Below are 57,671 nucleotides of genomic sequence, written 5' to 3'. Positions count from 1 at the left end.
GCATACAAAGGCGTTCCTTTAATAAGTGGGTCAGCGGGAACAGTAAAATCCCGCGCCGTGGACACAGCAGATCGCGGAGCAGCCAGCCATTTGATAATTGTTTGCATTTGCACGTCAACCTATAAACACCCTGTCACCCGCGTCATCTACGCGAGTATCAGCAGCCATTAAGGATTGCCATGAAGTGGTTATGCCCCTCTGAGGACTTGAAAGAAGGCAACAGTCGCGGTTTTCAAATAGACGAATCAGACGTGCTTGTCGTGCGACGTGAGGGCCGGGTCTATGCCTACAAAAACCGCTGCCCGCACCGGGGTGTCCGCCTGGAGTGGCAGCCCGACCAGTTTCTTGACGACAGCACCAGCCTGATTAAATGCGCCACCCACGCGGCCCTGTTCTTGATCGAGTCCGGCGAGTGCGTGGCCGGGCCTTGCGCCGGGCAATTTCTAACCGGCCTTGACTGCCACGAAGACAGCCAAGGCATCTGGCTCAGCCTTGAAATGTCAGAGGATGACCGCTAAACGGCGGTCCACTCGTACAGCATCAGGGGTCAGGCTTACGCCATACGCCAACACCTGCACGCCCGCTGCGACCGCCTCTTTTAAGGCGGCGGCATAGCCAGGATCAATCTCTGCAGCCGGCCTTACGGCATCAATACCAGTGAGATTGACGCAATACAGCTGCACTGCGCGCACGCCGTCGCGGGCCAAACTCGCAAGTTCTCGTAAGTGTTTGGCACCGCGTTGCGTCACCGCATCCGGAAAAGCAGCGATGGATGTACCGTCAAACCCCAGGGTCACGCTTTTGACCTCAACAAAGGCAAAGCCGTCGGGGTATTCGAGACGGAAATCAATCCGGCTTTTTTCCTGGCCATACGCCACTTCACGCTTAAGCGCCGTAAAGCCGTTGAGTTCAGTGATCACCCCGGCCAGCAGGGCTTCTTCGACCAAGCGATTGGCACGGCCGGTGTTGACGCAGGCCAACCGGCCTTGCGGGGTTTCACTGATTTCCCACGTCCCCGGCAACTTGCGCTTGGGGTCATTGGAACGACTGAACCAGACCTGCCCTCCCTCGACCATGCAATTGAGCATGGAACCGGTGTTAGGGCAGTGAATGGTCATCAACTCACCGTTAACCGTTTCGATATCTGCCAAAAAACGCTTGTAGCGCTTGATCAAACGTCCTTCTTCCAACGCGGGAGAAAACTGCATCAGCGGTTCCAGCTCTGTAGTCCACGAGCAATGCGCTCTGCCGCTTCCTGCAAACGCGGCAGGCTTTGGGTGTAAGCAAAGCGCACGTGATGGCCGGCCTGAAAACGACCGAAATCAAGACCGGGCGTGAAGGCAACATGTTGGGTTTCTAGAAAGTGGCGGCAGAACGCGAAGGCATCGCCGCCAAACGCACTGATGTCTGCATACAGGTAAAACGCGCCTTCAGGCTCGACCGCAATCTTGAAGCCCAGCTCGCGCAAGGCGGGCAGCAAGAAGTCACGACGGCGGCCAAACTCGGCCCGACGCGCTTCGAGAATGGCCAACGTCTCGGGTTTGAAACACGCCAACGCGGCGTATTGCGCCATGCTCGGGGCGCTGATGTAGAGGTTCTGCGCCAGCTTTTCGAGGTCCGCGACGGCTTCGGGCGGAGCCACCAGCCAGCCCAGGCGCCAGCCGGTCATGCCGAAGTATTTGGAAAAGCTGTTCAGCACAAAGGCGCTGTCATCCACTTCCAGCACACTCGGCGCCTCACAGCCGTACGTCAGACCGTGATAAATCTCGTCCACCACCAAATGTCCGTTACGCGCCTTGATGGCCGCCGACAGCGAGGCCAGTTCATCACGGCTGAGCAGCGTGCCCGTCGGGTTGGCAGGCGAAGCCACCAGCGCGCCCACACTGTCCTGATCCCAATGGCGGTCCACCAAATCAGCGGTCAGTTGATAACGCACCTCCGGGCCGACCGGCACCAACTGGGCAGCGCCTTCCACCAAGCGCAGGAAGTGTCTGTTACAGGGGTAGCCCGGATCGGCAAGTAGCCAGTGTTTTCCCGGATCGACCAGCAGGCTGCTGGCTAAAAGCAGTGCACCAGAGCCGCCGGGGGTTATCAGAATGCGGCCAGGATCAATGCTCAGCCCGTAACGCTGCTGATAGAAACCTGATAGGGCTTCGCGCAGCTCAGGCAGCCCGCGGGCCGCGGTATAGCGGGTTTTGCCCGCTGCCAGCGCCGCCTGCCCGGCCGCGATAATGGGCTCGGCTGTGGTGAAGTCAGGCTCACCGATCTCCAGATGAATCACATCATGGCCCGCCGCTTGCAATTCATTGGCACGCGCCAACAATGCCATGACGTGGAACGGTTCGATTGCGCGACTGCGCGCACTGTAAGACTGAGCCATGAGCCTGCCTTCCTGAGTGAGCAAAAGGCCGATTCTACCCAAGCCCACGCAAGAGGGAGAGCTAAATAAGGTCTTAGCGGCCGCCCCGGTAGAACCAAACGGCGCAAGCTCCGGTCATAGCTCGACTAAATTTAATATTCAGCCATTAATCTCAAGCACTACAGGGTTTGTGCACAAACACCGGCAACAGGCCAGACAACAGGGAGTAGCGCGGCCCGATTTGATCTGGTAAGTTCGGCCGCTTGCAGCCGCAGGGCCGGCAGGTGTCGGTGATGTTGCAATCCTGCGCAATGGATTAGAAGAATGAGAGGCGGTCCATTTCATGCCCACAGAAGCAAAGCAACAGAATACTCAAACGCTTAGCGGCTTCGAGCCCTACGTTGAAAAGCAGGGTGAAGAGTACATGGGCGAGCCCATGCGCAAACACTTCACCAAGATTCTGCAAAAGTGGAAACAGGACTTGATGCAGGAAGTCGACCGCACTGTTGATCACATGAAAGACGAAGCGGCAAACTTTCCTGACCCGGCCGACCGCGCTAGCCAGGAAGAAGAATTCAGCCTGGAACTGCGTGCCCGCGACCGCGAGCGCAAGCTGATCAAGAAAATCGACAAGACGCTGCAATTGATCGAAGACGAAGAATACGGCTGGTGCGAGTCCTGTGGTGTCGAGATCGGTATCCGCCGTCTTGAAGCACGCCCAACCGCTGACATGTGCGTAGACTGCAAAACCTTGGCTGAAATCAAGGAAAAACAAGTCGGCAAGTAATCGCCGGCTTGACCAAACGGGGCGTGCGAACGCCCCGTTTTCGTTTCTGAAGCGTGCTCACACAGCACTGCCCTGCTGACACTGCAACAGCGGTCAGGCGCCCTGAAGATACGAGCACAACGGCCTCCCCTCGCACTTCGCACCTAGCGCCAGCGGTTACAGGATCCATGCCATGACGGCTGCATCATCCCCCTCCTACATCGGGCGCTTTGCCCCTACCCCCAGCGGTCATTTGCACTTTGGCTCACTGGTCGCAGCCCTTGCCTCCTATCTGGACGCCCGCTCGGCAGGGGGCCGCTGGTTATTGCGCATGGAAGACCTTGATCCACCCCGCGAGATGCCCGGTGCCCAAGCCGCGATTATTGAAGCGCTGCACCGCTATGGTTTTGAGTGGGACGGTGAATGGATCCGACAGAGCGATCGTCATGACGCCTACGCCCACGTTGTAGAGCGCCTGTTCAGCCAAGGCCTGGCCTATGCCTGTACCTGCTCGCGCAAACAACTTGAAGGGTATAACGGCGTCTATCCGGGGTTCTGCCGTAACGCCGGCCACTCCATGGAAAACGCGGCCATCCGTGTGCGGGTCCCGGAACTGGAATATGCCTTTACGGATCGCGTCCAGGGTGAGTACCGCCAACACCTGGGCCGCGACGTGGGGGATTTCATCATCCGTCGCCGTGACGGGCTTTACGCCTATCAACTGGCCGTCGTACTCGATGATGCCGCCCAAGGTGTGACCGATATCGTGCGCGGTGCCGATTTGCTGGACTCCACACCGCGCCAGCTCTACCTGCAAGAGTTGCTCGGCCTCTCGCAGCCGCGCTACTTGCACGTGCCGCTGATCGTGCAACCCGATGGCCACAAACTCGGCAAATCCTACCGTTCGCCTGCACTGACGCCCGAGCAAGCCACACCCTTGTTACTACGCGCCTTGCGCACGCTGGGCCAACCGACTGACGACCGTCTGGAGCACGCGAGTCCGCGCCAGGTTCTAGACTGGGCAATAGCGCACTGGGACGCCGGGTTGATACCCCGCACCCACACCCTGCAAGAAGCGCATTTACGCTGACAGCCCTTGCAGGTTGCCAGCCATCCGTTACCATCGCCGCACGTTTTTGGGGCATGCGGCCCGTTAAGTGAGGGCGGGATGTACATCTATCGATTGGTCCTGTTGCTGGTTGTCGGGATCTACCTGTTTTCCCCCGCCATCATGGATTGGTGGATCAACGCGACGGGCGCCTGGTACCGGCCTTATCTGCTCTGGCTGATTCTGATCGTGGTGACCTTTATTCTGCAGAGCCAAAAAGATGCCGATGAGCTTTAGCCTGACCCAGATGGTGCTCGTCAGCGCCGCTTACCTGCTGGTGCTGTTTGGCGTGGCGTGGATCAGCGAACGGGGCATGATTCCGCGCGCGATCATCCGTCACCCGCTGACCTACACCCTGTCACTGGGCGTTTACGCCAGCGCATGGGCCTTTTACGGCACCGTCGGCCTGGCCTACGAATACGGCTACGGCTTTCTCTCCAGTTACCTCGGAGTCTCGGGAGCCTTTCTACTGGCGCCCGTGCTGCTTTACCCGATCCTGAAGATCACTCGTACCTACCAACTGTCTTCCCTTGCCGACTTGTTTGCGTTTCGCTTTCGCAGCACTTGGGCGGGCGCGTTGACCACAATTTTCATGCTGATCGGCGTGTTACCGCTGCTGGCCTTGCAAATCCAGGCCGTGGCGGACTCCATCAGCATTCTCACCCGTGAGCCGGTGCAGCATCGCGTAGCCCTCAGCTTCTGCGCGATGATCACGCTGTTCACCATTTTCTTCGGCTCACGGCATATTGCGACCCGCGAGAAACATGAAGGCTTGGTGTTTGCAATCGCCTTCGAATCCGTGATCAAACTGGCCGCCATTGGTGGCGTGGGCCTTTATGCGCTGTACGGGGTCTTCGACGGCCCGCAACAGCTCGAAGTGTGGTTGCAGCAAAATCAGACCGCACTGGCCTCGTTGCACACACCGCTTCAAGAAGGCCCGTGGCGCACGCTGTTGCTGGTGTTTTTTGCCTCGGCCATCGTGATGCCGCACATGTATCACATGACCTTCACTGAAAACCTCAACCCAAGGGCTCTGGTCAGCGCCAGCTGGGGCCTGCCGCTGTTCTTGCTGCTGATGAGCCTCGCAGTGCCGCTGATTCTGTGGGCCGGACTCAAACTGGGCGCTACCACCAACCCGGAATACTTCACGCTCGGCATCGGGATCGCAGCCAACAGTAAATCTCTGGCCTTGCTGGCGTATATCGGCGGGCTGTCGGCGTCTAGCGGGCTGATCATCGTGACCACGCTGGCACTCTCAGGCATGGCCCTGAACCACCTGGTACTGCCGCTTTACCAGCCACCGGCCGAAGGCAATATTTACCGCTGGCTGAAGTGGACCCGCCGCGCACTGATCGTAGCCATCATCATGGCCGGCTATGGCTTTTACCTGCTGCTGGGCGCCGAGCAGGATCTGGCCAACCTCGGCATCGTCGCGTTTGTGGCGACGCTGCAGTTTTTGCCGGGCGTGCTCTCCGTGTTGTACTGGCCGACCGCCAATCGCCGGGGGTTCATTGCCGGTTTGCTGGCCGGAATCGTGGTGTGGATGGTCAGCATGTTGTTTCCGCTGATCGGCAACTTCCAGGGCTTCTACATCCCGTGGCTGGACATGATTTACGTGCTGGATGACACCAGCTGGCACATGGCGGCCATCGCGTCGCTGGCGGCCAACGTCCTGATGTTCACCCTGATTTCCCTGTTCACCAACGCCAGCACCGAAGAAGCCAGCGCAGCTGAAGCCTGCGCGGTGGACAATGTGCGTCGCCCGCAACGGCGTGAACTGCACGCGGCCTCACCGCAAGAGTTCGCCACGCAACTGGCCAAACCGTTAGGCGCCAAGGCTGCGCAAAAAGAAGTCGAGCAAGCCTTGCGCGACTTGTACCTGCCCTTCGATGAACGCCGACCTTACGCCCTGCGCCGCCTGCGCGATCGCATCGAAGCCAACCTCTCGGGCCTGATGGGCCCCAGTGTTGCCCAGGACATGGTTGAAACCTTTTTGCCCTACAAGTCGGGTGGCGAAAATTACGTCACCGAAGACATCCACTTCATCGAAAGCCGGCTTGAGGACTACCATTCGCGCCTGACCGGGCTGGCAGCCGAACTCGATGCCCTGCGCCGCTATCACCGCCAGACCCTGCAAGAACTCCCGATGGGCGTGTGCTCACTGGCCAAGGATCAAGAGATCCTGATGTGGAACAAAGCCATGGAAGAATTGACCGGCATTGCAGCGCAACGGGTCGTGGGCTCGCGTCTGAACACATTGGGCGATCCGTGGCGCCAGCTGTTGCAAGGTTTTATCGAATTGCCGGATGAGCACTTGCACAAACAGCACTTGGCACTGGATGGACAGACGCGCTGGCTGAACTTGCACAAGGCGGCGATTGATGAGCCCTTGGCGCCCGGCAACAGCGGCCTCGTCTTGCTGGTGGAAGACCTGACCGAAACCCAGATGCTCGAAGACAAACTGGTGCACTCCGAACGACTGGCCAGCATCGGCCGCCTTGCCGCGGGCGTGGCCCATGAAATCGGCAACCCGGTGACCGGTATTGCCTGCCTGGCGCAAAACCTGCGCGAAGAACGCGAAGACGATAGCGAACTGACGGAAATCAGCAGCCAAATACTCGAACAGACCAAACGCATCTCGCGCATCGTGCAGTCCTTGATGAGCTTTGCCCACGCAGGCAGCCATCAACACAATGACGAACCCGTGTGCCTGGCCGAAGTCGCACAGGATGCCATCGGTCTGCTGGCATTGAACCGGCGCAACTTTGAAGTGCAGTTTTACAACCTGTGCGACCCCGATCATTGGGTCGACGGCGATCCGCAGCGACTGGCGCAGGTGCTGATCAACTTGCTGTCCAACGCCCGTGACGCCTGCCCGGCCGGCAGTGCGGTGCGGGTCAAGACGGAAGCCAGCGAGCACACCGTCGACCTGATCGTCGAAGACGAAGGCTCGGGCATTCCGAAGAACATCATGGACCGTCTGTTCGAACCTTTCTTCACCACCAAGGACCCTGGCGAAGGCACCGGTCTGGGCCTTGCACTGGTCTATTCCATCGTTGAAGAGCATTATGGACAAATCACCATCGACAGCCCGGCTGACATTCAAAGCCAGCGCGGAACCCGTATCCGGGTGACACTACCGCGCCATGTCGAAGCGACGTCCGCTGTGAACTGAGACCGTCGAGAGAACCGAATCAATGCCGCATATTTTGATCGTCGAAGACGAAACCATCATCCGCTCCGCGTTGCGCCGCTTGCTGGAGCGTAATCAGTACCAAGTCAGCGAAGCGGGCTCGGTGCAGGAAGCGCAGGAGCGTTTCAGCATTCCCTCGTTCGACCTGATTGTCAGCGACCTGCGCCTGCCGGGCGCGCCAGGCACCGAGCTGATCAAGCTCGGAGAAGGCAAGCCGGTGCTGATCATGACCAGTTACGCCAGCCTGCGCTCGGCCGTCGACTCGATGAAAATGGGCGCGGTCGATTACATCGCCAAACCCTTCGATCACGACGAAATGCTGCAAGCGGTCGCGCGCATTTTGCGTGATCGTCAGAACGCCGAGAGCCAGTCCGTCGAGCGCCCGGCCAAAGCTGCGGCTGCTGACAAAAATGCTGTGGATAACAGTAATGGCGAAATCGGCATCATTGGCTCTTGCCCGCCCATGCAGGACCTGTACAGCAAGATCCGCAAAGTGGCCCCCACAGACTCCAACGTATTGATTCAAGGCGAATCAGGTACGGGTAAAGAGCTGGTGGCCCGTGCCCTGCACAACCTGTCCAAGCGTGCCAAGGCACCGATGATCTCGGTTAACTGTGCGGCGATTCCTGAATCACTGATCGAATCGGAACTGTTCGGCCATGAAAAAGGCGCGTTCACGGGCGCCAGCGCGGGCCGGGCCGGGTTGGTCGAGGCGGCGGATGGCGGCACCCTGTTCCTTGATGAGATCGGTGAACTGCCCCTCGAAGCCCAGGCGCGCTTGCTGCGGGTGCTTCAGGAAGGCGAAATCCGCCGCGTAGGGTCGGTGCAGTCTCAAAAGGTCGATGTACGCCTGATTGCCGCGACTCACCGTGACCTTAAAAGCCTCGCCAAGATCGGCCAGTTCCGCGAAGACTTGTACTACCGCCTGCACGTGATTGCGCTCAAGTTGCCCGCGCTGCGAGAACGTGGCGCAGACGTCAACGAGATCGCCCACGCGTTCCTTGCCCGCCAAAGCGCCCGCGTGGGCCGCACCGACCTGAAATTCGGGGCGGACGCCGAACAAGCCATTCGACATTACGCCTGGCCAGGTAACGTGCGTGAACTGGAGAACGCTGTAGAGCGCGCGGTGATTCTGTGCGAAAGCCCGGAAATTTCCGCCGACTTGCTGGGCATCGATATCGAGCTGAGTGATCTACAAGACGACGACTTTATCGGTCTTGCCCCACAACAGAGCATCAGCAGCGGTAACACCAGCCTGGACCCGACCGAAGATTTGTCACTGGAAGACTACTTCCAGCATTTCGTGCTGGAGCATCAGGATCACATGACTGAAACCGAGCTGGCTCGCAAACTGGGTGTCAGCCGTAAATGCCTGTGGGAACGCCGCCAGCGCCTGGGCATCCCGCGCAGGAAAACAGGGGTTGCCAGCGAGGGGTAACGCTTCAGGTAACACTCACTCACGTGAAAAAACTGTTACCTCACGCTAAACACGTAACAAATGCCGGGTCTTACGGTAACGAAGACCCGGCTTTTTTTTGGCCTGAAAAAGGTGAAATGCGGGAAAAGCCCCGCGTTTGCTGGGCCTGGCAAAAGTTGGCACGACACCTGCTATATGTATTCGTACAAGAACAATAAGAATCACAGCAACACACAATAAAAATAAGACGTATCGGCTCACGCATAACAAAAACAACACGGCGGAGGCGCAGCTAACTGATTCTTTTGGAGAGGTGTTGTCATTGGGGCTTGCCCCACGACTAGGCAGAGAACAACAAAAACTGCATGTAAAGCAGACCCTGAACTAGTTGGATCATGGATCACATCAACACAGCGACCAAAGCAATCCGTTTGCTCTTATCTCCCGATTGGGAGGGTTACACCGGCAAACCCGGGTAACCAGGGCGATCAACAAAAACAAGAAGCCCGCAACCAATAATAAAAATAGAGCACGCAACTAATTCTGGGGGAGCTTCGGCTCCCCTTGTGGTTCCTGCGATTCGACAAAATCATTTAGCCTCTCTAACACGGCCCTCTTGCGCAGGTTCTGAGCGTGTGTGGCAATCGACAGGTTAAGCGTCCTACACCATCCCCTGACTAAATGCTAGAATCCCCGCCCATCATGCGGTCATTCTTCGTTTTGGCCGAACATTCCTTCAAACAGTGCATCCCATGCTGAAGAAGCTGTTCCAGTCATTCCGTTCTCCCAAGCGTCGTACGCAACAACTGCGCAGCACCCCAGAAGTGCTCAACAGCAGCCAACACTCGCTGCAACGTGCCCAGTTCAGCCGTTACGCGGTCAACATTGTCGAGCGTCTGCAAAACGCCGGTTACCAGGCTTACCTGGTTGGCGGCTGTGTACGCGACATGTTGCTCAACATCACCCCCAAAGACTTTGACGTCGCCACCAGCGCCACGCCTGAACAAGTGCGTGCGGAATTCCGTAATGCGCGCATCATCGGCCGACGCTTCAAGCTGGTACACATCCACTTTGGTCGCGAGATCATTGAGGTCGCCACTTTCCGCGCCAATCACCCGCAAAATGACGAAGAGGAAGACAGCAATCAGTCCTCGCGTAACGAAAGCGGGCGCATTTTGCGCGACAACGTATACGGCACACTGGAAGAAGACGCCCAGCGTCGCGACTTCACGATCAATGCCCTATATTACGACCCGGTCAGCGAACGCATTCTCGATTACGCCAACGGTGTACACGACATCCGCAATCGCTTGCTGCGCCTGATTGGCGACCCGCAACAGCGCTATCAGGAAGACCCCGTGCGCATGCTGCGAGCCGTGCGCTTTGCCGCCAAACTCGACTTCGGCATCGAGAAGCACACAGCGGCGCCGATTCGCGATCTGGCCCCCATGCTGCGCGAAATCCCGTCTGCGCGACTGTTCGAAGAAGTGCTCAAGCTGTTCCTCTCGGGGAATGCTTCTGACACATTCGAAATGCTGGTTGACCTTGAGTTGTTCGATCCACTGTTCCCGGCCAGCGCCGAAGCACTGGAACACAACCCGACGTACACCCACACCCTGATCAGCGAAGCCTTGCGCAACACGGACCTGCGGATCAAACAGGGCAAACCGGTGACCCCGGCGTTCCTGTTTGCCGCCCTGCTGTGGCCTGCACTGCCAGCGCGTGTTCTGCGCCTGCAGGACCAAGGCATGCCGCCTATTCCTGCCATGCAGGAAGCCGCGCACGAGCTTATCAGCGAACAATGCCAGCGCATCGCCATTCCGAAACGCTTCACCCTGCCCATTCGCGAAATCTGGGACATGCAGGAGCGCTTGCCGCGTCGCAGTGGCAAACGCGCCGACATGCTGCTCGACAACCCGCGTTTCCGTGCCGGTTACGACTTTTTGCTGTTGCGTGAAAGCGCAGGCGAGCAGACAAACGGCCTGGGCGAGTGGTGGACCGAATATCAAGACGCCAACGACAGCGGTCGCCGCGACATGATCCGTGACTTGAGCAACGCCAAGGATGACGGCGCGGGCCCAGCGCCCCGCAAACGCCGACGCACAGGCGCCAACAAGCGTAAACGCAGCGCAGGCGCTGACGAGTAAGTGATGGAACGCATCTACATTGGAATGGGCAGCAATCTGGCTGACCCGGCCGAACAACTGCGCAGCGCTGTCGAAGCGCTCGCGCACCTGCCTCAATCCCGCTGGGTCGGGGTGTCAGCCTTCTACCAAAGCGATTCGTTACTGCCGGGGCAGCCGCGCTACACCAATGCCGTGGCCGCCATCGACTCCAACCTGGCGCCGCTTGCATTGCTCGATGCGCTGCAAGCCATCGAAACGGATCAAGGCCGCGAGCGCCTTGAGCGCTGGGGGCCGCGCACCCTCGACCTCGACATCCTGCTGTTTGGCGATCGCCTGATTGACGAACCGCGTCTCAAAGTCCCGCATTACCATATGCACGCTCGTCCGTTCGTGCTGTACCCCCTTGCCGAACTGGCCCCCGCCTCGCTGACCCTGGCCGATGGCCGCAGCCTGCAACAGCTCTTGAACGACTGCCCGTATGTCGGTCTTGAGCGCCTCGCTCCTGGCGCTGAATCGAATCAATAACCGCGGTAACACTCACGCGGTAACACCTCTAATTGACTTCCCGTGTGCTCGTCACGACTATAGGCATCCCGCTGCCGCCTACCCGGCGGCGCAATGTGAAAAGCCGGCATTCAAAGCACCGCTTTAAAGGTGCGCCTGCTTATAACGATGAATCACGCGCGTGACTCGCAGTGGTTATCGCACTGCCTGACGAGGATCCTTTTCATGCCAGCTATCACCCTGACCACCCTGCAAAGCCTTAAGCAAAAAGGTGAAAAAATCACCATGCTGACGTGCTATGACGCCACCTTCGCGCACGCCTGCAATCAGGCTGGCGTTGAAGTGTTACTGGTGGGCGACTCCTTGGGCATGGTCCTGCAAGGGCATGACAGCACACTGCCAGTTACTAATGACGAGATGGCCTACCACGTGGCCTGCGTCAAACGCGGCAATCAGGACGCCCTGATTCTCGCCGACATGCCGTTCATGGCAAACGCCACCCTTGAGCAAAGCCTGAACAACAGCGCCCAGCTGATGAAAGCGGGTGCGCACATGGTCAAAGTCGAGGGCGCTGTCTGGTTGGCCGAGTCCATTCGCCTGATGACCGAACGCGGCATTCCCGTGTGTGCCCACATGGGCCTGACGCCACAAACCGTTAACGTGTTGGGCGGTTACAAGGTTCAGGGTCGCAATGAAAACCAGGCGCGCCAGATGCGTGCAGATGCCATCGCCCTTGAACAGGCGGGTGCCGCCATGTTGCTGCTTGAGTGCGTACCGAGCGAGCTGGCGAAAGAAATCACCCACGCGGTGAAGATCCCGGTTATCGGGATTGGCGCTGGCAGCGACACTGACGGCCAGGTGCTGGTACTGCATGACATGCTCGGCCTGTCCCTCACCGGGCGTGTACCCAAGTTCGTGAAAAACTTCATGACAGGCCAGCCAGACATACAATCGGCGCTCAGCGCTTATGTGACCGAAGTCAAAGCCGTCAGCTTTCCTGGCGCCGAACACGGATTCTCTGCATGAACACTGTTAAAACCGTCCGCGAGCTGCGTGCAGCTGTCGCCCGCGCCCGCAGTGAAGGCAAGCAAATCGGCCTTGTCCCGACCATGGGCAACCTGCACAGCGGCCACGCGGCACTGGTCACGAAAGCAGCCCAGCAGGTCGATTTCGTCGTGGCCAGTATTTTCGTGAACCCGCTGCAGTTCGGGGCCAACGAAGACCTCGACACCTACCCGCGCACGCTCGCCGCCGATCAGGAAAAACTCCTGCAAGCGGGCTGTAACCTGCTTTTCGCCCCGACCGTAGAAGAAATGTACCCCCACGGCATGCAGGGTCTGACCCGCGTCACCGCTGCCGCCTTGAGCAACGAGCTGTGCGGCAGCCGTCGCCCGGGGCACTTTGACGGTGTTACCACGGTGGTCAGCAAACTGTTCAACATGGTTCAGCCTGACTTGGCGATCTTTGGGCAAAAGGACTATCAGCAACTGGCCGTCATCCGGGCGATGGTGCATGACCTGAACATGCCCATTCAAATCATCGGAGAGCCCACGGTGCGCGCCGAAGATGGCCTGGCCCTGTCGTCGCGCAATGGCTACCTGAGCGAAGAACAGCGAGCGCTGGCCCCGGCCTTGTATCGCCACCTGCGCGAAATGGCCACGGCCATCCAGAACGGCGAGCGCGACTATCTGGCATTGTCGAGCCAACACGCCGCTCAACTGGAAGCGCTCGGGCTGCGTGTGGATTACCTTGAAGTTCGCCACGCATCGACGTTGCTGCCAGCCGACGTCAGTGATCGCGACCTGGTGATTCTGGTTGCCGCCTTCCTGGGCACTACCCGCCTGATCGATAACGTGCATGTGAACCTTGATAACGCACTGTGAGCCACGGGCGATAAAGGCTTCGCAATCGACACAAAAACACTGAAACGTTTCACCTGAAGTCACGTAGCGGTGACAAAAGTTACCGCTACGTGTCAGACAAAGCCGAGACAGATGCAGGCACTAGGGTTAATGTGATCGCCCTGCTTGTGTCTGATGCGTTTAAGCAGGCGAACCGCAGTCCGCCCGTCTTTAATGTGGAGGATTCGGTGTTTTCAGTGTCCAACAGGCAGTTCAAGCAAAAAAGGATATCCGCAGCGATGGCGTACTACCGCACTCCTCATGACGTTACCGCTCTGCCCGCTTGGCAAGCGTTGAAGCAACACCGCGCCGGCATGCAACATTTCAGCATGCGCGACGCGTTTAACAGCAACCCCAAACGTTTTGAAGATTTCACCCTGAGCAGCTGCGGGCTGTTCCTGGACTACTCGAAAAACCTGATCACCAACGAAACCCGCTCGCTGCTGGTCGATCTGGCCAACGAAGTCGACCTCAAGGGTGCAATCAAATCGTTGTTCTCGGGCGAAATCGTCAACGCCTCCGAAGGCCGTCCGGCCTTGCACACGGCACTGCGTCGCCCGGTGGCCGACAAGCTCTCGGTCAATGGCGCGGACATCATGCCCGAGGTGCATAAAGTCCTGAACAAGATGACCGAACTGGTCGGTCGCATTCATGAAGGCCTGTGGCGCGGTTATACCGAAAAGCCCATCACCGACATTGTGAACATCGGTATCGGCGGCTCGTTCCTGGGCCCAGAGCTGGTGTCCGAAGCGCTGTTGTCCTACGCGCAAAAAGGTGTTCGCTGCCATTACCTGGCGAATATCGACGGCAGTGAATTCCACGAGCTGTCGCACAAGATCCGCGCCGAAACCACCCTGTTCATTGTTTCGTCCAAATCGTTCAACACCCTCGAAACCCTGAAGAACGCCCAAGCCTCCCGCGCCTGGTATCTGGCGCAAGGCGGCTCCGAAGCTGAACTGCATCGCCACTTCATTGCGGTGTCGAGCAACAACGAAGCGGCGGTCGCGTTCGGTATTCGCGAAGAAAACATTTTCCCGATGTGGGATTGGGTCGGCGGTCGTTATTCGCTGTGGTCGGCTATCGGCTTGCCCATCGCGCTGGCCATCGGCATGTCCAACTTCAAGGAATTGCTGTCCGGCGCCTACAGCATGGACCAGCACTTCCAGAACGCTCCGTTCGAGCAAAACATGCCCGTGCTGATGGCCGCGCTGGGCGTCTGGTACGGCAACTTCTGGGGCGCACAGAGTCACGCGATCCTGCCGTACGACCACTACTTGCGTAACATCACCAAGCACTTGCAACAATTGGACATGGAGTCCAATGGCAAGAGCGTGCGCCAGGACGGCACGCCCGTGTCGACCGACACAGGCCCCGTGATCTGGGGCGGTGTGGGCTGCAACGGCCAGCACGCGTATCACCAGTTGCTGCACCAAGGCACCCAACTGATTCCGGCCGACTTTATCGTGCCGATTGTCAGCTTCAATCCGGTCGCCGACCACCATCAGTGGCTGTATGCCAACTGCCTGTCCCAAAGCCAGGCCCTGATGCTGGGTAAAACCCGCGAAGAAGCCGAGGCCGAGCTGCGCGAAAAAGGCATGCCAGAAGAGCAGGTGCAAAAACTCGCGCCGCACAAGGTGATCCCGGGCAACCGCCCGAGCAACACCCTGGTGGTCGAACGCATCAGCCCTCGCCGCCTCGGCGCACTGGTTGCGCTGTACGAGCACAAAGTGTTCGTGCAAAGCGTGATCTGGGGCATCAACGCCTTCGACCAATGGGGCGTAGAGTTGGGCAAAGAGCTGGGCAAGGGCGTCTACTACCGCCTCACCGGCAGCCTGGAAGAGCCGGCCGATGACGCTTCGACCCAAGGCCTGATCAATTATTTCCGCGGTCGCCATCGCGGTTGATTGAGCGCCAGCCAGTCACCCCGACTGGCTGGCACAACCGAGGCAACATGGACATCATCCGTCGCTCCATCGAACGTCAAATCATGAGCCTGACCGGGCTTTCACTCGGCCAGCTGGACCTCGAAAACCCCAAAGGCGATCCCGGCCTGTTTGGCCCCGATTCCATCAGTTGGCAAGTGCATGGTGATTTCACCAGCATGCTGATTGGCGGCATCAGCGCTTTGATGCTGCAAGCCTTGCACCCGTTGGCGCTTGCCGGGGTATGGGATCACTCCAATTTCAGACAGGACATGCTGGGGCGGCTGCGTCGCACCGGGCAGTTCATTTCCGGCACCACGTTTGGCTCGACGGCAGACGCCGACTGGCTGATCGACAAGGTGCGCACCATTCACGAGCAGGTCACGGGCACTGGCCTCGATGGCCGCCCTTATGCCGCCAGCGACCCTGCATTGCTGACGTGGGTGCATGTCGCGGAGGTCAGCAACTTTCTGGCCGCGCATTTACGCTACCGAAACCCCTATTTGTCAGTCGCGGATCAAGACCGGTACTACGACGAAATTGCTGTGGTCGCTGAGCGACTGGGCGCGAAGGATGTGCCGCGCTCGCGCCAGCAAATCGCTGATTACCTGCAACAGGTTCGTCCCCAATTGTTATGTGACGCGCGCAGCCATGAAGTCATTCGCCTGCTTCTGGATGCCCCCTCTCCCAGCGTGCTGGCCAAGCCGTTTGGCGCCCTAATGATGCAGGCCGGAATCGATTTGCTGCCCGATTGGGCCAGCGATCAGTTGGGGCTGTATCAACGTCCCATGACGCGCACGCTGATTCGCGCCAGCGTGAACCGCACCGCCCCGCTTTTGCGCTGGGCCGTGCGTGATGGCTCCGTGCAAAGGGCGCGACGGCGGATGGGAATTACCTGACACGTACAGTCCGGTAGCCCACGGGGAATGACGCTGGCGAACCAGCCCCGGCCGTGCGCAACCATGGTCGGCGACTACACCAGGCAAGGATATTTGTGACACCATGCGCGCCTGATTCCGAGCGACACACGCCAATAATAATGAGGATTCGCGCCATGCAAGACGTCGTAATCGTTGCCGCCACTCGCACTGCCGTCGGCAGCTTCCAAGGTTCACTGGCCCACGTACCTGCGGTTGATCTGGGGGCGGCAGTCATTCGTCAACTGCTGGAACAGACCGGCCTGGACGGTGCCCACGTTGATGAAGTGATCATGGGCCAAGTGCTGACCGCCGGCGCCGGCCAGAACCCGGCCCGTCAGGCCGCAATCAAGGCCGGCTTACCGTTTGCCGTACCTGCGATGACCCTGAACAAGGTCTGCGGATCTGGCCTCAAGGCGTTGCACCTTGCCGCGCAAGCCATTCGCTGCGGCGATGCCGAGGTCATCATTGCCGGGGGCCAGGAGAACATGAGCCTGTCCAACTACATCGTGCCCGGCGCCCGTACCGGCCTGCGCATGGGGCACAGTCAGATCGTCGACACCATGATTAGCGACGGTTTGTGGGATGCGTTCAACGATTACCACATGGGTATAACCGCCGAAAACCTGGTGGATAAGTACGGCATCAGCCGTGAAGCTCAGGATGCGTTTGCCGCTGCCTCTCAACAAAAGGCCATTGAAGCCATCGAAACCGGCCGCTTTGTGGATGAAATCACGCCCGTATTGATCCCGCAGCGCAAAGGTGACCCGATTGCCTTCGCCACGGACGAACAACCGCGCGCGGGCACAACGGCTGAATCGCTGGCAAAACTGCGCCCTGCCTTTAAAAAAGACGGATCGGTCACGGCGGGTAATGCATCCTCACTCAATGACGGCGCTGCAGCGGTCATGCTGATGAGCGCGAACAAAGCCCAGGCGCTGGGCTTGCCAGTCCTGGCTAAAATCGCGGCCTACGCCAACGCAGGCGTCGACCCGGCCATCATGGGTATCGGCCCAGTGAGCGCTACCCAACGCTGCCTGGCCAAGGCAGGCTGGACGCTGGCACAACTGGACCTGATCGAAGCCAACGAAGCGTTCGCCGCCCAAGCCTTGTCGGTGGGTAAAGAACTGGACTGGGACGCAAGCAAGGTCAACGTGAACGGTGGCGCCATTGCCATTGGTCACCCGATTGGTGCGTCAGGGTGCCGAATCCTCGTCACCCTGCTCCACGAAATGCTCAAGCGCGATGCCAAAAAAGGCCTCGCAACCCTCTGCATCGGTGGCGGTCAGGGTGTAGCGCTGGCGATTGAGCGCGCGTAACTATCGTCCCATCGCAGGAGCGAACCTGCTCGCTCCTGCACCAAACCACCCGCGTTGTTCTGGTAAACTCCCGCGCCTTCTCTGTCCCCCAAGGCGCAACGCATGTCTTCCTTGAATCAGGCGCTGCGCGCCGCCCTCGATAACCGTCACGACTTGCTGGCCGAGCTGCACGCTCAAGGCACAGATTGTTATCGCCTGTTCCATGGCAGCCAGGAAGGTGCCGGGGGCTTGACCATCGACCGTTACGGCCCGCAACTGCTGGTGCAAAGCTTTCACCAGCGTCTTGAGCGCGATGATTTGCTGCAACTGCATGAAGCCATCAATCGTCATGTGGGGCTGGAACTGCTACTGGTCTACAACGACCGCTCTCAGGGCAATTCCCGCATTGATCGTGAAGACACGGTCTACCGCGCCGACGAGGCCGCCCTGCAAGACCTGGTGGGCCATGAATGGGGGCTGAACTACCGTGTGCGCGGCCGCCATGCCGGTCAGGACCCGTTGCTGTTTCTTGATCTGCGTAACGCACGCGGGTGGGTCAAACAACACAGCGCTGGCAAACGCGTGCTCAACTTGTTCGCCTACACCTGCGGGGTTGGCCTGAGTGCTGCCGCAGGCGGCGCAAGCGAAGTCTGCAACCTGGACTTTGCCGAAGGCAATCTGGCCGTGGGTCGCGAGAACGGGCTGTTGAACCCGACGTTGCCCAGCATGAAATTTGTGCAGTCTGACTATTTCGCAGCGATCCGCCAGCTGGCGGGTTTGCCGATCATTCAGCGTCGCCACAAGCTGCCGGCTTACCCGCGCCTGGAGCAACGCGAATACGATCTGGTTTTGCTGGACCCGCCCGCGTGGGCCAAAAGTGCGTTTGGCACGGTCGACCTGCTGCGTGACTATCAAAGCCTGCTCAAACCCGCCGTTTTGACCACCGCGCCCGACGGTGTGCTGATTTGCTGCAACAATCTGGCGAAAGTCAGCATGGACGACTGGCGAGAAAACGTGCTGCGTTGTGCCGAAAAAGCGGGACGCCCGGTACGTGACTGGCAGGTGCTGACCCCGGCCAGCGACTTCCCGTCAATGGACCGCCAGCCACCGCTCAAGACGTTGGTCTTGCAGTTCTAAGCCCCTCATCCTGCTCAGTAATACCCTGATCAAATATAAGGCGGTCGTCTCGGAACCAGAAACGCGTGCCATACTCCAAGGCACCTCCGACTGTAATAGACGACGCCTCACATGCCCAAAGGATTGATTCGCGCCATTGGCGCCGTGCTGACTGCCCTCGCACTTTATAGCTTGCTCGGCTTTTTGATCGTACCCGGCATCGGTTTGCGCATCATCAACCAGCAATTGGCCAACTACGCCACCACCCCCGCCCGGCTTGATCGCCTTGAGTTCAACCCATTCAGCCTTGAGCTGACGCTGTGGGGGCTGAAGATAGGCGAACCGGGCAAGGAGCAGGTCGGATTCGAACGCCTGTACACCAATTTGCAGGCTGACAGCCTGTGGACCAAAGCCTTGCACCTTGCCGACGTGCAGCTCGACAAGCCCAAGACAGAATTGGTGTTCAGCAAGGATGGCACGCTCAACCTGACGCAGCTGTTCAAACTCCCCGCCAGCGAACCAACACCTGCCACCCCTGACAGCAAACCTTTCCCGCTGCGCATCGATCGCATCAAGCTGGCGGACGGCTATCTGCACTTTGCTGACGTACGGCCTAGCGAGCCAATCGAGTTTTTGTATGACTCGATGAATGTGGAGCTGAAAAACCTCAGCACGCTTCCTGACGACAACGCTGACATGACCCTGGTCGCAGCAGGCCCTGAAGGCGGCCGGATCGACTGGACCGGCACCTTGAGCATTGTGCCAATCGCGTCCGAGGGCACGCTTAAAGTGACTGATGGCAAAATGAAAGTATGGTGGCCTTATGTTCGGGATGCCTTGCCGCTGGTCCTGGAAGACGGCGTCCTCAATTTCAGTACCGACTACACATTGAACCTGGCTAAAGAAACCGAGATGGTCCTGAGCAATGCCTCGGCCAGCATCGCGCCCTTCAAGCTCAATGCGCCCGATGGCCGTCCGCTGGCGCGCCTTGAGCGCCTTGATGTCAGCGACACCACGGTCGATCTCGCCAAGCAACACGTCGTGGTCGGCAAGATCAACAGCAAGAACCTTGAAACCTGGGCTACCCGCGAAGCAGACGGACAGTTGGATTGGCAAAAACTGTTTGCCAGCCAGCCCGCTGGCCGGGCAAAGCCAACAGCCAATGACCCGGTGACAGTTGAAGCCCCCAAACCCGGACCGGTCGCACCGAGCAAACCTTGGCAAGTGCTGCTCAAAGACGTGGAGCTGCGCGATTACCGCGTTCATCTGGCTGACAAAGTGCCCAAAACACCCGTTGCGCTTGAAGTAGGCCCGTTGAATCTGAACGTGAAGAACTTCGACAGCCTGAACCAGTCACCCTTCAGCCTCAAGCTGGATACCGGCATCGGTAAACAAGGCAAGCTCACCGCCAGCGGCGACGTGAACCTGAACCCGGTCAGCGCCACATTAAATGTCACCACCCAAGACATCGACTTGCGGGTGGCGCAGGCTTACATCGACCCGTTTATCCGTCTGGAGCTGCGCAGCGGCATGCTGGACAGCGATCTCGTCGTTGACCTTAAACGTATCGACCCGCTGGCCTTCACGGTCCAGGGCAACGTACAGATAGCTCAGTTACACACCCTCGACACCATGAAAGATCGCGACTTCCTGAAGTGGCAGCGTCTGGGGCTGGAGAAGCTGAATTATCAACACGGTGACAGCCTGTCCATCGCCAAGGTCAACGTTGCACAGCCGTATGTACGCTTCATGATCAACGATGATCGCACCACCAACATTGATGACCTGTTGATTGCGCAACCCGCTGGCAGCGCCAGTAAAACCGACGCCAAACCAGCGGCCGGCAAAGACAAGCCTTTGGGCATTCACGTGGGTGGCATCGCAATCAATGACGGTTCGGCTAACTTTGCCGACTTCAGCCTGACCCCCAACTTTGCGACAGCGATTCAACAGCTAAACGGCCAGATTGGCACCATTGATAGCCGACAGGCCAAACCGGCCAGCGTCAACATCGCCGGTAAAGTGGACCGCTACGCGCCTGTCACCATCAAGGGCAGCGTCAATCCTTTCGATCCGATGGCGAGCCTGGACATCGCCACCAGCTTCAAACGCGTAGAACTGACCACACTGACGCCCTACTCCGGCAAATTCGCGGGGTATCGGATCCGCAAGGGTCGCCTGAACCTGGACTTGCACTATTTGATCACCAAAGGTCAGCTCAAGGCCGAGAACAAACTGGTGGTTGAACAATTGCAACTGGGGGAAAAGGTCGACAGCCCTGATGCCGTGGATTTGCCCATTAAACTGGCCATCGCATTGCTCAAGGACACCGACGGCAAGATTTCCATCGAGCTTCCGGTAACGGGGGACCTCAATAACCCGCAGTTCAGCGTGATGCCAATTGTGTGGCAAACCTTGCGCAATCTCGTGCTGCGGGCAGCACAAGCGCCCTTCAAGTTCATTGGCGGGCTGATCAGCGGTGGGGGTGCCGAGGACCTCGGTACCGTGTCCTTCGCGCCTGGCTCCAGCGAGCTGAGCCCTGAGGCCCAGAAAGCCCTGACAACCCTGGCTGCAGCGCTCAAGGAACGCCCTGCGCTGCGCCTGGAGATTGAAGGCACTGCCGCGCAAAGCAGTGATGGCCCGTTCATTGCCAAGGAACGCCTGGAGCGTGAATTCCAGTACAACTACTACAAAATCCTGCAACGCCGCGGCGAGAAAGTGCCGGCGCAAGCGTCACTGCTTAAAGTCCCTGATGACGAGAAAGGCCCGTTACTCGAAGGCATCTATCGCACCCGACTCAAGCAGCAGCCGCCGGCCGAGTGGGCGAAATTGAGTCGTGATGAGCGCGCGCAAAAAATGAGCGACGCGTTGATCGACTTCTGGAGCAAAAGTGAGGTGCTGTTACGTCAGTTGGGGCAGGAGCGCGCCAGCCGCATCAAGGATTTCCTGGTGGACAAAGGCCAACTGGCCGATGAGCGCGTCTACTTTGTGGACGCCACGCTGGGTGAGGCACAAAGCGACGGTCGCGTGATCTCTCCCTTGCATCTGGACAGTGAATGATCGCTGTTCACACATCAAAGTCAGCGCGAGGCAGGTCTGTATGTGGCTTGCCCGTTGCACTTGATGGGTCAGCAAACCCGATCAATGCTTTTATCTCCCCCAAATAGAACAGCCCCCGACGCAAGCGTCGAGGGCTGTAATGACCACATCCATGTGGCCGTCGCATGAACCAATTTTGAAAGCTGCAGATGATCGGTTAGATCATCTGCTCCGGCTTTCCCCCGGTTCTACGAGAAAAGTAAACTTACTGAGCTTTCAGGCCATCAGCCGAAACAGCTTTTACGCCTTTGATTTTCTTGGCGATGTTAACTGCCATTTCTTTTTGCGCGTCAGTGACTGCAACGGTGGAGGACAAAGAAACAACACCTTTGTTGGTCTCAACTTTGATGTCAGTGCCTGGAATACCTTTTTCAGTCAGCAGGTCTGATTTAACTTTGGTGGTGATCCAGGTATCAGAAGTGGCTTCTTTGGCTTGATCCATTTCGCCAGCAGCGACGACCATAGGCGCCTGAGCAGTGGATTGAGCAGCAAATGCTGCGTTAGCCATGGTCAGGGTCAGAGCGGTGGCAGTTGCAGCAGCGATAGCGAACTTCTTCATACGAGTAACTCCTGTCTTCTTTAAGATCTGCGCCGGCGTGCGGCTGCAGGGTTATCAATACTATTGCAGGCGCTGTGCCAACTTTTTTAAAAAATAAAAACCTTATATATCAAGCACTTAATCGCATATCTATTTTTCAGCTTCGTGCAGAATGCATGAACGCTCGCAGAGACTGCATGCAAGATGCGGCTTTTTGATCATGGCCTTTAGCCCACCTGCAAAAAGATCCCCTGTCGTTATCACCGCCCATAAAAAAAGGATCCCGAAGGATCCTTTTTCATCACACGCTCAGGTCGCGATTAAGCTTCCGAAGCCTTGGCGGCAGCAACATCCTTGATGGACAGCTTGATACGGCCGCGGTTGTCCACGTCCAGTACCAGCACTTCCACTTCCTGACCTTCTTTCAAGATGTCAGTCACTTTCTCTACGCGAGCATCGCTCAGCATGGAGATGTGAACCAGGCCGTCTTTGCCCGGCAGGATGTTCACGAATGCGCCGAAGTCGACGATGCGCTCAACCTTGCCGATGTAGATCTTGCCGATCTCAGCTTCAGCGGTGATGCCCAGAACGCGCTGACGCGCCGCTTCTGCCGCTTCCTTGGTCTCGCCGAAGATCTTGATCGAACCGTCGTCTTCGATGTCGATCGACGCTTTGGTTTCTTCACAGATTGCACGGATGGTTGCGCCACCTTTACCGATAACATCACGGATTTTGTCGGTGTCGATTTTCATCGCGATCATGGTCGGCGCATTGGCAGACAGTTCGTTACGCGACTGACCAATGATCTGGTTCATCTGACCCAAGATGTTCAGGCGAGCGTCTAGGGCCTGGCCCAGGGCGATCTCCATGATCTCTTCGGTGATGCCTTTGATCTTGATGTCCATCTGCAGCGCGGTCACACCTTTGGAGGTACCGGCTACTTTGAAGTCCATGTCGCCCAGGTGGTCTTCGTCACCCAGGATGTCGGTCAGTACAGCGAACTTCTCGCCTTCTTTAACCAGACCCATGGCGATACCGGCAACCGGTGCCTTCATCGGTACACCGGCGTCCATCAGTGCCAGGGAAGCACCGCACACCGATGCCATGGAGCTGGAGCCGTTGGATTCGGTGATTTCCGATACGACACGAATGGTGTACGGGAACACGTCAGCAGCAGGCAGCATGGCCTGAACGGAACGACGCGCCAAACGGCCGTGACCGATTTCGCGACGGCCAGCACCACCCATGCGACCACACTCGCCTACCGAGAACGGAGGGAAGTTGTAGTGCAGCATGAACGGGTCTTTCTTTTCACCTTCCAGCGTGTCCAGCAGCTGTGCGTCACGGGCAGTACCCAATGTCGCGACAACCAGCGCCTGGGTCTCGCCACGGGTGAACAGTGCAGAACCGTGAGTTTTCGGCAGGACGCCCACTTCGATGTTCAAAGGACGAACTGTCTTGGTGTCACGACCATCGATACGCGGTTTGCCGTTTACGATGTTTTCGCGAACGGTGCGGTATTCGATTTCACCGAAAGCAGCTTTGACTTCAGACGCCGAAGGCTGGCCTTCTTCGCCCGACAGCTTGGCAACCACCTGGTCACGCAACTCGCCCAGACGTGCATAGCGCTCGTGCTTGACGGTGATGGTGTAAGCCTGGGAGATCGCTTCGCCGAACTCGGCACGGATTGCGCCCAGCAGTTCAGTGGCTTCTGGAGCAGCAGCCCAGTCCCACGTCGGTTTGGCAGCTTCGGCAGCCAGCTCTTTAACAGCCTGGATAACAACCTGGAATTCGTCGTGGGCGAACAGTACGGCACCCAGCATCTGGTCTTCGGTCAGCTCTTTGGCTTCCGACTCAACCATCAATACGGCTTCCGACGTACCGGCAACCACCATGTCCAGGCTGGACGCAGCGAGTTGTTCGTAAGTCGGGTTCAGCAGGTAACCGGTGCTTTCGTGGAATGCAACACGGGCAGCACCGATCGGACCATCAAAAGGAATGCCGGAGATTGCCAGGGCAGCCGAAGTACCGATCATTGCCGCAACATCAGGATCGGTTTTCTTGCTGGTGGACAGAACGGTGCAGACAACCTGCACTTCGTTCATGAAGCCTTCCGGGAACAGCGGACGAATCGGACGATCGATCAGGCGCGAGGTCAGGGTTTCTTTCTCGGAAGGGCGACCTTCACGCTTGAAGAAACCACCTGGGATTTTACCGGCGGCGTAGGTTTTTTCTTGGTAGTGAACCGACAGAGGGAAGAAGCCCTTGCCTGGATCAGCTTGCTTGGCGCCGACGACAGTCACCAACACGCTGACGTCGTCGTCAACGGTGACCAATACTGCGCCGGAGGCCTGACGGGCGATACGGCCAGTCTCTAGGGTAACGGTCGACTGACCGAACTGAAATTTTTTGATAACCGGGTTCACGGTGTCCTACCTTCTCTTTGTGGCTCTTGGGGAACAGGTTTCTTGCGAAATACGGGTGCAATGCCGGGTGTCAGCCCGATCAGGATGCTTACGAAAACGGCCGACGGGGTGCGCTTTCGTAAACATCCGGTGAGTCCAGATAAAACTTGAGGCTGGAAGCCCGCCGCCCGCCCGCGAGAAACGCGCAGGTGGACGACAGACAACCAGCCTCCAGCAACATCGCTATTAGCGACGCAGACCCAGGCGAGCGATCAGCGTAGCGTAACGGCTGATGTCTTTGCCTTTCAGGTAGTCCAGCAGCTTGCGACGCTGGTTTACCATGCGGATCAGACCACGACGGGAGTGGTGATCTTTACCGTTGGCCTTGAAGTGACCCTGCAGCGTGTTGATGTTGAAGGTCAGCAGTGCAACTTGCACTTCTGGAGAACCTGTATCACCTGGAGCACGCTGGTAGTCAGCTACGATTTCTGCTTTGTGTTCAACTGTAAGTGCCATGTGGCTTTCCTTTCTTCAGGGGTCTGTCTGCACGCAAACAGATCCAATAGGCCGAGGACAAATCCTCGTATTTAAATGTGAGATGTGACCGTGCCTAATAACAGCCACCCTCGTTCCAGTCCTCACAGGCAATAGCCGGCTTGGCCTGGCTCCGGTCATTCCGACCGAATCAGTCGACGCGGCGCAATGCGCCCGTCTTCGCTCACTTCACCGATACCGATGAAGCGACCATTGTGATCTTGTACCCGCACCATGCCAAACTTTGGCGCATCGGGAGCGCGAACCGGTTGGCCATTGAGCCAATAGAACGCGCTGTGCTCCGAGAAGTGCAGCAAAGGCCAGTCAAGCAAGCCGCTGTCCGATGGCATCAGGAAGCGGTCGACGGCTTCATTGCCACCTTCAGCATGCACGGCTTCCAGTTCTTCCAGCGTTACCGTCTGGGCCAAACTGAAAGGGCCTGCCTGGGTGCGGCGTAGTTGCGCAACATAGGCTCCGCAACCCAGCTCTTCACCGATATCTTCCACGAGGGTACGAATATAGGTGCCTTTGGTGCAATCCACAGCCAAGCGGGCAGTGTCACCTTCGCTGGCCAGTAATTGGAGGCGGGTAATAGTAACAGAACGCGGTTCGCGCTCCACCACCTCACCTGCACGGGCGAGCTTGTAAAGCGGTTGCCCATCACGCTTGAGCGCCGAGTACATTGGCGGTATCTGACTGATTTGCCCGCGAAACTTCGGCAAGACCGCCTCAATATCGGCGCGACCAACGGTCACCGGACGGGTCTTTAAAACCTCGCCTTCTGCATCGGCAGTGGTGGTGGTTTTGCCCAACTGCATCAAGGTTTCATAACCCTTGTCAGAATCGAGCAGGTATTGCGAAAACTTGGTGGCTTCGCCAAAGCACAGCGGCAGTACGCCGCTGGCCAATGGGTCCAGGCTACCGGTGTGCCCTGCCTTCTCGGCATTGAGCAGCCAGCGGACTTTCTGCAAAGCCGCGTTGGACGTAAAACCCAATGGCTTGTCCAGCAGGATGATGCCGCTGACGTTACGACGGATACGCTTGACCTGAGCCACCGGTTACTCCTTGGTGTCTTCGGGAGCAGTCGCATCGGGATGCTGATTGTCTTCAGCCACTGCACGCTCGATCAACGCAGACAGGTGCGCGCCACGCACGACGCTTTCGTCGTAGTGGAAGTGCAGCTGAGGAACACTGCGCAGCTTCATTTCACGCGCCAGTTGCATACGCAGGAAACCAGCCGCCGAGTTCAGTACCTTGATGGTCTGAGCGATATCTTCAGCGTTGTCCTGCCCCATTACGGTGATGAAGATCTTGGCGTGACCCACGTCACGGCTGACTTCAACAGCAGTAATGGTGACCAGACCCACACGCGGATCTTTGACTTCACGACGGATCAGCTGTGCCAGCTCTCGCTGCATCTGATCGCCGATACGTTGGGTACGGCTGTATTCTTTTGCCATGTCTTGTTACCTGTTACTCACCCATGGGAAACCCATGCGTTCTGAAAGCGGCAAACGCCCGGCCAGACAGAAGCCGGACCGGGCGTTGCGTTTAGAGTCCGGGACGGGCCACGTGCATTTGCATGCCGCGGGACGTCCTGGCTCTTGAGGCTCGCGATTTAGAGGCTGCGAGCAACCTGGACCTTCTCGAACACTTCGATCTTGTCGCCGACTTTAACGTCGTTGTAGCTCTTGACGCCGATACCGCATTCCATGCCGGCACGCACTTCGGCAGCGTCATCCTTGAAGCGGCGCAGAGATTCCAGCTCGCCTTCAAAGATAACGATGTCGTCACGCAGTACGCGGATTGGACGGTTACGGTGAACAACACCTTCGAGCACCATGCAACCTGCGATGGCACCAAACTTCGGCGAACGGAATACGTCGCGAACTTCAGCAATACCCAGGATGTTCTCGCGGACATCGCTGCCAAGCATGCCGGTAAGGGCTTTCTTGACGTCTTCGATGATGTCGTAGATGACGTTGTAGTAACGCATGTCCAGGCCTTCCTGCTCGACAATCTTGCGAGCGCCAGCATCAGCACGCACGTTGAAGCCGAACAATACAGCGTTGGAGGCCAGTGCCAGGTTTGCGTCGCTTTCGGTGATACCACCGACGCCGCCGCCCACTACACGCACTTGCACTTCGTCGTTACCCAGGCCGCTCAGGGCGCCCTGCAGAGCTTCCAGCGAACCACGGACGTCAGATTTGAGGACGATGTTAAGCGTCTTCTTCTCTTCCTGGCCCATGTTCTCGAAGATGTTTTCCAGCTTGCCTGCATGAGCACGCGCCAGTTTCACTTCGCGGAACTTGCCTTGACGGAACAGGGCAACTTCACGTGCCTTCTTCTCGTCAGTCATTACGCTCATCTCGTCGCCAGCGTCTGGCGTACCGTCCAGGCCGAGAATCTCGACAGGGATGGATGGACCGGCTTCCTTGATGGCCTTGCCGTTCTCATCGAGCATGGCGCGGATACGGCCATAGTTGGAACCGACCAGAACCATGTCGCCTTGACGCAGGGTACCGTCTTGAACCAGCACGGTCGCAACAGGGCCACGGCCTTTGTCCAGACGGGACTCGACAACTACGCCACGGCCTGGAGCCGATGGAGTGGCCTTGAGTTCCAGAACTTCAGCTTGCAGCAAGACGGCTTCGAGCAACTCGTCAACGCCAGTACCCATTTTCGCCGAGACCGAAACAAACGGAGTGTCACCACCCCACTCTTCCGAGGTCACGCCGTGGACGGACAACTCGCTGCGGATGCGATCGAGGTCAGCACCTGGCTTGTCGATTTTGTTCACTGCAACCACCAGCGGCACGCCAGCTGCTTTCGCATGCTGTACAGCTTCGATGGTTTGCGGCATGACGCCGTCGTCAGCAGCCACAACCAGAATCACGATGTCAGTTGCCTTGGCACCACGTGCACGCATTGCGGTAAACGCAGCGTGACCCGGGGTATCGAGGAACGTGACCATGCCGCGTTCGGTTTCAACGTGGTATGCACCGATGTGCTGGGTGATACCGCCTGCTTCGCCAGCCGCAACTTTGGCACGACGAATGTAGTCAAGCAGGGACGTTTTACCGTGGTCAACGTGACCCATTACGGTCACAACCGGAGCACGGGAGAACGACTCGCCTTCGAACTTCAAGGACTCGGCCAGGGAATCTTCCAGGGCGTTGTCGCTGACCAGCGTCACTTTATGGCCCAGTTCTTCAGCAACCAACTGGGCAGTTTCCTGATCCAGAACCTGGTTGATGGTGGCCGGAGTACCCAGCTTGAACATGAACTTGATGACTTCAGCAGCCTTGACCGACATCTGCGCAGCCAAATCGCCGACAGTGATGGTCTCGCCAATCTGTACGTCACGAACAACCGGGCCGGTCGGGCTCTGGAAACCGTGCGCGTTACGTTTTTTCAGCTTGCCTTTGCCACGACCGCCACGGCGGAAGCTATCGCTTTCTTCGTCAGAAGTGCGCGGAGCAACACGTGGTGCAGGGGCTTTTTCTTTAACCGATGCACGATGAGGAGCATTTTTACGCTCGCCATCACCACTGCCGCGACGATTGTTGTCGTCTGCGCGTGGTTTGTCCGGACGACGCTGTTCATCACGCTTACGTGCATCGGCGGCTGGCGCAGGTGCTGGCGCTGCTGCAGGAGCAGCTTGCGCCGGAGCAGGCGCGGCAGGTGCCGCGGCGGCCGGAGTCGAGGCAGGCTGACGGCGCGCTTCTTCTTCGGCGCGACGCTTGGATTCTTCTTCAGCCTTTTGACGTGCAGCATTTTCTACTGCGCGGCGTTCATCCAGCTCACGCTTGCGCTCAGCTTCGATTTCTTCCGGGCTGCGCTGTACGAAGACTTTCTTCTTGCGTACTTCAACGCTGATGCTTTTGCTGCCAGCGACACGCAGGGTGCTGGTGGTTTTACGCTGCAAAGTGATTTTGCGCGGTTCTTCCACTTTCGCCTTGTGGCTGCTTTTCAAGTGAGTCAGCAGAGCTTGCTTCTCACTGTCGGTTACATTCTGCTCGGCGGCGGTGTGCGGCAGACCTGCCTCACGCATCTGCTGCAACAGGCGCTCAACCGGTGTTTTGACCTCATCGGCCAGTTGTTTCACCGTGACTTGCGTCATGCATTTCTCTCCTCAGGCCGCGCCTAATTACTCGAACCAATGGGCTCGGGCGGCCATGATCAACTTGCCGGCACGATCATCGTCAATGCCGTCGATGTCGAGCAGGTCGTCAATAGACTGCTCGGCCAGGTCTTCGCGGGTAATTACGCCGCGCACCGCCAGTTCCATCGCCAAATCCTTGTCCATACCCTCAAGCGAGAGCAGGTCTTCGGCCGGATGGGCGTCTGCCAGCTTTTCCTCAGTAGCGATGGCTTTGGTCAACAAACGATCCTTGGCCCGAGCGCGAAGCTCGTTGACGATATCCTCGTCAAAGCCGTCGATGTTGAGCATCTCCTCCACCGGTACGTAGGCAATCTCTTCCAGGCTGGTGAAGCCCTCATCAACCAGTACCTGCGCCAACTCTTCATCAACTTCGAGTTCTTCGATGAAGTTGCGCAGAATGTCACCGGTCTCTGCTTGCTGCTTAGCCTGGATGTCCGATTCGGTCATCACGTTCAGGGTCCAGCCAGTCAACTGGCTAGCCAAACGTACGTTCTGACCGCCGCGACCAATCGCCTGGGCCAGATTGTCTGCGCCAACGGCGATGTCCATTGCATGGGCATCTTCGTCGACAATAATTGCCGCCACTTCAGCAGGCGACATTGCGTTGATCACGAACTGCGCCGGATTCTCATCCCACAGAACGATATCCACTCGCTCCCCGCCCAATTCGCCGGACACTGCCTGGACGCGCGAACCGCGCATACCAATGCAAGCACCTTGCGGATCAATGCGTTTGTCTTTGGAACGAACGGCTATTTTAGCGCGAGATCCAGGATCGCGGGAGGCCGCCATCACTTCGATCAGGCCTTCGGAGATCTCAGGAACTTCGATCCGGAACAGTTCGATCAGCATTTCAGGCGCGGTACGCGACAGGATCAGCTGAGGACCACGGTTCTCGGTGCGAATCTCTTTCAACAACGCACGAAGTCTTACGCCAACACGGAAAGTTTCACGCGGAATGATGTCTTCACGGGCCAGCAACGCTTCAGCGTTATTGCCCAGGTCGACGATTACATTGTCACGCGTTACTTTCTTGACAGTGCCGGAAATAATTTCGCCAAGACGCTCGCGATAGGCATCAACGACTTGAGCACGCTCAGCTTCGCGGACCTTTTGCACAATTACCTGCTTGGCAGTTTGTGCAGCAATCCGGCCGAATTCGATGGAATCGATTTTTTCTTCGATAATGTCACCGGCCACCGCGCCTGGCTGTTTCGCCTGCGCCTGGTCAACCGCCAACTCGATTGCTGGATCATCCAGATCTTCGTCTTCGACCACGGTCCAGCGACGGAACGTCTCATAGTTACCGGTGTGGCGATTGATCTCCACACGCAGTTCGACTTCGTCTTCAAAACGCTTTTTGGTAGCAGTGGCCAGAGCCAGCTCCAGCGCTTCAAAAATAACGTTTGCCGGTACGCCCTTTTCATTGGACACCGACTCAACAACCAGCAGTACTTCTTTGCTCATCGTACGCCTCGCCTTTCGCAAGCCATTGGATCCGCGGGATCCGCGTCTCAGTCAAAACTGGGAATAATGTTGGCCTTGTCGATCATATCGATCGGCAGCAGGAACTCATGGTCTTCAACTTGCACCACGATATCCTGTTCCTCTACGCCGCGCAGAAGGCCCTGAAAGTTGCGACGCCCTTCGAATGGCGACCGCAGCTTGATCTTCACTTGCTCACCGGCATACTTGGCAAACTGTTCAAGCGTGAACAGCGGGCGTTCCATGCCAGGAGAGGAAACTTCAAGGGTGTATTCAACGGCGATAGGATCTTCAACATCCAGTACGCCACTGATCTGACGGCTCACGATGGCGCAATCGTCCACCAATACACCGCCTTCCTTGTCGATATACACACGCAACATTGAATGGCGGCCTTGAGCCGAAAATTCAATACCCCAGCATTCATAGCCAAGGGCCACGACCACCGGGGCCAACAAGGCCTGCAACTGTTCTAGCTTGCTCGACACCTGAACCCCCTAGTGCATGTTTGTGCATGCTATGCAGAATGAAAAAATGGGCGAAGCGCCCATCCCTGAAACGCCGTTGAATACCGACGTTATAAAGTGTCCAGTTAACAAAAAGCCCCTGAATTAGGGGCTCCGCTAAAACTGGTTGCGGGAGCCGGATTTGAACCGACGACCTTCGGGTTATGAGCCCGACGAGCTACCAGACTGCTCCATCCCGCGACAAAGCTGGAGCGGAAGTATACGGTTGATCCCTTTCAGGGTCAATCCAACCTTCCACATACAAGAAAGCCCGCTATTGCGGGCATTCCTGATAATTGGTACCGAGAAGGGGACTCGAACCCCTACACCCTATGGGCACAACCACCTCAAGGTTGCGTGTCTACCAATTCCACCACCTCGGCAATACTACGTTACATCATGAAACCCGTTTTACTTTTGCTCTTGAGCTGGAGGTACGTCCGTCGCTGGAGAAGCCGACTTTTGCTCTTGAAGCACCGGCACATCATCTGAAGCCGGTTGTTGCTTTGGCGCTTCCAATACTGCTGGATCTGGCAAACCTACTTGAGTCAGCTCTTGAGCTTTCTCTTTAGCAAAGTAACCTAACCCTAAGCTGGTTATGAAAAAACCTGCGGCAAGTATAGCAGTAAACTTACTAAGAAAGGTAGAGGAACCTTGGCTTCCGAACACAGTATTTGAAGCACCTGCTCCGAAAGATGCTCCAGCATCCGCACCCTTACCCTGTTGCAGCAATACCAGAGCAATTACGCCCAATGCACCCAACAGATGAAAAACGACTACGACTGTTTCCAGCATTTTCTCAGTTTCCCGCGGCGCGACAGATCGCACCGAACTCATCTGCATTCAGGGAAGCCCCACCAATGAGCCCCCCATCGATATCCGGCATGCTGAACAGTTCGACCGCATTGGCCGCCTTCACGCTGCCGCCGTATAGAAGCCGCACACCTTGTGCCACTTCAGAATTCTTCTGCGCCAGTTGTGCGCGAATGGCCGCATGCACATCTTGCGCTTGCTGCGGTGTTGCGGTCAGCCCGGTGCCAATGGCCCAGACCGGCTCGTACGCAATCACTGCCTTTGCAAAAACATCAATACCGAACTCATCAATCACAGCGTTCAGCTGACGCCCTACAACCTCAAGCGTTTGCCCTGCTTCACGCTGTTCCAGGGTCTCCCCTATACACAGCACTGGCGTCAAACCTGAAGACTGAGCAGCTGCAAACTTGCGATTCAGCGTCTCGTCCGACTCACCCAAAATCAGGCGGCGTTCAGAGTGCCCTATCAGCACCAGCTTACAACCCGCATCCACCAACTGGCTTGAAGATATCTCACCAGTGAGCGCACCTTGCTTTGCATCTACCGCTGCATCCTGAGCACCAACCGAGATTGGCGTATCTTTCAAGCCATTGATTACACGTTCAATAAACAAGTCAGATGGGAAAACTGCGGTTTCAACAACGCTCGGCAAGTCCAGCTTACGCAGACCATCGATCAGCTCAGCGACGCTGGCGCGGGTACCGTGCATTTTCCAGTTACCAGCTACCATCTTGCGGCGCATGCTTTACCTCGTCGGTCAAAGTGGGCGCAGATGTTACCCAACCACATCCGCGCTGGCAAGCCGAATTCAAGCACAAACTTCACTTACAAGTTTTGCCAGCTCTTCTGCATAGCCACGGACCATGATTTCGTCGTCGCCTTCGACCATGACCCGCACCAATGGCTCTGTACCCGACTTACGCAAAAGCACACGGCCGCGGCCTTTCATCGCCTCCGTAACTTGCGCACAGGCCTCCTTGACGGCCGGATGCTCGACAGGATTTACACCACCCGAGAACCGAACATTAAGCAAAACCTGAGGGCATTTGCGAACGGCCTGACGCGACTGGGCAAGGCTTTCCTCACGACGACGCAAAGACAGCAACACCTGAAGCGCAGCAATGATCGCATCGCCGGTCGTTGTGTGTTGAAAGCAGACAATATGACCTGAGTTTTCGCCACCCACTTGCCAGTCGCGCTCTTGAAGACCCGCAATAACGTACCGGTCACCCACGTTGGCACGCACAAAAGGAATACCTAGATCAGCCAAGGCCAACTCAAGTCCAAGATTGCTCATCAGCGTGCCGACCACACCACCTTGCAACTTGCCACGCTCATGCAGATCTCGCGCAATGATGAATAGCAACTCATCACCATCCACGATTGCACCCGTGTGATCCACCATCAGCACCCGGTCGCCATCACCATCAAAGGCAATGCCCAGGTCCGCATGCTCAGCGAGTACGGCCGCTTGCAATTGCCCCATATGGGTCGAGCCGCAATTGTCATTGATGTTGAGGCCATTCGGCTGAGCCGATAACACCGTCACCTCGGCACCCAGCTCTTTGAACACACTGGGGGCAACTTTATACGTCGCACCATGAGCACAATCGACAACGATCTTCAGACCATTGAAGTTGGTGCTTGTCGGGACACTACTCTTACAAAATTCGATGTATCGCCCTGACGCGTCGTTGATGCGCGAGACCTTGCCCAACTTACCGGAATCAACCACAGTCATCGGCGCATCAAGCAACTCTTCGATCATCAACTCGACTTCATCAGGGAGCTTGGTACCCTCACCCGAGAAGAACTTGATGCCATTATCATCATGAGGATTGTGTGAAGCGCTGATTACAATCCCGGCTTCTGCATGAAAGGTGCGTGTCAGGTACGCGATTGCCGGTGTAGGCATCGGCCCCAGCAACATGACATCCGCCCCTGCCGCCGACAACCCGGCCTCTAGTGCAGACTCAAACATGTAACCGGAAATCCGCGTGTCTTTACCGACCAGAATCCGGCAAGCACCCATACTGCGAAACGCCATACCCGCCGCCCAGCCCAGCTTGAGCATGAAATCAGGGGTAATGGGGTAAACGCCGACCCGACCGCGAATGCCGTCAGTGCCAAAATATTTCTTCGTCATACTTGCTCCATCATTCTTGGTCGGCGGACTCTACCGCTGCGATCATCCGTACCACATCAACCGTTTCGGCTACATCATGGACACGCAAGATACGCGCACCTTTGGTCACTGCCAATGCCGCCAACGCCAGACTGCCGGACAAGCGATCTGTAACTGGCCTATTCAAGGCCAGCCCGATCATGCTTTTACGCGATACGCCTACTAGCAAAGGCCGCCCCAGCGCATGCAATGCCTCCATGTGCTTGAACAGGCTCAAATTGTGCTGAAGGGTTTTGGCAAAGCCAAACCCCGGATCAAGAATGATCCGCTCAACCTCAATGCCGGCTGAAGCGCAAACTTTCATTCGATCCGCAAGAAATGCGGATACCTCGCCCACCAAATCACCGTAATGCGGGTCATTCTGCATGTCGCCGGGCTCACCCAGCATATGCATAAGACACACAGGCAATCCTGTTGCAGCGGCCGCCTCCAGCGCACCCTCTCGGCGCAATGAACGCACATCATTGATCAAGCCAGCACCAAGACTCGCCGACTCGGTCATTACGACAGGCGTGGAGGTGTCGACAGAAATAATGACATCGAGCTCACGACTGATGAGCTCAACAACAGGTGCAACACGCTCCAACTCTTCCTGCGCTGTGACCGCACGCGCACCCGGACGGGTTGACTCGCCGCCCACATCGATGAGCGTTGCTCCCGCCTGAACCATCGCCTGCGCATGACGCAAAGCCGCATCCAGGGGAGCGAACCGGCCACCATCAGAGAAAGAGTCAGGGGTTACGTTGAGAATACCCATCACGTGCGTGTGGGCCAAATCAAGAACCCGGTTGCCGCAAGGCAACCGGGTCGAGGACTGTACAGAAGTCATTTCAAGCCTTAGTGATCTGCTGCCGGACCACCGATCGGTGTTTCCGGACGCTCGGTTTTATCCAGCGTCGGCGCTGTCGGTGTGCCCGAACCATCACCCCAATCACGCGGCTCACGCGGAGGTCGACCCGCCATAATGTCGTCAATCTGATCTGCATCGATCGTCTCGTACTTCATCAGGGCATCAGCCATGGCTTCCAGCTTGTCACGGTTGTCGGTCAGGATCTGCTTGGCCGTTCCGTAGCACTGATCAATGATGCTGCGCACTTCCGAGTCGATCAACTTGGCTGTTTCACCCGAAACATTGGCACCCTGACCGCCGCCGCCACGACCCAGATAGGACTCATCGTCTTCGGCATACATCAAAGGACCCAGTTTTTCGGAAAGGCCCCATTTGGTAACCATATTCCGGGCAATCTGGCTGGCACGCATGATGTCGTTGGAGGCACCTGTAGTGACACCATCAAACCCCAGCGTCATTTCTTCTGCAATACGACCGCCATACAGCGAACAAATCTGACTGATCAGCGCACGCTTGGACAGGCTGTAACGATCCTCTTCAGGCAGGAACATCGTGACACCCAATGCCCGACCACGAGGGATGATCGAAACCTTGTAAACAGGGTCATGCTCAGGCACTACGCGACCAACAATCGCGTGACCCGCTTCGTGGTAAGCCGTGTTCCGTTTTTCCTTGTCCGACATCACCATGGATTTGCGCTCGGCACCCATCATGATTTTGTCTTTGGCCAATTCAAACTCTTTCATCTCCACAACACGCTTACCGGTGCGAGCTGCGAACAGCGAAGCCTCGTTCACCAGGTTAGCCAGGTCAGCCCCTGAAAAGCCGGGCGTACCCCGCGCAATGACGCCTGGCTGAACATCATCCCCAATGGGCACTTTGCGCATGTGAACTTTGAGAATCTGCTCACGACCACGGATATCTGGCAGACCAACCACCACTTGACGGTCGAAACGCCCCGGACGCAACAGAGCCGGGTCAAGCACGTCAGGACGGTTGGTCGCGGCAATTACGATGATGCCATCGTTCATTTCGAAGCCGTCCATCTCAACCAGCAACTGGTTGAGGGTCTGCTCACGCTCGTCGTGACCACCGCCCATGCCAGCACCACGATGGCGACCTACCGCGTCAATCTCGTCGATAAAGATAATGCACGGGGCGTGCTTCTTAGCCTGCTCAAACATGTCGCGAACACGGCTTGCACCCACACCCACAAACATCTCGACAAAGTCAGAGCCTGAAATCGTAAAGAATGGAACCTTGGCTTCACCGGCAATCGCCTTGGCAATCAGGGTTTTACCCGTACCAGGCGGGCCTACCATCAGCACACCACGCGGAATACGACCGCCCAAGCGCTGGAATTTCCCCGGATCTCGCAAGAACTCGACCAGTTCGCCTACTTCTTCTTTGGCTTCGTCGCAGCCTGCAACATCTGCCAAGGTCGTTTTGACCTGGTCTTCAGACAGCAACCGCGCTTTGCTCTTGCCAAAGCTCATCGGGCCGCCTTTACCGCCAGCGCCGCCCTGCATCTGCCGCATGAAGAACATGAAGACCGCAATGATCACCAGAATCGGGAAGCTCGCAACCAGCAGTTGCGTCCAGATACTTTGCTGCTCTGGCAGCTTACCTTCGACAGTGACGTGGTTATCCACCAGATCACCAATCAAACCATTGTCCTGAATTGCCGGACGAATGGTCTTGAAGGTATCGCCATCACTGCGCTTGCCGGTAATCACGTAGCCGTCAACCGCTACGCGCTCGACCTTGCCATCCTTAACTTGCTGGATGAAGTCGGAATAGTTGAGGGTTTGTGGCTCGTTTGGACTAGAGAAGTTGTTCATCACGGTCACAAGGACAGCGGCGATGATCAACCACAGGATCAGATTCTTTGCCATATCGTTCAATTAGCTACCCTCTGAAGCAAGCTCCGCTACTGAAAGCGTGCTTCGCATGATATTCACCGGCATAACTTACTACATTGCCTACAAGGCTTGCAGGCTCCGTCTGTAACCCTTTGTGAAACTTTGACTACACAATATTCGTTATGCCAGATCTGTAAAGCGATACAAATAAAACTATCGCCCTGGTCAGAGACGCTCATCGCTGGCAGAACCTTCAATACCGCGGAAGCCACGACCCAGCAAATACTGCTCCCGGGACCTGTCACGCGATGACAATGGCTTACGCATCTGCACTTTTTCGAACAGCTTACGGATGTCTTTGTGGTACTGGTCGAAGCCTTCCCCCTGAAAGACCTTAATCAGAAAATCACCACCTGGTCGCAATACGCGCCCTGCCAGATCCAGTGCCAATTCACACAGGAACATCGCGCGCGGCATATCAACAGCGGCCAATCCACTCATATTGGGGGCCATATCTGAAATCACAAGGTCTACCTGCGTATTTCCGACGGCCTCCAGTATTTGGGCCAACACATCGTCCTGAGTGAAATCCCCCTGAATAAAGGTCACGTCAGGGATGCTGTCCATTTCCAGGATGTCGGAAGCAATCAAGCGCCCCTGACCACCGATCAGACGACTGGTCACTTGCGACCATCCACCTGGAGCAGCGCCCAGGTCGATCACCGTCATACCGGGGCGAATCAACCGATCACGCTCCTGGATCTCCAACAGCTTGTAGCTGGCACGCGAACGGTATCCGTCTTTCTGCGCCATTTTGACGTAAGGATCGTTGAAATGTTCTTTCAGCCAATTCAGGCTAGTTTTGGAACGGGCCACGGGCCACCTCAAAAAATATAAACGGGTCGTGATTAACTGGGCGGTCTGGGACTCGCTCGGGTAAACTGGCCGCCGCTTTTTACAAGATCAGACACAGGGGTCAGATTATGCCGCTCACTCAAGAGCAGAAGAAACAGTACAAATCCATTGGCCACCATCTGAAACCAGTATTGACTGTGGCTGACAATGGTTTGACTGAAGGTGTTTTAACCGAACTCGAACGCGCATTGGGCGATCACGAGCTGATTAAAATCAAAGTCAACATCCTGGACCGCGAATCTCGCCTGGCTGCCATTGCAGAACTCTGCAAAAGCGGCAAAGCAGAACTGGTTCAGGTGATTGGCAAAATGGCGCTTCTGTACCGCAAGAACGTCAATGTAAACAAGCAACTGTCGAACATCCACCGCTTCAAGTGATGTCGACAAGGGTCAAGGGCGTGCAAAGCGCGCCCTGATACTCTCACCCGGAATAGGCTGAAGCACCAGAATCAAACCCGAAAAGCCAGCCAACCAGTAAAAAAACGACTGCCAGCGCAATGCTTCAGTCAGCCATGAATGCCCTGCGAGATACAACGCACAACCGACCAGCGCCATCAGCAACAGCTGCCCACGCAGGTCGCGCCAAATACTCTCAACGCCCTCAGTCCTGGCCAATACCAGCGCCTGCACAAACACGCAGACGGCTGAAAATATGACCAGCAGCACTTCAAGCGTATTGCCGATCTCTTCTACCAACAACGGCGCCAGTCCGATTTGGGCCAGCACCGGCATCAATCCTAAATGCATCAACCACAGACCGCCAACCCACAACACCTGGGCTAGCTGCCAAACCAGTGCGCCCGCTCGAAGCGGGCGCCTGTGTTCAGATGTGGCGAACTTCAACAATCTCGTACTCGATCACACCGCTTGGTGTCTTCACAGCCACCACATCGCCCTCTTCCTTGGCGATCAAGGCACGAGCAAGTGGGGACCCGACAGAGATTTTTCCGAGCTTGAAATCAGCCTCATCCTCACCAACGATCTGGTAGGTCACGCTTTCATCAGTTTCAACGTTAGCGATCTCTACCGTCGTACCGAAAATCACCTTTCCGGTATGGGGGATGGTCGTCACATCGATAATGACTGCGTTCTGCATGCGGCCTTCGATATCACGAATGCGCGCTTCCACCATGCCTTGCTGTTCACGAGCTGCATGATATTCAGCGTTTTCCTTCAGGTCACCCAGCTCCCGTGCCGTGCCAATGTCCTGGCTCAACTTGGGCCGAACAACCTTCGTCAGGTGCGCATGCTCTTCTTCGAGGGCTTTCGCGCCCTGAACGGTCATTGGGTATTTGGTTATGCTCATGCCTTCAATCCTGCGTGTAGATCCTGCAAGCGACGTACGGTTTTTTCAGGGCCGAATTTAAGCGCTTCACAGATCGCTTCGCCAGCAGCAATGGTCGTGGTGCAATAAATCTTGTGCTGCAAGGCGTTACGACGAATGGAATAAGAGTCAGCAATCGACTGACGACCTTCAGTTGTGTTGATAATCAGCGTGACTTCGTCATTTTTGATCATATCGACAACGTGAGGGCGACCTTCGGTCACCTTGTTGACACGGCGTACCTTCAATCCTGCCGCTTCAATAAACTTGGCCGTGCCCACTGTGGAAACCACCTCGAAGCCCAAAGCGATCAGGTCACGCGCAACACCTGCCACCAAAGGCTTGTCGTCATCACGCACACTGATAAAGGCGGTGCCGCCAGTTGGCAATACTTCGCTCGCGCCCATTTGAGCCTTCGCAAATGCCTCACCGAAGGTATCACCTACCCCCATCACTTCACCGGTGGACTTCATCTCAGGGCCAAGAATCGGGTCAACACCCGGGAATTTGGCGAACGGGAACACCGCTTCTTTCACACTGTAGAAGTTAGGAATGATTTCTTTGGTGAAACCGATTTCCTTCAGGGTTTTACCTGCCATGACGCGCGCAGCAATCATTGCCAGTGAGACACCAATGCACTTGGAGACAAAAGGAACGGTGCGCGAAGCGCGCGGGTTCACTTCAATTACGTAGATGTCTTCCCCTTGCAGTGCCAGTTGAACGTTCATCAGGCCGACAACACCCAACTCCAGCGCCATCTTCTTGACCTGTTCGCGCATCTCGTCCTGGATGTGCAGTGGCAGCGAGTAAGGAGGCAACGAGCAAGCGGAGTCGCCCGAGTGAACGCCTGCCTGCTCAATGTGCTGCATGATCGCGCCGATCACGACATCCGCACCGTCACAAACCGCGTCAACATCCATCTCGATGGCACAGTTCAGGAAGTGATCCAGCAGAACCGGGCTGTCGTTAGACACCTTCACCGCGTCACGCAGGTAGCGCTTGAGTTCTTCCTCTTCGTACACGATTTCCATCGCACGGCCGCCCAGCACGTAGGAAGGACGAACCACCAGCGGGTAACCGATTTTGCTGGCCGCGCGGATGGCTTCATCTTCACTGCGCACGGTTGCGTTTGGCGGCTGACGCAAGTTCAAACGCTCGACCATTTGCTGGAAGCGCTCACGGTCTTCAGCACGGTCGATTGCATCCGGGCTGGTGCCAATGATCGGCACGCCAGCTTCTTCAAGTGCACGCGCCAGCTTCAGTGGCGTCTGACCGCCGTACTGAACAATCACACCTTTTGGCTTCTCGACCCGTACGATTTCCAGAACGTCTTCCAGAGTGACAGACTCGAAATAAAGACGATCCGAAGTGTCGTAGTCCGTCGAAACTGTTTCCGGGTTGCAGTTGACCATGATGGTTTCGTAACCATCAGCACGCAACGCGAGAGCCGCGTGTACGCAGCAGTAGTCAAACTCGATACCTTGACCAATACGGTTCGGACCGCCACCCAGAATGATGATTTTGTCGCGATCCGAAGGATTCGCTTCACACTCTTCCTCATAGGTCGAGTACATGTAGGCGGTGTCGGTGGCGAACTCGGCTGCACAGGTATCAACACGCTTATAAACCGGGAACACTTCCAGCTTGTGGCGATGGCGACGCAGGTTTTTCTCGGTAACCCCCAGCAGCTTGGCCAGACGCTGATCCGAAAAACCCTTGCGCTTGAGGCGATACATCATGTCGCGGTCGATGCTGGCAAGACCCAGCGTCTTAATTTTCTCTTCGTCCTTGATCAGGTCTTCGATCTGCACCAGGAACCAAGGATCAATCATGTTCATGCCGAAGATGTCTTCGACCGTCATGCCTGCACGGAATGCGTCAGCTACGTACCAGATGCGCTCAGCGCCCGGCACTGTCAGCTCGCGCTTGAGCACGGCCATGCTTTCCGGGTTGCTCAGGTCCAGTTTTTCATCCAGACCGCACACACCGACTTCAAGGCCACGCAACGCCTTTTGCAGAGACTCCTGGAAAGTCCGGCCAATGGCCATAACCTCGCCAACAGACTTCATTTGCGTGGTCAGTCGCGCATCAGCCTTGGAGAACTTCTCGAAGGCGAAGCGAGGCATTTTGGTCACGACGTAGTCGATAGAAGGCTCGAAAGAGGCTGGCGTCTTGCCACCCGTGATTTCGTTTTGCAGCTCATCAAGGGTATAGCCAATCGCCAGCTTGGCAGCGATACGCGCAATCGGGAAACCCGTGGCTTTGGAGGCCAGCGCGGACGAACGGGACACGCGCGGATTCATTTCGATGACGACCATGCGGCCAGTATCCGGGCAAATACCGAACTGAACGTTGGAACCGCCCGTTTCGACGCCGATCTCACGCAGTACCGCCAGCGAGGCGTTACGCATGATCTGGTATTCCTTGTCCGTCAGGGTCTGTGCAGGCGCAACAGTGATCGAGTCACCGGTGTGCACACCCATCGGGTCGAAGTTCTCGATCGAGCAGACGATGATGCAGTTGTCCTTTTTATCGCGGACAACTTCCATCTCGTACTCTTTCCAGCCGATCAGCGACTCGTCGATCAGCAGCTCTTTGGTTGGAGATAGATCCAGGCCGCGGGAGCAGATCTCTTCAAACTCTTCGCGGTTATAAGCAATACCACCACCCGTGCCGCCCATGGTGAAGGACGGACGAATGATGCACGGGAAGCCAAGCTTCTCGAGAACGGCGTTAGCCTCCTCCATGCTGTGAGCAATGCCAGAGCGCGGGCAATCAAGACCGATCGACTTCATCGCCTTGTCGAAACGCGAACGATCCTCAGCCTTGTCGATGGTGTCCGCATTGGCACCAATCATCTCTACATTGAATTTCTCCAGAACGCCTTCGCGCTCCAGGTCCAATGCACAGTTCAGCGCCGTCTGCCCACCCATGGTAGGCAACAGGGCATCCGGACGTTCTTTTTCGATGATCTTGGCGACCGTTTGCCACTTGATAGGCTCGATGTACGTGGCATCGGCCATGTCCGGGTCGGTCATGATGGTGGCCGGGTTGGAGTTCACCAGAATGACGCGGTAACCCTCTTCACGCAGTGCCTTGCAGGCCTGAGCGCCGGAGTAGTCGAACTCACACGCCTGGCCGATAACAATCGGGCCAGCGCCGAGAATCAGAATGCTTTTTATGTCTGTACGTTTTGGCATGGGTTTGTCACTCAAATCCGCAGGTCAGTGGGCAAGCCGGTAGTCTTTTTCCTGAAGCCTCCAAGGGCCGCCGGTATTCGGGGCCGCCTTGGACGACTTCATCTAGGAAAAGGATTAGCGGCGCTTGGCCATCTCGTTGATGAAACGGTCGAACAGCGGTGCTACGTCGTTCGGGCCCGGGCTCGCTTCAGGGTGGCCCTGGAAGCTGAATGCGCTCTTGTCGGTCAGCTCGATGCCCTGCAGCGTGCCGTCAAACAGCGACTTGTGGATCGCACGCACGTTGGCAGGCAACGTCGCTTCATCCACCGCAAAACCGTGGTTCTGACTGGTGATCATCACAACGCCCGTGTCCAGATCCTGCACCGGGTGGTTAGCACCATGGTGGCCATGACCCATCTTCACCGTCTTGGCACCGGAGGCCAGCGCCAACAGTTGATGACCAAGACAGATGCCGAATACTGGAATTTCGGTTGTCAGCACTTGCTGGATGGCTTTGATTGCGTAATCGCAAGGCTCTGGATCGCCTGGGCCGTTGGACAGGAACACGCCATCCGGATTCAACGCCAGTACATCGCTGGCTGGGGTCTGAGCCGGCACGACGGTTACGCGGCAACCGCGCTCTACCAACATGCGCAAAATGTTCCACTTCACGCCGTAGTCGTATGCCACAACGTGATAAGGCAGCTCGGAGGCGTCGATAGTCGGGTGACTGTCGGTCGCCAGGTTCCAGACACTGGAGCGCCACTCGTACGTTTTTTCGGTGCTGACGACTTTCGCCAGGTCCATGCCTTTCAGGCCCGGAAAACCACGCGCAGCTGCAATGGCCGCTTCATCCGAGATGCTATCGCCCGCCATGATGCAGCCGTTTTGCGAGCCTTTCTCGCGCAGGATACGGGTCAGGCGACGGGTATCAATGCCTGCAATCGCCACAACATTATTGGCTTTCAGGTAATCGGACAGCGACATCGTGTTACGCCAGTTGCTCGCAACCAAAGGCAGATCACGAATAACCAAACCTGCGGACCAGACACGATCAGACTCGGCATCTTCCGGGGTAGTACCGGTATTGCCTACATGCGGGTAAGTCAGGGTAACGATTTGCTGAGCGTAGGAAGGATCGGTAAGGATTTCCTGATAGCCGGTCATTGCGGTGTTAAAAACGACCTCACCAACGGTTTGACCGTCGGCTCCAATGGCTTCGCCGCGAAAAATGCTGCCATCAGCAAGGGCGAGTATGGCTTGCTTAGTCAAGAAGACCTCCCGTAAATAAAGCCTGAAAGGGCGATCGCAGGTTGTAAAAAAGCGGAGTGACGTATGGACACGTCACCCCGCTTCTTCATCGAATTATCTGCGCGCTTTTAGTGGACACACTAAAGCTGTAGGTTACAGAAAAATGCTTTTTTGGTCTACCGCTAAAAAGCCTTAAAGGCATGGGAATGCGACAGGAAATCGCTTAGCGGTTAAAAATCCGGCTGCTGGTACAGCAACAGCCGGATTTTACAGGGGGGAATCAGCGCAGGTCGAGCACATCCTGCATATCGTAGAGACCGGGCTTGCGCCCTTCCAGCCACAACGCAGCGCGAACGGCACCCTTTGCAAAGGTCATGCGACTGGAAGCCTTGTGGGTAATTTCGAGTCGCTCGCCTTCAGTAGCGAACAACACGGTGTGATCACCCACCACATCGCCACCACGCACGGTTGCGAAACCAATGGTTTCACGCTCACGAGCACCAGTATGACCTTCGCGACCGTAAACCGCGACCTTCTCCAAATCACGCCCCAGTGCATCCGCAATCACTTCACCCATGCGTAACGCAGTGCCCGACGGCGCATCGATTTTATGACGATGATGCGCTTCAATGATTTCAATATCCGCATCATCCCCCATCACTCGCGCCGCCATATCCAGCAGCTTGAGCGACAGATTGACCCCCACACTGAAGTTAGCCGCAAACACGATCGGAATGTCTTTACCCGCCTCGGCCAGCAAGTTCTTTTGAGCCTGTGTCAACCCGGTCGTACCAATCACCATGGCTTTGCCCGAGCGACGACATCCTTCGAGGTTTTTTAGCATTACCTCCGGCAACGTGAAGTCGATCAACACATCGAACTCGTCAATGACCGCCTCCAGGCTGGACGACAACGGCACACCGATGCGCCCTAGAGATGCCAGTTCGCCAGCATCAGCGCCCACCAGCGTGCTCCCCGGTCGAACGATAGCCGCCGTAAGCCCACCCAGCGGCGAGCGCTGCTGAACGGCATCGACCAGCGTTTTACCCATGCGCCCGGCAGCGCCCATCACAGCTATACGTCGCATGTCTCGTCCCTTACAAATCGCCGAAGAAGCGCTTGACGCCTTCAAACCAGCCCGTGGCATTCGGCGAATGACTGCTATCGCCTTCGAGCGTTGTGCGGAACTCCTCCATCAGCTCGCGCTGACGACGGCTCAATTTGACAGGCGTCTCAACCACGACGCGGCACATCAAATCACCCGCACCACCGCCACGCACGGGCGCAACACCCTTACCGCGCAAACGGAACTGCTTGCCGGTCTGAGTACCTTCCGGAATTTTCAGCTTCACCCGACCATCCAGCGTCGGCACTTCAAGCTCAGCACCAAGCGCTGCGTCCGCCACGCTGATTGGCACCTCGCAGAACAAATGCTTGCCATCGCGTTGGAAAATCGCGTGCTCACGCACATCGATCACAACATACAGGTCGCCGGTAGGGCCCCCTTGAACCCCCGCCTCACCTTCACCGGAAAGACGAATGCGGTCACCCGTATCAACGCCAGCAGGCACTTTTACAGAGAGGGTTTTGTACTCTTCGACACGACCCGCACCATGGCAGCTGTCGCAAGGGTCGGAAATGATCTTGCCTTGACCATGGCAACGCGGACAGGTCTGCTGCACGGCGAAGAAGCCCTGCTGCATGCGCACCTGACCAATGCCGCCGCACGTTGGGCACGTGACCGGCGAAGAACCCTTCTTGGCTCCCGAGCCGTCGCACGGCTTGCAATTAACCTGCGTCGGAACACGAATATTGACGGTTGTACCGCGAACAGCCTCTTCCAGATCCAGCTCCAGCGTATAGCGCAAATCGCTACCGCGCTGAGCACCGCCCCGGGAGCCGCCACGACCACCACCAAAGAAATCACTGAACACATCACCGAAAATATCGGAGAAGTTCTGCCCACCAAAACCACCGCCGCCGCCACCCATCTGCGGATCTACGCCAGCATGGCCGTATTGGTCGTAAGCAGCACGTTTGCTTGAGTCCGAAAGCACTTCATAGGCCTCATTGGCCTCCTTGAAGAGCTCTTCAGATGCTTTGTCATCCGGATTGCGATCCGGGTGATGCTTCATTGCGAGACGGCGATAAGCTTTTTTCAGCTCCACCTCGGTAGAGGTGCGTTCAACACCCAAAATTTCGTAATAGTCGCGCTTTGCCATAATTCTTTGCACTCTCAAGGACGTTCGGCAAAACCCTCCCGAGCCTCACCAAACCCGCCAAGCCCGATAGAGATCAGTCTCGACTCACGTCTTTTCAACGATTTTGGTTTCTGATTAACAGCCAAAGCATTGGCTGACAGGAGCGGTCACTTCAGGCCGAAATACAAGAAAGTTTCGAACCAGACCGCCAGCACCCGACCTTGTCGCATGCTGTAAAAATTCTTCAACTCCAGACACGCCAACGCGGGAGCTAGCTCCCGCGCGGCGACATCCTACCAGTCACCGCTTACACACGGTCAACCGGCCGACAAACAAGCTGATTACTTGTTGTCTTTAACTTCTTCGAACTCAGCGTCGACAACGTCATCCGCTTTTTCAGCCGAATCAGCTGGCTTGGACGCTGCGTCCGCAGGGTTCGCTTGCTCAGCGTACATCTTTTGAGCAACCGGAGCCGACACCTTGGACAGCTCTTCAACCTTGGCTTCGATAGCCGCTTTGTCGTCGCCTTTAACAGCAGCTTCCAGAGCCACTACAGCAGCTTCGATCGCAGCTTTCTCTTCCTCGGTTACTTTATCGCCCGCATCGGCGACCATTTTACGGGTCGAGTGCACCAGTGCATCACCCTGGTTACGTGCAGCTGCCAGCTCTTCGAACTTGCGATCTTCTTCAGCGTTGACTTCAGCATCACGCACCATCTGAGCAATCTCTTCCTCGGACAGACCCGAGTTAGCCTTGATCACGATGGACTGAGACTTGCCAGTCGCCTTGTCTTTCGCACTTACGTTCAAGATACCGTTGGCATCGATGTCAAAAGTCACTTCGATCTGAGGCACGCCACGTGGAGCAGGTGGAATGTCAGCCAGGTCGAACTTGCCCAACGACTTGTTCTGAGCCGCTTGCTTACGCTCACCTTGCAGCACGTGAATCGTTACTGCGCCCTGGTTATCGTCAGCTGTCGAGAACACTTGCGATTTCTTGGTAGGAATCGTGGTGTTTTTCTCGATCAGAGGCGTCATTACACCGCCCATGGTTTCGATACCCAAAGTCAGCGGGCTTACGTCCAGCAACAGCACGTCTTTAACATCACCAGCCAGTACCGCGCCCTGGATAGCAGCACCCATGGCAACCGCTTCGTCCGGGTTCACGTCTTTACGTGCTTCTTTGCCGAAGAACTCGGTTACCAGCTTCTGCACCAACGGCATACGGGTCTGACCACCCACCAGGATGACGTCGTTGATTGCACCCACATCAATGCCGGCATCTTTCAGCGCCAGACGGCAAGGTTCGATCGTGCGCTGAACCAGATCTTCAACCAGCGATTCCAACTTGGCGCGAGAGATCTTCACGTTCAAGTGTTTAGGACCGGTGGCATCTGCAGTGATGTAAGGCAGATTCACGTCAGTCGACTGGCTCGAAGACAGTTCGATTTTGGCTTTTTCAGCAGCTTCTTTCAGACGCTGCATCGCCAGCGGATCACCTTTAAGGTTCATGCCGCTTTCTTTCTTGAACTCGTCAACCAGGTAGTCGATCAGGCGGATGTCGAAGTCCTCACCACCCAGGAACGTATCACCGTTGGTAGCCAACACTTCAAACTGATGCTCGCCATCCACTTCAGCAATTTCGATGACCGACACGTCGAACGTACCACCACCCAAGTCATAAACGATGACAGTGTGGTCGCCCTTCGCTTTGTCCATACCGTAAGCCAGAGCAGCCGCGGTAGGTTCGTTGATGATGCGCTTAACGTCCAGACCGGCAATACGACCTGCGTCTTTAGTTGCCTGACGCTGGCTGTCGTTGAAGTAAGCAGGAACTGTAATAACAGCTTCGGTCACTGGCTCGCCGAGGTAATCTTCGGCGGTTTTCTTCATTTTTTTCAGAATTTCAGCCGAGATTTGTGGCGGTGCCATTTTCTGGCCGTTCACTTCAACCCAAGCGTCACCATTGTCTGCCTTGACGATTTTGTAAGGCACCATCTGGATGTCTTTTTGTACAACTTCTTCGTCAAAACGACGACCGATCAAACGCTTCACCGCGTACAGGGTGTTATGCGGATTGGTCACTGCCTGACGCTTGGCCGATTGACCAACCAGAATTTCGCCATCGTTGGCGTACGCAATGATCGACGGCGTAGTGCGCGCGCCTTCTGCGTTTTCAATAACTTTTGCCTTGCCGTTTTCCAGAACCGACACACACGAGTTGGTGGTGCCCAGGTCAATACCGATAATTCTGCCCATGTTAACTCTCCCTAAATTTGAATTTTTTTGCCGCAGCAGTAATGACCAACTGCGGCATTACTTAAACGCTTGACTTCTAAATGGGGGCCTTGCGACCGATTTCAAGCCTGTTCATCAATTGAAGGCGAAACCGGTGCTGGCGCTTTGCTTACCACGACCATCGCGGGGCGCAGCAGGCGACCATTGAGCTGATAGCCCTTCTGGAACACCTTGAGCACGCTATTGGGCTCCACGTCAGCACTTTCCTGCATCGCCATTGCCTGATGATGCTCGGCATTGAACGGTTCGCCGTGCGGATCAATGGCTTCCAGCTGATAACGCTTAAGGGTGTCCTGGAACATTTTGAGCGTCAGTTCGATGCCTTCACGCATCGGACGAATGCTCTCGTCATCAGGACTCGACAGCTCAAGACCACGTTCCAGACTGTCAATGACTGGCAGCAGATCGCCTGCAAATTTTTCCAGAGCGAATTTGTGTGCTTTCTCAACGTCCTGCTCGGCACGGCGGCGGACGTTCTGCAGATCGGCAGCTACGCGCAGAGCCTGATCATTGGCGGCTGCCAGTTGCTCTTCAAGCACCTGCACGCGGGCTACCAGATCTTCGCCTGATGCATCGGCGGCCTGATTAGCGTCTTGGTTCTGCGTATCCATAGTCTGTTCGTCTGCCATAGATTTCTCCTTTCAAACTTTGTCCGCGAATTCACGTTCGCGCTTGTGCCAAGGTATATGGGGTCGCAATTCTCAGGTTCAAGAGCCAAAAAAACGGAAGACATGAGTTATCTCGACCCGGCGCTTTCGATCACAAAAAACAAAACGAGCTAAAAAACAGGAATTCGGGTGTAAATCGAACTAAGACTGCCCATTGTCAGCCCGCTCAAAAACACTGTATAAATAACCAGACATTACGTTTTGGAGCGGCCCCCATGCTGGTGCACCTGTCCGTACACAACTACGCCATCGTTGAACATCTCGATCTGGAACTCGATCGCGGTATGAGTGTAATCACTGGCGAAACCGGCGCCGGTAAATCGATCATGCTCGATGCGCTGGGGTTAACGCTGGGCGACCGTGCGGACAGTGGCGTTGTACGTCCTGGTGCCGACAAGGCAGACATTCTCGCCACCTTCGACCTGCAGGCAATTCCAGAAGCCCAGGCATGGCTGGCCGAACGGGATCTTGAGAACGACGGGCCCTGCATTCTGCGCCGCGTCATTACCAGCGAAGGTCGTTCTCGCGGCTATATCAACGGCACACCTTGCCCCCAAGGCGATCTCAAAGCCCTTGGCGAGTTGTTGATCGACATTCATAGCCAGCACGAACACCAGTCGCTGCTAAAGCCCGAAACGCACCGCCGACTGCTGGATGAATATGCCGGCGCCACCGACCTGGCGCGGCAAGTCCAGCTGGCGGCACAACGCTGGCGCCAAACCAAACAAGAATTCGAGCACCTCTCCAATTCCGGGGATGAACAGCAAGCTCGCCATCAGTTATTGAGCTATCAACTCGAAGAACTGGACAACCTGGCGCTTGCTGAAAACGAACTGGAAGAACTGGAGCAGGAACACAAAAGCCTCACCAATGCTGAAGCGTTACTTTCAATTTGCCGCCAAGTGGTTGAGCAATGCAGTGAAAGCGACGCAGGCAACGTGCTCAACACCCTGACTGGCAGCCTTAATCGTTTGGCCAGCGTCAATAACAACACCAGCGCACTGAATGAAGCCTCGGATTTGCTTGCCAGTGCACAGATACAGGTTGAAGAAGCTGTCGGTGAGCTCAATCGTTTTCTCGATCATTTCGATGCTGACCCGCGGCGCCTGCAGTACTTGGAGGAGCGTCTCGACTCGATCTACACCATGGCACGCAAACATCGCGTTCAGCCTACCGAGGTCTATGCCCTGCAACAAAAATTGATGGATGAGCTTGAAACGCTGAACGCCAATGATGAATCCATCGAAAGGCTGGCCAATGAGCTGACAGCGTTTGCACGTCATTATCAAGAGTGCGCGCGCGAGCTCAGCAACATTCGCACTCAGGCCGCTACGCGTCTGGGCAGCGCTGTAGAAGAAGAAATTCAGCGCCTTGGCATGCCGGGAGGCCGTTTCGTCATTGAGTTAAAACCGCAAAACTGCTCCGACCCACAGCCTTTCGGCCTGGAACACGTCGAACTGCTGGTCAGCGCCAACCCCGGACAGCCGCTCAAAGCACTGGCTAAAGTAGCGTCCGGTGGTGAGCTGTCACGTATCAGTTTGGCGATTCAGGTGATCACCGCACAAACCTCGCGCGTTCCGACACTGGTATTCGACGAGGTAGACGTCGGTATCGGCGGTCCAACAGCAGAGATCGTGGGTCAACTGCTACGCCGCCTCGGCGATCGCGGCCAGGTATTGACCGTTACACACTTGCCTCAAGTCGCTGCGCAGTGCCACCAGCATCTGTTCGTGCACAAAGTTCGGGACAGCGAGGCTACCCGCACAGCAGTATCCAAACTGAGCCAAAAAGAACGTGTGGAAGAGGTAGCGCGCATGCTGGGCGGCATCGACCTGACTAAAGAGTCTTTGGCGCATGCCAAGAAAATGGTCGTTTCAGCCAAGAATCAGACCGCTTAACGACGAACGGTCATTCAGCAGACAGCACGAAGGCGACCCTAAGGTCGCCTTCGATCGTTTCGCAAACCGAAATTCGCGTGACCTGCTTACTTGGTTTTCTTACGTACGTAGAGCACCAAGTTGTGATCCACCAGCTCAACGCCGTGCTTCTCGGCAATTGCATGCTGCAATTTTTCGATGTCTTCGTCGAAAAACTCAATCACTTCGCCGCTTTCAACGTTGACCATATGGTCGTGATGACCACCGTCTGCGTCGGCCAGCTCAAACACGGCATGACCGCCATCGAAATTATGGCGGATCACCAGCCCGGCTGACTCGAACTGGGTCAACACACGGTAAACCGTGGCCAGACCGACGTCCTCGCCTGCCTGCATAAGCGCCTTGTAAACGTCCTCGGCACTCATGTGACGCTGATCAGCAGAATCAAGCATTTGTAGAATTTTGACTCGTGGCAGAGTCACCTTAAGTCCGGCCTTACGTAGTTCGCTATTTTCAACCATGGTTAGCTTTCTCGCGGAAGCCGCTTCGCAGCTTCTCTTAATACGGGTATGATCGGCGTTTACGTTGTCCCAGCCAAGATAGTGGAAGTCGCCCACCGATGCAAAACACCAAGCTCTTGCTAACCAGTTTCACCTTTGTGGGACTGCTCGCACTCGCCGGTTGTTCATTCCCCGGGGTTTACAAAATCGACATCCAGCAGGGCAATGTCGTCACGCAGGACATGATAAACCAGTTACGCCCGGGAATGACCCGCCGGCAAGTGCGGTTTATCATGGGGAACGCCCTGCTGACCGATACATTCCATCCGGATCGTTGGGATTATTTGTATAGCCTCCAACCAGGCGGCGGTGAACGCCAACAGGAACGCGTCAGCGTGTTCTTCAATGAAAACGACCAGCTCGTCAGCTTGTCAGGCGACTTCATGCCTGGCGTCAGCAAAGACGAAGCCATTCTCGGCAAAGACGGTGGCGCAAATGTGACCACACCGGCTGCTCCGACCGAGAAGAGTGAAGTTCCGGCCAAGCCTGGATCATTGCTCGACCAGATCCAGAAGGATGTCGACGGGGTCGAAACAGTACCTGTCCCGACACCAGAACCTCTGGATACCACCGACCAATAAACGTTCGGTACAAAAAAGCCCGGCATGCCGGGCTTTTTGTTGCCTGCGAAAAAACAGGTTTAAGGATTAAGACGCTTGGCCTCAGCGGCTCTCGCCGCCCGTTGGCGACGAATTTCTTTGGGGTCAGCCAGCAGCGGTCGGTAAATTTCGATGCGATCACCGGCTTGCAACACACGATTTTCAGAATCACTGACCTGTTTACCAAAAATGCCGACCGGGCAACTCGTCAAATCCAGTTCTGGAAACACCTCACCGAAACCCGATGCCAAAACAGCTGAACGCACATTGGTACCCTCAGGAACGGTCATCGCCAGTAAACGCTGACGCTCAACCGAGGCGTACACCACCTCAATGGCAATCATTGGCTCAGCCATACAAATGCTTGGCACGTTGGCAAAACGCATCAACCAACGTATTGGCAGCCTGATTGAACAACGGCCCCAGCGTGGCTTTTACAATCGCGCCCGCATAATCAAACGTCATGTCCAGGCTGATCTTGCAGGCTTTTTCGCCCAACGGCTTGAACACCCATACACCATGCAATTTGGTAAACGGGCCTTCCTCCAGATTCATCTCAATCGACTGGCCCGGCACCAGCGTATTGCGCGTTACAAAGTGCTGGCTCAAGCCGCCCTTGGCCACGCCAAGACGGGCACGCATCAGCACTTCGGTACTCTCAAGGATCTCGGCCGATGAGCACCATGGCAAAAACTCGGGGTACTTGGCCACATCATTGACCAGGTCATACAAAGCCTGCGCAGGATAAGGCAGCAAGGCGGAGCGTTGGATATGGGTAGTCATGTCAGCGTTACTTCCACAGCTGGGCGGCAAACACGATCAGGATGCCGAGTGGCGCCACATAGCGCATCAAAAAAAGAGTCAAGGCGAACAACACCGGGCTGCGCATCGACAACTCGTCGCGTACAGCACCACGGCCCATGATCCAGCCCGCAAAGACTACGAAACACAGTCCACCCAAAGGCAGCATGATACGCGAGGTGAGGAAATCGACGACACCAAAGAAGTCCAGCCCCTGCTCCGCGCCCCATTGGTAGAGGTGGAAACCGGATTCTTGGTTCACGAAAAATTTGGCCTGCTTCCAGATATTGAACGAGAACACCGTGCCCAGACCGACAAACCAGCAACTGAACGCCAACCAGAAGGTGACCCACAACCGACGGATTTTGGTGCGTTCAACCAGATAAGCCACCATCGGTTCCAGCAACGAAATCGCCGAACTCCAGGCCGCGACAGCCACCAACACAAAAAACACCACACCCATCAACTGGCCAAATGCGACGTTGCCGAAAGCAAAAGGCAAGGTCACAAACATCAGGCCCGGCCCTTCACCGGGGTTCAATCCCGACGCAAACACAATTGGAAACAAAGCCAGGCCCGCCAGCAATGAGACAAAGGTATCGATCAGCGCAACGCCCACAACCGTGCCGGAGATCGACGCATTCTTCGGCATGTACGCGCCGTAGATCATGATCGAACCCACACCCACGCTCAGAGAGAAGAACGCATGGCCCATCGCCGCCAGTAGACCGTCCATGACCCGATCCGGGTTGAAGTCGAACATAAAATGCACGCCTTCCATGAAATGCCCAGTGGTCATGCTGTAGCCGAGCAACACCAGCAGTAGCACAAACAGAATGGGCATCATGATGCGCAAACTGCGCTCAAGCCCCGCCACCACGCCTTTGGCGATGACAAAAGCAGACAACACCATGAACGCGGTATGCCAAAACGTCAGGCGCCACGGGTCAGCGATGACGTCACCGAAGTACGCCCCGACCTGATCGGCCGTCGCCCCTTGAAAGTCGCCCTTGCCCATATTGAGGATGTAATCCAGCGACCAGCCGCCGACCACACTGTAAAAAGACAGAATCAGGAGTGCCGTAATCATCCCGGCGAAAGCCCACCAGGACCACCGCGCCGAATGACCCGCCTCTACCGCCAGCACCTTCAAGGCATTCGCCGGGCTGAGCCGCGCACGGCGTCCGATCAAGGTTTCGGCCAGCATCACCGGCACACCGATCAGCGCGATGCACGCCAAAAACACCAGCACAAACGCGCCACCACCGTAGACGCCAACCATGTAGGGGAATTTCCAGATACTGCCCAAACCCACGGCAGAACCGGTCGCAGCGAGAATAAAGACCCAACGGCTTGCCCAACTGCCGTGGACAGAAACCTTGTCTGTCGACATCGTTACTACGCCCAACCGATAAAAAAGAGGGCGCATTGTCCGGGATTCAACCTACGTGCTCAAGCACGCAGGTGCCCGTAGCCGACTTGCTCGCAACTGCCTATAATGCCGCCCCTATGGCTAAACAGAAGAAACACCCCACAGGGACCATCGCGCAGAACAAAAAAGCGCGACACGATTACTTCATCGAACATCGGTTCGAGGCTGGTCTGGTCCTGGCCGGCTGGGAAGTAAAAAGTCTGCGTGCAGGCAAGGCACAGCTGGTCGACAGCTACGTGCTACTCAAGGACGGTGAAGCCTGGTTGCTAGGCAGCCACATTGCCCCCCTGACGACCGCCAGCACGCACGTTATTGCCGACCCGACGCGCAGCCGCAAACTGCTGCTCAACAAGCGCGAGCTTGAAAAGCTGTTTGCCTCGGTGCAGCAGAAGGGTTACGCCTGCGTCTGCCTCTCCCTTTACTGGAGCAAGCACTTGATCAAGTGTGAAATTGCCCTCGGTAAAGGCAAAAAGGAATACGACAAGCGTCATACCGAACGCGAGCGCGACTCCGATCGCGAGCTGCAACGCGCGGTACGCAACAAGGGCAAGGAAGACTAAACCTCTTCTGCTGCCCGCCTGCTCGCGATGAGTTCAACCCGATGACTGGGGTGATCTCAATCGCGAGCATTGCTGTTGCTGAAGGTTTTACCCCTACAAACCATTGCGCCGCTCAGCACGCGCCGTTCGCTGAACCTCCTGGCGCACCTCCTCCAGCACTTCCTGCACATACATCAGATGGCGACTGGCCACCTCCCGCGCATCCTCAGCACGTCCCTCAATAATCGCCAGGTACAACTCCCGGTGCTGACTGATGAGCATGTCTCGCGTTTCGCTGCGCTGCTTGTACATCCCGCCGATATTCGTCACCACGTTACGTTTGAGCAAATCAAATAACCCGCGAATCGTGTGCAACAACACCGCGTTATGGCTCGCCTCGGCTATCGCCAAGTGAAAACTCGCGTCCGCCTCGCCCTCTTCGGCACGACTGACTTCATCGACCCGTGCGTAACAATCCTGCAACCGTTCAAATGCCAGACGCAGCCGCTCGCGGTCCACGTCCGTAGCGCGCAAGGCGGCATAAAACGCGCAGGACGCTTCCAGCGTATGCCGAAACTCCAACAAGTCGCGTTGCGCCTCGGGGTTGCTTTCAAGCAGTTGCAACAGGGGATCACTGAAGGTCGACCCCAGTGACGTGGCGACATAATTGCCGCCGCCCTGGCGACTGACCAACAACCCCTTGGCCGATAATTTTTGGATCGCCTCGCGCAACGACGGGCGCGACACCCCGAATTGTTCAGCCAGCGCACGCTCAGCCGGCAACCGCTCGCCCGACTTCAACGTGCCCTCAAGGATCATGCCCTCAAGCTGCTCGACAATATCGTCAGACAAACGGCGCTGACGAATCTGATCAAACCCCATAACCCTCTCCACCCTTCCCGACCACGCGCCGGGGCCGCCATTCTCGCTGATTAGCGCGCTTCAGACACCTGCCAGACGCAATCGCAAACACCCCATCAGATGCCATGCCGACGTTTTGTCAGACAAAAGATTTAGGGCGGCAAATTGACACATGCCTCATAAGGCTTTTAACCTAGCCGACAGCGGTTGTAAATTGGTAATACCAATTAGCCAAGCGCGACCAGCAGCAACGACCAATAACAATTAGGGGCCACCCCATATGCAAACCTGGCAACAGCTCTATAGTCCGCTCGGCAGCCTCGGCCTGTCCGCACTCGCCGCCGTCATCCCGATCGTGTTCTTCTTTTTGGCCCTGGCCGTGTTCCGTCTCAAAGGGCACGTCGCCGGCAGCATCACCCTTGCCTTGTCGATTCTGGTGGCGATTTTTGCCTTCCAGATGCCGGTCGACATGGCGTTCGCAGCAGCGGGCTATGGATTTGCCTACGGCCTCTGGCCAATTGCATGGATCATCGTGGCCGCGGTGTTCCTCTACAAACTCACCGTAAAAAGCGGTCAATTCGAGATCATCCGCAGCTCCGTCCTGTCGATCACCGATGACCAGCGCCTGCAAGTGCTGTTGATTGGTTTTTGCTTCGGCGCTTTCCTCGAAGGTGCAGCCGGTTTCGGTGCCCCGGTCGCGATTACTGCCGCACTGCTGGTAGGCCTGGGGTTCAACCCGCTGTACGCCGCTGGCCTGTGCCTGATCGCCAACACCGCACCGGTGGCATTCGGCGCACTGGGCATCCCGATCATCGTGGCCGGCCAGGTCACCGGCATCGACGCGTTCAAAATCGGCGCCATGGCCGGTCGCCAACTGCCCTTGCTGTCACTGTTCGTGCCGTTCTGGCTGGTGTTCATGATGGACGGCCTGCGTGGCGTGCGTGAAACCTGGCCCGCAGCACTGGTGGCCGGTTTGAGCTTCGCCGTCACCCAATACTTCACCTCCAACTACATTGGCCCCGAGCTGCCGGACATCACATCGGCCCTCGCCAGCCTCGTCAGCCTGACCCTGTTTCTGAAAGTCTGGCAGCCAAAACGCACCGCAGGCGCGCAGATTGCGGGCGTCACCTCAGACGTAATCGTCACCGCCAGCGCAGGTGGATTCGGCAAGCCAAGCAACCTGATGGCATCGCCTTACAGCCTGATGCAGATTCTGAAAGCCTGGTCCCCGTTCCTGATCCTGACCGTGCTGGTCACCATCTGGACACTCAAACCGTTCAAGGCCATGTTCTCGCCAGGCGGTTCGATGTACGGCTGGGTGTTCAACTTTGCAATCCCGCACCTTGATCAACTGGTCATCAAGACGGCTCCCATCGTCAACGCACCGACCGCCATTGCGGCCGTGTTCAAGCTCGACCCGATCTCCGCGACCGGCACTGCGATTTTCTTCTCGGCGCTGATCTCGATGCTGGTGCTGAAAATCAACGTCAAGACTGGTCTGACCACTTTGAAAGAGACCTTCTACGAGCTGCGCTGGCCAATCCTGTCCATCGGCATGGTGCTGGCCTTCGCATTCGTCACCAACTACTCGGGCATGTCCTCGACCATGGCACTGGTGTTGGCCGGTACGGGCGCAGCCTTCCCGTTCTTCTCGCCGTTCCTGGGCTGGCTGGGCGTATTCCTGACAGGCTCCGACACATCGTCCAACGCCCTGTTCAGCTCGTTGCAAGCCACCACCGCGCACCAGATCGGCGTCAGCGACACCTTGATGGTGGCCGCCAACACCAGCGGCGGCGTGACCGGGAAAATGATTTCCCCGCAGTCGATCGCCGTCGCCTGTGCGGCCACTGGCCTGGTGGGTAAAGAATCCGACCTGTTCCGCTTCACCCTGAAACACAGCCTGTTCTTCGCCACCATCGTGGGGTTGATCACGCTGGCTCAAGCCTACTGGTTCACCGGCATGCTGGTGCACTAATAGGTCTATGGTTATCGCACGTTAAAATCGCCGGGGTTCGCCCCGGCGACAGCCATTCACGACCCGGTCTGCCTGGCTCAACGCCTGGCGGACACATAACCGGGACCACCCGGAGACGCCTGAT

At 56.8% G+C, this 57,671-nt stretch carries 51 protein-coding genes and 2 tRNA genes (2 of these 53 cut by a window edge); 21 read left to right on the top strand and 32 right to left on the bottom strand.

Features of this window, described 5'->3' with window-relative positions; all coding sequences use genetic code 11:
* Positions 1–4, bottom strand: the start of a protein-coding gene (locus tag BKD70_RS01910; protein WP_047277481.1) for a hemin ABC transporter substrate-binding protein. The gene continues 872 nt to the left of window position 1, outside the view; the window shows 4 of its 876 coding nt (coding positions 1–4); the start codon lies at positions 2–4; the stop codon falls past the left edge of the window.
* A 175-nt stretch (positions 5–179) separates the two neighbouring features.
* Here BKD70_RS01910 and BKD70_RS01905 point away from each other — a divergent pair, with 175 nt between their 5' ends.
* A complete protein-coding gene (locus BKD70_RS01905; RefSeq protein ID WP_047277483.1) occupies positions 180–518 on the top strand; it encodes a Rieske (2Fe-2S) protein in 339 nt (112 codons plus the stop codon).
* Here the strand turns inward: BKD70_RS01905 and sfsA are convergent.
* Together sfsA and BKD70_RS01895 are read right to left on the bottom strand one after the other, a co-directional pair.
* Complete coding sequence (gene sfsA / locus BKD70_RS01900; RefSeq protein ID WP_047277485.1) at positions 501–1,208, bottom strand: DNA/RNA nuclease SfsA; 708 nt, start codon at positions 1,206–1,208, stop codon at positions 501–503. The genes BKD70_RS01905 and sfsA overlap by 18 nt on opposite strands.
* Entirely contained in the window at positions 1,208–2,380 is a 1,173-nt protein-coding gene (locus BKD70_RS01895) for a pyridoxal phosphate-dependent aminotransferase (protein WP_047277487.1), read from the bottom strand. The genes sfsA and BKD70_RS01895 overlap by 1 nt, the downstream gene beginning before the upstream one ends.
* Before the next feature lie 322 nt (positions 2,381–2,702).
* On the opposite strand from BKD70_RS01895, the gene dksA reads away from it, so the two are divergent.
* From dksA to BKD70_RS01830, 14 genes are all read left to right on the top strand, one after another.
* A complete protein-coding gene (gene dksA / locus BKD70_RS01890; RefSeq protein ID WP_047277488.1) occupies positions 2,703–3,146 on the top strand; it encodes an RNA polymerase-binding protein DksA in 444 nt (147 codons plus the stop codon).
* 172 nt (positions 3,147–3,318) lie between these two features.
* Positions 3,319–4,215, top strand: a complete 897-nt coding sequence (gene gluQRS / locus BKD70_RS01885) for a tRNA glutamyl-Q(34) synthetase GluQRS (RefSeq protein WP_047277490.1) — start codon at positions 3,319–3,321, stop codon at positions 4,213–4,215.
* A 78-nt stretch (positions 4,216–4,293) separates the two neighbouring features.
* Positions 4,294–4,470 (top strand): hypothetical protein, encoded by a 177-nt coding sequence (locus BKD70_RS24630; protein ID WP_047277492.1) that lies wholly within the window; start codon positions 4,294–4,296, stop codon positions 4,468–4,470.
* Entirely contained in the window at positions 4,454–7,408 is a 2,955-nt protein-coding gene (locus BKD70_RS01880) for a sensor histidine kinase (protein ID WP_162199717.1), read from the top strand. Before BKD70_RS24630 ends, BKD70_RS01880 begins: the two co-directional genes overlap by 17 nt.
* 22 nt (positions 7,409–7,430) lie before the next feature.
* Entirely contained in the window at positions 7,431–8,864 is a 1,434-nt protein-coding gene (locus BKD70_RS01875) for a sigma-54 dependent transcriptional regulator (protein ID WP_047277496.1), read from the top strand.
* Between the two features lie 731 nt (positions 8,865–9,595).
* Positions 9,596–10,990 carry a polynucleotide adenylyltransferase PcnB gene (locus BKD70_RS01870; RefSeq protein ID WP_047277498.1) on the top strand — a complete coding sequence of 465 codons (1,395 nt, stop codon included), beginning with the start codon at positions 9,596–9,598 and terminating at the stop codon, positions 10,988–10,990.
* A 3-nt stretch (positions 10,991–10,993) separates the two neighbouring features.
* Complete coding sequence (gene folK, locus BKD70_RS01865) at positions 10,994–11,494, top strand: 2-amino-4-hydroxy-6-hydroxymethyldihydropteridine diphosphokinase (RefSeq protein WP_047277501.1); 501 nt, start codon at positions 10,994–10,996, stop codon at positions 11,492–11,494.
* Between the two features lie 204 nt (positions 11,495–11,698).
* Positions 11,699–12,499 carry a 3-methyl-2-oxobutanoate hydroxymethyltransferase gene (gene panB / locus BKD70_RS01860; RefSeq protein ID WP_047277503.1) on the top strand — a complete coding sequence of 267 codons (801 nt, stop codon included), beginning with the start codon at positions 11,699–11,701 and terminating at the stop codon, positions 12,497–12,499.
* Positions 12,496–13,356, top strand: coding sequence for a pantoate--beta-alanine ligase (panC, locus tag BKD70_RS01855; RefSeq protein WP_047277505.1), 861 nt, complete (start codon positions 12,496–12,498; stop codon positions 13,354–13,356). The genes panB and panC overlap by 4 nt, the downstream gene beginning before the upstream one ends.
* A gap of 257 nt (positions 13,357–13,613) precedes the next feature.
* Entirely contained in the window at positions 13,614–15,278 is a 1,665-nt protein-coding gene (gene pgi, locus BKD70_RS01850; protein WP_047277507.1) for a glucose-6-phosphate isomerase, read from the top strand.
* A gap of 47 nt (positions 15,279–15,325) precedes the next feature.
* The gene (locus BKD70_RS01845) at positions 15,326–16,195 is read left to right on the top strand and encodes an oxygenase MpaB family protein (protein ID WP_047277509.1); all 870 of its coding nucleotides are present in this window, start codon (positions 15,326–15,328) and stop codon (positions 16,193–16,195) included.
* Positions 16,196–16,350: 155 nt separating this feature from the next.
* Positions 16,351–17,532, top strand: coding sequence for an acetyl-CoA C-acetyltransferase (locus BKD70_RS01840; RefSeq protein WP_047277511.1), 1,182 nt, complete (start codon positions 16,351–16,353; stop codon positions 17,530–17,532).
* A 102-nt stretch (positions 17,533–17,634) separates the two neighbouring features.
* The gene (locus BKD70_RS01835; RefSeq protein ID WP_047277512.1) at positions 17,635–18,648 is read left to right on the top strand and encodes a class I SAM-dependent rRNA methyltransferase; all 1,014 of its coding nucleotides are present in this window, start codon (positions 17,635–17,637) and stop codon (positions 18,646–18,648) included.
* Positions 18,649–18,759: 111 nt separating this feature from the next.
* Positions 18,760–21,687 carry a DUF748 domain-containing protein gene (locus BKD70_RS01830; RefSeq protein ID WP_047277514.1) on the top strand — a complete coding sequence of 976 codons (2,928 nt, stop codon included), beginning with the start codon at positions 18,760–18,762 and terminating at the stop codon, positions 21,685–21,687.
* Between the two features lie 244 nt (positions 21,688–21,931).
* Here BKD70_RS01830 and BKD70_RS01825 read toward each other — a convergent pair whose 3' ends face one another.
* The 16 genes from BKD70_RS01825 to rlmE all read right to left on the bottom strand — a co-directional run bounded on the left by BKD70_RS01825 (position 21,932) and on the right by rlmE (position 37,945).
* Positions 21,932–22,285, bottom strand: coding sequence for a BON domain-containing protein (locus BKD70_RS01825; RefSeq protein ID WP_047277516.1), 354 nt, complete (start codon positions 22,283–22,285; stop codon positions 21,932–21,934).
* Positions 22,286–22,584: 299 nt separating this feature from the next.
* Entirely contained in the window at positions 22,585–24,690 is a 2,106-nt protein-coding gene (gene pnp / locus BKD70_RS01820; RefSeq protein ID WP_047277518.1) for a polyribonucleotide nucleotidyltransferase, read from the bottom strand.
* Positions 24,691–24,915: 225 nt separating this feature from the next.
* Positions 24,916–25,185: a 30S ribosomal protein S15 gene (gene rpsO, locus BKD70_RS01815; protein WP_047277520.1), complete on the bottom strand. Its 270-nt coding sequence runs from the start codon at positions 25,183–25,185 to the stop codon at positions 24,916–24,918.
* A gap of 155 nt (positions 25,186–25,340) precedes the next feature.
* Positions 25,341–26,258, bottom strand: a complete 918-nt coding sequence (gene truB / locus BKD70_RS01810; protein ID WP_047277522.1) for a tRNA pseudouridine(55) synthase TruB — start codon at positions 26,256–26,258, stop codon at positions 25,341–25,343.
* 3 nt (positions 26,259–26,261) lie between these two features.
* Complete coding sequence (gene rbfA, locus BKD70_RS01805) at positions 26,262–26,663, bottom strand: 30S ribosome-binding factor RbfA (protein ID WP_047277524.1); 402 nt, start codon at positions 26,661–26,663, stop codon at positions 26,262–26,264.
* Positions 26,664–26,821: 158 nt separating this feature from the next.
* A complete protein-coding gene (infB, locus tag BKD70_RS01800; RefSeq protein WP_047277526.1) occupies positions 26,822–29,326 on the bottom strand; it encodes a translation initiation factor IF-2 in 2,505 nt (834 codons plus the stop codon).
* Positions 29,327–29,353: 27 nt separating this feature from the next.
* Positions 29,354–30,835 carry a transcription termination factor NusA gene (gene nusA / locus BKD70_RS01795; protein ID WP_047277528.1) on the bottom strand — a complete coding sequence of 494 codons (1,482 nt, stop codon included), beginning with the start codon at positions 30,833–30,835 and terminating at the stop codon, positions 29,354–29,356.
* A 47-nt stretch (positions 30,836–30,882) separates the two neighbouring features.
* On the bottom strand, positions 30,883–31,341 hold the full coding sequence (rimP, locus tag BKD70_RS01790) for a ribosome maturation factor RimP (RefSeq protein ID WP_047277531.1): 459 nt from the start codon (positions 31,339–31,341) through the stop codon (positions 30,883–30,885).
* 142 nt (positions 31,342–31,483) lie between these two features.
* Positions 31,484–31,560 (bottom strand) — tRNA-Met (locus BKD70_RS01785).
* 96 nt (positions 31,561–31,656) lie between these two features.
* Positions 31,657–31,742 (bottom strand) — tRNA-Leu (locus BKD70_RS01780).
* Positions 31,743–31,770: 28 nt separating this feature from the next.
* A complete protein-coding gene (gene secG / locus BKD70_RS01775) occupies positions 31,771–32,154 on the bottom strand; it encodes a preprotein translocase subunit SecG (protein ID WP_047277533.1) in 384 nt (127 codons plus the stop codon).
* 4 nt (positions 32,155–32,158) lie between these two features.
* Positions 32,159–32,914, bottom strand: coding sequence for a triose-phosphate isomerase (gene tpiA / locus BKD70_RS01770; RefSeq protein WP_047277535.1), 756 nt, complete (start codon positions 32,912–32,914; stop codon positions 32,159–32,161).
* A 66-nt stretch (positions 32,915–32,980) separates the two neighbouring features.
* Positions 32,981–34,318 (bottom strand): phosphoglucosamine mutase, encoded by a 1,338-nt coding sequence (gene glmM, locus BKD70_RS01765; RefSeq protein WP_047277537.1) that lies wholly within the window; start codon positions 34,316–34,318, stop codon positions 32,981–32,983.
* Positions 34,319–34,328: 10 nt separating this feature from the next.
* Positions 34,329–35,186 carry a dihydropteroate synthase gene (gene folP, locus BKD70_RS01760; protein WP_047277540.1) on the bottom strand — a complete coding sequence of 286 codons (858 nt, stop codon included), beginning with the start codon at positions 35,184–35,186 and terminating at the stop codon, positions 34,329–34,331.
* Positions 35,187–35,194: 8 nt separating this feature from the next.
* A complete protein-coding gene (gene ftsH, locus BKD70_RS01755) occupies positions 35,195–37,102 on the bottom strand; it encodes an ATP-dependent zinc metalloprotease FtsH (protein ID WP_047277542.1) in 1,908 nt (635 codons plus the stop codon).
* 192 nt (positions 37,103–37,294) lie between these two features.
* Positions 37,295–37,945 carry a 23S rRNA (uridine(2552)-2'-O)-methyltransferase RlmE gene (gene rlmE, locus BKD70_RS01750; protein ID WP_047277544.1) on the bottom strand — a complete coding sequence of 217 codons (651 nt, stop codon included), beginning with the start codon at positions 37,943–37,945 and terminating at the stop codon, positions 37,295–37,297.
* A 107-nt stretch (positions 37,946–38,052) separates the two neighbouring features.
* Here rlmE and yhbY point away from each other — a divergent pair, with 107 nt between their 5' ends.
* A complete protein-coding gene (gene yhbY, locus BKD70_RS01745) occupies positions 38,053–38,361 on the top strand; it encodes a ribosome assembly RNA-binding protein YhbY (protein ID WP_047277546.1) in 309 nt (102 codons plus the stop codon).
* Positions 38,362–38,373: 12 nt separating this feature from the next.
* Here yhbY and BKD70_RS01740 read toward each other — a convergent pair whose 3' ends face one another.
* From BKD70_RS01740 to grpE, 8 genes are all read right to left on the bottom strand, one after another.
* Positions 38,374–38,778, bottom strand: a complete 405-nt coding sequence (locus BKD70_RS01740) for a hypothetical protein (protein ID WP_047277678.1) — start codon at positions 38,776–38,778, stop codon at positions 38,374–38,376.
* A 28-nt stretch (positions 38,779–38,806) separates the two neighbouring features.
* Positions 38,807–39,283 carry a transcription elongation factor GreA gene (gene greA, locus BKD70_RS01735; RefSeq protein ID WP_047277680.1) on the bottom strand — a complete coding sequence of 159 codons (477 nt, stop codon included), beginning with the start codon at positions 39,281–39,283 and terminating at the stop codon, positions 38,807–38,809.
* Between the two features lie 2 nt (positions 39,284–39,285).
* Positions 39,286–42,507 carry a carbamoyl-phosphate synthase large subunit gene (carB, locus tag BKD70_RS01730; RefSeq protein WP_047277547.1) on the bottom strand — a complete coding sequence of 1,074 codons (3,222 nt, stop codon included), beginning with the start codon at positions 42,505–42,507 and terminating at the stop codon, positions 39,286–39,288.
* A 114-nt stretch (positions 42,508–42,621) separates the two neighbouring features.
* Positions 42,622–43,758 (bottom strand): glutamine-hydrolyzing carbamoyl-phosphate synthase small subunit, encoded by a 1,137-nt coding sequence (carA, locus tag BKD70_RS01725; protein ID WP_047277549.1) that lies wholly within the window; start codon positions 43,756–43,758, stop codon positions 42,622–42,624.
* A 259-nt stretch (positions 43,759–44,017) separates the two neighbouring features.
* On the bottom strand, positions 44,018–44,824 hold the full coding sequence (gene dapB, locus BKD70_RS01720) for a 4-hydroxy-tetrahydrodipicolinate reductase (protein ID WP_047277552.1): 807 nt from the start codon (positions 44,822–44,824) through the stop codon (positions 44,018–44,020).
* A gap of 10 nt (positions 44,825–44,834) precedes the next feature.
* The gene (gene dnaJ / locus BKD70_RS01715; protein ID WP_047277553.1) at positions 44,835–45,959 is read right to left on the bottom strand and encodes a molecular chaperone DnaJ; all 1,125 of its coding nucleotides are present in this window, start codon (positions 45,957–45,959) and stop codon (positions 44,835–44,837) included.
* A 320-nt stretch (positions 45,960–46,279) separates the two neighbouring features.
* Entirely contained in the window at positions 46,280–48,196 is a 1,917-nt protein-coding gene (gene dnaK / locus BKD70_RS01710) for a molecular chaperone DnaK (RefSeq protein WP_047277556.1), read from the bottom strand.
* A gap of 101 nt (positions 48,197–48,297) precedes the next feature.
* Entirely contained in the window at positions 48,298–48,864 is a 567-nt protein-coding gene (gene grpE, locus BKD70_RS01705) for a nucleotide exchange factor GrpE (RefSeq protein WP_047277558.1), read from the bottom strand.
* A gap of 254 nt (positions 48,865–49,118) precedes the next feature.
* Here grpE and recN point away from each other — a divergent pair, with 254 nt between their 5' ends.
* Positions 49,119–50,801 (top strand): DNA repair protein RecN, encoded by a 1,683-nt coding sequence (gene recN / locus BKD70_RS01700; protein WP_047277560.1) that lies wholly within the window; start codon positions 49,119–49,121, stop codon positions 50,799–50,801.
* An 86-nt stretch (positions 50,802–50,887) separates the two neighbouring features.
* Here the strand turns inward: recN and fur are convergent, their stop codons facing one another.
* Positions 50,888–51,301: a ferric iron uptake transcriptional regulator gene (gene fur, locus BKD70_RS01695; RefSeq protein ID WP_047277561.1), complete on the bottom strand. Its 414-nt coding sequence runs from the start codon at positions 51,299–51,301 to the stop codon at positions 50,888–50,890.
* Positions 51,302–51,399: 98 nt separating this feature from the next.
* Between fur and BKD70_RS01690 the strand changes: the two genes are divergently transcribed.
* On the top strand, positions 51,400–51,921 hold the full coding sequence (locus tag BKD70_RS01690) for an outer membrane protein assembly factor BamE (protein WP_047277563.1): 522 nt from the start codon (positions 51,400–51,402) through the stop codon (positions 51,919–51,921).
* A 59-nt stretch (positions 51,922–51,980) separates the two neighbouring features.
* Here the strand turns inward: BKD70_RS01690 and BKD70_RS01685 are convergent, their stop codons facing one another.
* From BKD70_RS01685 to BKD70_RS01675, 3 genes are read right to left on the bottom strand one after another with little or no spacing between them, the layout of a single operon-like run.
* Positions 51,981–52,295, bottom strand: a complete 315-nt coding sequence (locus BKD70_RS01685; protein WP_080960375.1) for an RnfH family protein — start codon at positions 52,293–52,295, stop codon at positions 51,981–51,983.
* Positions 52,288–52,722: a type II toxin-antitoxin system RatA family toxin gene (locus BKD70_RS01680; protein WP_047277567.1), complete on the bottom strand. Its 435-nt coding sequence runs from the start codon at positions 52,720–52,722 to the stop codon at positions 52,288–52,290. The genes BKD70_RS01685 and BKD70_RS01680 overlap by 8 nt, the downstream gene beginning before the upstream one ends.
* 7 nt (positions 52,723–52,729) lie before the next feature.
* Positions 52,730–54,133: a sodium-dependent transporter gene (locus tag BKD70_RS01675; RefSeq protein ID WP_047277569.1), complete on the bottom strand. Its 1,404-nt coding sequence runs from the start codon at positions 54,131–54,133 to the stop codon at positions 52,730–52,732.
* A gap of 116 nt (positions 54,134–54,249) precedes the next feature.
* On the opposite strand from BKD70_RS01675, the gene smpB reads away from it, so the two are divergent.
* Positions 54,250–54,732: an SsrA-binding protein SmpB gene (gene smpB, locus BKD70_RS01670; protein ID WP_016783457.1), complete on the top strand. Its 483-nt coding sequence runs from the start codon at positions 54,250–54,252 to the stop codon at positions 54,730–54,732.
* 93 nt (positions 54,733–54,825) lie between these two features.
* Here smpB and BKD70_RS01665 read toward each other — a convergent pair whose 3' ends face one another.
* Entirely contained in the window at positions 54,826–55,593 is a 768-nt protein-coding gene (locus BKD70_RS01665; protein ID WP_047277571.1) for a GntR family transcriptional regulator, read from the bottom strand.
* 259 nt (positions 55,594–55,852) lie between these two features.
* Here BKD70_RS01665 and BKD70_RS01660 point away from each other — a divergent pair, with 259 nt between their 5' ends.
* Positions 55,853–57,547, top strand: a complete 1,695-nt coding sequence (locus tag BKD70_RS01660; protein ID WP_047277573.1) for a lactate permease LctP family transporter — start codon at positions 55,853–55,855, stop codon at positions 57,545–57,547.
* Positions 57,548–57,669: 122 nt separating this feature from the next.
* On the top strand, positions 57,670–57,671 hold a 2-nt sliver of the coding sequence (locus tag BKD70_RS01655; protein ID WP_047277576.1) for a (Fe-S)-binding protein. The gene runs 823 nt beyond the window's last position; only 2 of the gene's 825 nt are visible here; only part of the start codon is in view: it crosses the right edge, with 2 bases visible at positions 57,670–57,671; its stop codon lies beyond the right edge, outside the window.

It is taken from the genome of Pseudomonas sp. BS-2016 (genome assembly GCF_001806145.1).
GTDB lineage: Bacteria > Pseudomonadota > Gammaproteobacteria > Pseudomonadales > Pseudomonadaceae > Aquipseudomonas > Aquipseudomonas lundensis.
Note: the sequence above shows the minus strand (reverse complement) of the source record. Positions and strands in the feature narration are given on the sequence as shown.

Bases quoted from the DNA above. Each gene is read 5' to 3' on its own strand.
- BKD70_RS01905 (WP_047277483.1), top strand. From the start codon at position 180: ATGAAGTGGTTATGCCCCTCTGAGGACTTGAAAGAAGGCAACAGTCGC.
- sfsA (WP_047277485.1), bottom strand. From the start codon at position 1,208: ATGCAGTTTTCTCCCGCGTTGGAAGAAGGACGTTTGATCAAGCGCTAC.
- BKD70_RS01895 (WP_047277487.1), bottom strand. From the start codon at position 2,380: ATGGCTCAGTCTTACAGTGCGCGCAGTCGCGCAATCGAACCGTTCCAC.
- dksA (WP_047277488.1), top strand. From the start codon at position 2,703: ATGCCCACAGAAGCAAAGCAACAGAATACTCAAACGCTTAGCGGCTTC.
- gluQRS (WP_047277490.1), top strand. From the start codon at position 3,319: ATGACGGCTGCATCATCCCCCTCCTACATCGGGCGCTTTGCCCCTACC.
- BKD70_RS24630 (WP_047277492.1), top strand. From the start codon at position 4,294: ATGTACATCTATCGATTGGTCCTGTTGCTGGTTGTCGGGATCTACCTG.
- BKD70_RS01880 (WP_162199717.1), top strand. From the start codon at position 4,454: ATGCCGATGAGCTTTAGCCTGACCCAGATGGTGCTCGTCAGCGCCGCT.
- BKD70_RS01875 (WP_047277496.1), top strand. From the start codon at position 7,431: ATGCCGCATATTTTGATCGTCGAAGACGAAACCATCATCCGCTCCGCG.
- BKD70_RS01870 (WP_047277498.1), top strand. From the start codon at position 9,596: ATGCTGAAGAAGCTGTTCCAGTCATTCCGTTCTCCCAAGCGTCGTACG.
- folK (WP_047277501.1), top strand. From the start codon at position 10,994: ATGGAACGCATCTACATTGGAATGGGCAGCAATCTGGCTGACCCGGCC.
- panB (WP_047277503.1), top strand. From the start codon at position 11,699: ATGCCAGCTATCACCCTGACCACCCTGCAAAGCCTTAAGCAAAAAGGT.
- panC (WP_047277505.1), top strand. From the start codon at position 12,496: ATGAACACTGTTAAAACCGTCCGCGAGCTGCGTGCAGCTGTCGCCCGC.
- pgi (WP_047277507.1), top strand. From the start codon at position 13,614: ATGGCGTACTACCGCACTCCTCATGACGTTACCGCTCTGCCCGCTTGG.
- BKD70_RS01845 (WP_047277509.1), top strand. From the start codon at position 15,326: ATGGACATCATCCGTCGCTCCATCGAACGTCAAATCATGAGCCTGACC.
- BKD70_RS01840 (WP_047277511.1), top strand. From the start codon at position 16,351: ATGCAAGACGTCGTAATCGTTGCCGCCACTCGCACTGCCGTCGGCAGC.
- BKD70_RS01835 (WP_047277512.1), top strand. From the start codon at position 17,635: ATGTCTTCCTTGAATCAGGCGCTGCGCGCCGCCCTCGATAACCGTCAC.
- BKD70_RS01830 (WP_047277514.1), top strand. From the start codon at position 18,760: ATGCCCAAAGGATTGATTCGCGCCATTGGCGCCGTGCTGACTGCCCTC.
- BKD70_RS01825 (WP_047277516.1), bottom strand. From the start codon at position 22,285: ATGAAGAAGTTCGCTATCGCTGCTGCAACTGCCACCGCTCTGACCCTG.
- rpsO (WP_047277520.1), bottom strand. From the start codon at position 25,185: ATGGCACTTACAGTTGAACACAAAGCAGAAATCGTAGCTGACTACCAG.
- rbfA (WP_047277524.1), bottom strand. From the start codon at position 26,663: ATGGCAAAAGAATACAGCCGTACCCAACGTATCGGCGATCAGATGCAG.
- infB (WP_047277526.1), bottom strand. From the start codon at position 29,326: ATGACGCAAGTCACGGTGAAACAACTGGCCGATGAGGTCAAAACACCG.
- nusA (WP_047277528.1), bottom strand. From the start codon at position 30,835: ATGAGCAAAGAAGTACTGCTGGTTGTTGAGTCGGTGTCCAATGAAAAG.
- secG (WP_047277533.1), bottom strand. From the start codon at position 32,154: ATGCTGGAAACAGTCGTAGTCGTTTTTCATCTGTTGGGTGCATTGGGC.
- tpiA (WP_047277535.1), bottom strand. From the start codon at position 32,914: ATGCGCCGCAAGATGGTAGCTGGTAACTGGAAAATGCACGGTACCCGC.
- glmM (WP_047277537.1), bottom strand. From the start codon at position 34,318: ATGACGAAGAAATATTTTGGCACTGACGGCATTCGCGGTCGGGTCGGC.
- folP (WP_047277540.1), bottom strand. From the start codon at position 35,186: ATGACTTCTGTACAGTCCTCGACCCGGTTGCCTTGCGGCAACCGGGTT.
- ftsH (WP_047277542.1), bottom strand. From the start codon at position 37,102: ATGGCAAAGAATCTGATCCTGTGGTTGATCATCGCCGCTGTCCTTGTG.
- yhbY (WP_047277546.1), top strand. From the start codon at position 38,053: ATGCCGCTCACTCAAGAGCAGAAGAAACAGTACAAATCCATTGGCCAC.
- carB (WP_047277547.1), bottom strand. From the start codon at position 42,507: ATGCCAAAACGTACAGACATAAAAAGCATTCTGATTCTCGGCGCTGGC.
- dapB (WP_047277552.1), bottom strand. From the start codon at position 44,824: ATGCGACGTATAGCTGTGATGGGCGCTGCCGGGCGCATGGGTAAAACG.
- dnaJ (WP_047277553.1), bottom strand. From the start codon at position 45,959: ATGGCAAAGCGCGACTATTACGAAATTTTGGGTGTTGAACGCACCTCT.
- dnaK (WP_047277556.1), bottom strand. From the start codon at position 48,196: ATGGGCAGAATTATCGGTATTGACCTGGGCACCACCAACTCGTGTGTG.
- grpE (WP_047277558.1), bottom strand. From the start codon at position 48,864: ATGGCAGACGAACAGACTATGGATACGCAGAACCAAGACGCTAATCAG.
- recN (WP_047277560.1), top strand. From the start codon at position 49,119: ATGCTGGTGCACCTGTCCGTACACAACTACGCCATCGTTGAACATCTC.
- fur (WP_047277561.1), bottom strand. From the start codon at position 51,301: ATGGTTGAAAATAGCGAACTACGTAAGGCCGGACTTAAGGTGACTCTG.
- BKD70_RS01690 (WP_047277563.1), top strand. From the start codon at position 51,400: ATGCAAAACACCAAGCTCTTGCTAACCAGTTTCACCTTTGTGGGACTG.
- BKD70_RS01685 (WP_080960375.1), bottom strand. From the start codon at position 52,295: ATGGCTGAGCCAATGATTGCCATTGAGGTGGTGTACGCCTCGGTTGAG.
- BKD70_RS01680 (WP_047277567.1), bottom strand. From the start codon at position 52,722: ATGACTACCCATATCCAACGCTCCGCCTTGCTGCCTTATCCTGCGCAG.
- BKD70_RS01675 (WP_047277569.1), bottom strand. From the start codon at position 54,133: ATGTCGACAGACAAGGTTTCTGTCCACGGCAGTTGGGCAAGCCGTTGG.
- smpB (WP_016783457.1), top strand. From the start codon at position 54,250: ATGGCTAAACAGAAGAAACACCCCACAGGGACCATCGCGCAGAACAAA.
- BKD70_RS01665 (WP_047277571.1), bottom strand. From the start codon at position 55,593: ATGGGGTTTGATCAGATTCGTCAGCGCCGTTTGTCTGACGATATTGTC.
- BKD70_RS01660 (WP_047277573.1), top strand. From the start codon at position 55,853: ATGCAAACCTGGCAACAGCTCTATAGTCCGCTCGGCAGCCTCGGCCTG.